The following is a 54,608-nucleotide window of genomic DNA, read 5'->3' as shown; positions in this document are numbered from 1 at the left end:
GGCCGGGACGCTCCAGGTGTCCGTCGTGTTGATCAGCCCGGCCAGCGACGGGAGGGCGGTCAGTGCGCGTCGGACCGCTTCCCGGTCGTCGGTGTCGACGTCCACCACGTCCAGCGCCTCGGGCGGCAGGGCGGCCAGCTCGTGCCGGTACACCGAGCGGTCACCGGTGAGCAGGCAGAGCCGGTGGCCGGTTTCCGCGGCGGCCTCGGCCATCCTGCCGAGCCCGAAGGACAGGGACTCCAGGGCGGCGATCGTCATGGCTGCATCTCCACAGTCGGTACGGGGGCGGGGGCGCCGCCCTGTTCGGGCAGGCGGGCGGCCTCGGGAGCGGCGCGCCGGCCCCACTCCATCACCGACCACGGCGGCCGCAGGGCCTCCAGCGACGTGATCGTGCAGGGCCGCAGGCCTGCCGGGTCCAGCGCCTCGGTGTGGCGGGTGAACACCCGCTCGGCGTAACGGTGTCCGGTGTCCGCGCCCAGTACCAGATGCATACGGCCCGGGTCGCGCGCCGCCTCCCAGGAGGCCGCCAGGTGGGCCGCTCCGGTGGAGAGACCGGCGAACACCGCGTGCCGGCGCAGCAGTCCGACCGCTCCGGCCATCGCATGGCGGAAGTCCAGCCAGTGCACGGTGTCGTACAGCTCGTGGTGGACGTTCCCGAACGGGATGGAGCTGCCGATGCCCGCGATGATCGCCTCCGGGTCGCTGAACTGCTCGCTGGCGAAGGTGACGCTGCCGAACGGCTGGATCCCCACCAGCCGCACCGCCCGCCCCGACTCCCGTAGCGCACGGGCCAGTCCACCGGTCGAGGCGCCCGTGCCGACCGCGCCCACCACGGTCAGCGGGCCCTCGGGCAGGGAGGCGTCGAGGAGTTCGGCGAACTCCCGGTACCCCTCGTGGTGCACGGCGTCGTGGTACTGCCGCATCCAGTGGAAGTCCGGCCGCTCGGCGAGGAGTTGCCGCACATGGCGGACGCGCAGCTCCTGGTCCAGCCGCAGGCTCTGCGACGGCGGCATCTTGTCCACGGTCGCGCCGAGGATCTCCAGCTGGGCGAGCATCGTGGCGTCGACGGTGGTCGAGGCCACGATGTGGCAGCGCAGACCGTAACGGTGACAGGCCATGGCGAGCGCCACCGCGTAGATCCCGCTGGAGCTGTCGACCAGGGTCTGCCCGGGGACCACCCGGCCCCGGCGCAGCAGCGAACGGACCGCGCCGAGCGCCGCGTACACCTTCATCGTCTCGAACCGGGCGAGCACCACATCGCCGTCCAGCCGGATCAGATCCGGGGTCTTCACGGCGTCGGTGATGTGCTCGTGCACGGTCGCGGTGGCGGCGGACTGCCGCTCCCCGGCCCTCACTTGCGCCGCCCGCGGACGATGAGCCGGTCCGAATGCTGGTCGTACGCCGAACTGTCGAAGCCGCCGAAGCATTCCACGTCGGCGAAGCCCGCCTCCTCGAAGAGGGCGTGCAGTTCGGCGGCGGAGTAGAGCCAGGAGTGGATGGAGGCGGTACGGGCGGAACTCCCCCGCACCAGCGTCCAGTCGGTGCGCAGCCGCCGCCAGCTGTCGAGGACGGTGTCGCGCTGGACGACGTACGCACCGTCCGGCAGGTCCACCGCCTTGGGCCGCCCGATCCAGCCCGCCAGCACCTCCTTGCCCATCACGTCGACCAGCAGCTGCCCACCCGGCGCGAGGCTCTCGTACGCGTTGCGGAGCACCTGGAGGTTGTCCTCGGCGTCCTCGAAGTAGCCGAACGAGGTGAAGACGTTCAGCACGACGTCGAAGGCGCCGGGCTCCGCGTACGTGAGCATGTCGGCCCGTTCCAGGCGGACATCGGCCCCCGCCGCGTCGCAGACGTTCCGGGCCCGCTCCAGCATCGAGGGCGAGAGGTCGACGCCCGTCACCGCGTACCCGCGCGCCGCCAGCGGCACCACGAAGAGACCCGGCCCGCAGCACAGGTCCAGCACCCGTGAACCCGGTGGGAAGTCCAGGAGGGGCGAGGAGGCGACGAGGGCGGCGGCGGACTCGGCCCGGGCGGGCGGGAACATCGTCGAGGCGAAATCGGACCAGAGCGCGTCGTCCTCGTACCACTGCATGCCTCTCGGCCTCCTCCCGGCCCTCGTGGGGCCGTCGTGCTGCCGCACCTGTTCGGCTGACCTGTCCTCCAGTAGTCGGCGGCCCGGCCCGGTAAGTTCCCGCCGCCCTCCGGCCGTGAGGGGTGCCCTACGATCACCGGCGGGGGCGGGCCGGACCGCCCGGGAGCGGAGCGGGGACGCGATGACCTGGACCGAAGTACCGGTGGACACCGAACCGGCGGCGGGGGCCGTCCTGCTGAGCGGTATCCCGGGCAGCGGCAAATCCACGGTGGCGGCCGCGCTCGCCGACCGGTTCGCCGCCTCGGCCCATATCGAGGTGGACGCCCTCCAGGGGCTCATCGTCACAGGCGGGCGGTGGCCCTCACCGGAGCGGGACGAGGAGGCGGACCGGCAGATCTTCCTGCGGGCCCGCAACGCCTGCCTGCTGGCGGACAGTTTTGTCAGCGCCGGGTTCCTGCCGGTCATCGACGACGTGGTCGTCCGCCGGGCCCACCTCGGCTTCTACCGGCGGCAGATCGCCGTCGGACCGCTGCACTTCGTCGTCCTCGCCCCGGGCGCGGCGAAGGCGGGGGAGCGCAACCTCGCCCGGGACAAGAAGCTCACCACGGACTGGTCGTTCCTGGACGCGGCGATGCGTGACGAACTGGCCGGTGAGGGCGTCTGGATCGACAGCGCGGAGCTGACGGTCGAGGAGACGGTGGACGCGGTCCTCGCGGCGACGGGGCTCACGGGCCGCTGAACCGGCGTTGTCAGACCCCCGCCCTACGGTGGTGACATCTATCCGCGCTGCTGGCTGCTGCGCTGCTGGATCGGCCCCGCCCGGCTGCTCCCGGGCGGGGCACCTGTCCGTGTGTCAGCCGGCCGACTCACCCGCGTGCGGGCTCAGCACACCGGCCGAGACGAGGACGAAGATCAGGACGCCGAGGGCCACCCGGTAGATGACGAACGGCATGAAGCTCTTGGTCGTGATGAACTTCATGAACCATGCGATGACGGCGTATCCGACGAAGAACGCCACCAGGGTCGCGAAGATCGTCGGCCCCCAGGAGACATGGCCCTCGCCCACGTCCTTGAGCTCGTAGACGCCCGAGGCCAGCACGGCGGGGATCGCCAGCAGGAACGAGTAACGTGCCGCCGACTCGCGGGTGTAGCCCATCAGCAGACCACCGCTGATGGTCGCGCCCGAGCGCGAGACGCCGGGGATCAGCGCCATCGCCTGGCAGAAGCCGTAGATCAGACCGTCCCGGATGCCCAGGTCCTTGAGCGTCTTGCGCTCCCTGACCGCGCGGTGCTTGCCGCCCACCTCGTCGCGCGCGGCCAGCCGGTCGGCGATGCCGAGGACGATGCCCATGACGATGAGCGTGGTCGCGATCAGCCGCAGGTCGCGGAACGGGCCCTCGATCTGGTCCTTGAGCGTGATGCCCAGCACCCCGATGGGGATCGATCCCACGATGACCAGCCACCCCATCTGGGCGTCGTGGTCGCCGCGCATCTCCTTGTCCGTCAGCGAGCGGAACCAGGCCGACACGATCCGGGCGATGTCCTTGCGGAAGTAGATCAGCACGGCGGCCTCCGTGCCGATCTGGGTGATCGCGGTGAAGGCGGCCCCCGGGTCGTGCCAGCCGGCGAACGCGGCGGTCAGCCGCAGATGGGCGCTGGAGGAGATCGGCAGGAACTCGGTCAGTCCCTGAACGAGTCCCAGGACGAATGATTCGAACCAGCTCATGGGGCTTTGGCCATCCCGGAAATGATCGTGCATCGGCCAGGGACGACGGGGCCCATCGGCAGAGTGCGGCGTGCGGAGTACGGAGTGCGGTCGGGGACATCAGGAAGATCGAGGTCGCGCGCAGCGTATCGCCTGAAGGTGAACGCCAGGATGACCGCATCGGTCATCCGCGTGCTGACGCCCGCTCAGCCCTCCGGCGTGTCCCGGCCGAGCCGGTGGCGTTTGCGCCAGGCCACCAGCGCCCCGCCGAGACCGGAGACCACGATGAACCCCATCGCCGCCAGGAAGAGGGGCGAGGTCGGCGAGGCGGCCTCGCTGCCCGCTATGACGTACGCCGCCGTGTTCGGGATGGAGCCCAGCCCGGTGGCCAGGAGGAAGGGCGGGTAGCCCATGCGGGAGGTGGCCGCGCAGTAGTTGGCGGCGGCGAACGGGATCCCGGGGAAGAGGCGGAGCGCCAGCACCGAGCGGAAGCCGTGCCGGCTCAGCACCCCGTCGGCGGCGGTGAGCACCTTCCCGCGCAGCAGGGTGCGCAGCGCGTCCTGACCGAGGACCCGGCCCAGCATGAACGAGACGCCCGCACCGAGCACCGTGCCCGCCAGGGCCGCCGCCAGCCCCGTCTGCGTACCGAAGAGGGCCCCCGCCGCGAGGTTGAGGAGCGGGCGCGGCACGAACGCCACGGTCAGCGCCCCGTACGCGAGTCCGAACAGCATCGCCGCACCGCCGCCGGTCAGCTGCTCCGGCCAGCCCGACGCCAGCAGTCGCTGTGGTTCGAACAGCAGCATCGTGGAGGCGGCGCCCAGCAGCACCGCCACGAGCAGCGAGAACCGGGACCAGGGGGAGAGCAGCGCCCTCGGACGACGAAGGGCCGTGGCGCCGGCGGGCCGGGCGGTGGGGACGGGGTCGAACATTCGGGGAGACTAACCGAAAGCGGTATGTGATCGCCGTAATGTGCGTCGCGTGGACCCAGCCGCAGCCCCCGCCCCCGCCGTACCGGCGAGCCCGCTCGCCGACACCGTCCTCGCCCGGCTGACCGAGCTGTACGCCCCGGCCGCCGACCCCGTACGGGCCGAGGGCGCCGCCGCGTACATGAAGCACATCGCCCCGTTCCTCGGAATCCCCACCCCGCAGCGCCGGGCCCTGTCCAAGGCCGTACTGGCGGGCACCGGCCGGCCGGCCGAGCGGGACTGCACGGCCGTCGCGCTGCGCTGCTGGCGGCTGCCCGAGCGCGAGTACCACTACTTCGCCGTCGACTACCTCCGCCGTCACGTCTCCTCCTGCTCCTCCGGATTCCTGCCCGTCCTGCACCACCTCGTCACCACCACGCCCTGGTGGGACACGGTCGACGCCCTCGCAGCCCATGTCGCGGGCCCCCTGGTCACCGCAGACCCCGCGCTCGCCCGCGCGATGGACCGGTGGATCGACGACGAGAACCTGTGGGTCGCGCGGACCGCCCTGCTGCACCAGCTCCGCTGCAAGGAAGCCACCGACGCAGACCGCCTCTTCGGCTACTGCCTGCGCCGCGCGGACCACCCGGACTTCTTCATCCGCAAGGCGATCGGCTGGGCGCTGCGGGAGTACGCCAAGACCGACCCCACCGCCGTACGCGACTTCGTCGAGGGCGCCCGGGACCGGCTGTCACCGCTGTCGGTGCGCGAGGCGCTCAAGAACCTCTGAGAGCCGTACGGAAAACCATTCGACGCGGCCGCCGCGCCCGGCGATGATCAGGGGCATGTTCCGGTACGCCTTCCTCGCAGCACGGCCCGCAGTCGCGGCCGCGCCGAAGGCTGCCGTGGACGCCGCGGTCGCCGAGGCAGTCGCCCCGGCCGCAGCAGCGGTCTTCGCAGCAGCGCCCATCGGCGGCGCCCGAAGCTGACCCTCCCCCGACAGTCCGGCGGACCCCGCAAGGGGAGGGTCGGCCGGGCCCTGGGGTCTTCTCCTTCTCAGCTTCGAGTTCTCAAAGGAACGAGCCATGTCCAAGACGGCTTACGTGCGCACCAAGCCGCACCTCAACATCGGCACCATGGGCCACGTCGACCACGGCAAGACCACCCTCACCGCCGCCATCACCAAGGTCCTCAGCGAGCGGGGCTCCGGCTCCACCTCCTACGTGTCGTTCGACCGGATCGACCGGGCCCCCGAGGAGGCCCAGCGCGGCATCACCATCAACATCGCGCACGTCGAGTACGAGACCGACACCCGGCACTACGCGCACGTCGACATGCCCGGCCACGCCGACTACATCAAGAACATGGTGACGGGAGCGGCGCAGCTGGACGGGGCGATCCTCGTCGTCTCCGCCCTCGACGGGATCATGCCGCAGACCGCCGAGCACGTCCTGCTGGCCCGTCAGGTGGGCGTCGACCACATCGTCGTCGCCCTCAACAAGGCCGACGCGGGCGACCCCGAGCTGACCGACCTGGTGGAGCTGGAGGTCCGCGAGCTGCTCTCCGCGCACGGGTACGGCGGTGACACCGTCCCCGTGGTCCGGGTCTCCGGGCTCAAGGCGCTGGAGGGCGACCCGCGGTGGACGGCGGCGATCGAAGGGCTGCTGGACGCCGTCGACACGTACGTACCGATGCCGGTGCGCTACACCGACGCGCCGTTCCTGCTCTCCGTGGAGAACGTCCTGACCATCACCGGCCGGGGCACGGTCGTCACCGGTGCGGTGGAGCGCGGCACCGTCCGCGTCGGGGACAAGGTCCAGGTGCTGGGCGCGGAGATCGAGACGGTCGTCACCGGCCTGGAGACCTTCGGCAAGCCGATGGAGTCCGCCGAGGCCGGGGACAACGTGGCGCTGCTGCTGCGCGGGGTGGAGCGCGACCGGGTGCGACGCGGCCATGTCGTGGCCGCGCCCGGCAGCGTGGTGCCCAGCCGCCGGTTCAGCGCGCAGGTGTACGTCCTGTCGACGAAGGAGGGCGGCCGGTCGACCCCGGTCACCACCGGTTACCGGCCGCAGTTCTACATCCGTACGGCGGACGTCGTCGGTGACATCGACCTCGGCGAGGTAGCCGTCGCGCGCCCCGGCGACACGGTCACCATGACCGTGGAGCTGGGCCGTGACGTCCCGCTGGAGTCCGGCCTCGGCTTCGCGATCCGCGAGGGCGGCCGCACGGTCGGCGCGGGCACGGTCACCGGCCTGCTCTGACGGCTGCCGCTGCCCGTCACCCCTGGACCCAGGGGTGACGGGCAGCGGTGTGCGGGGGCGACAATGGAGGGGTGAACGAGCCGATACCCGTCATCCGCGAGGTGGACTGCGGCACCGCCCGGCTGCTGCCCGACGTGGACCGCGACCGGGCCTGGCTGCTCACGGTCGACGACGCGCCCCAGTCCTACGTGGACCTCGACGACCCGGCGTACCTGGAGTTCGAGTACGTACGGCGCCTCGCGCACGTCCTGGACTGCGCCGCCCCCGAGGGCGCCCCGCTGGACGTCCTCCACCTCGGCGGCGGGGCGCTCACCCTGCCCCGGTATGTCGCCGCGACCCGTCCCGGTTCGCGGCAGGACGTCGTCGAGGCGGACCGGGAGCTGCTGCGGATGGTGCGGGAACACCTGCCGCTGCCCGACGGCAGCGGCATCTCCGTGCACGCCGCCGACGCCCGGGCCCGGCTGGAGGCGGCACCGGCCGCGTCCGCCGATGTGGTCGTCGCGGACGTCTTCGGCGGCTCGCGGGTCCCGGCGCACCTCACGTCGGTGGAGTACGCGCGGGCCGCCGGGCGGGTGCTGCGGCCGGACGGGGTCTACGCCGCCAACCTGGCGGACAGCGCGCCGTTCGCGTTCCTCCGGTCCCAACTGGCCAACTTCGCGGCGGTCTTCGCGGAGCTGGCGCTGATCGGTGAGCCGGCGGTGCTGCGCGGGCGGCGGTTCGGCAACGTCGTGCTGCTCGCCTCGCACGCCCCGATCGACACGGCGCCGCTCACCCGCCGTTGCGCCGCCGACGCCTTTCCGGCCCGGGTCACCGAGGGGCAGGCGCTGGTCCGGCTCACCGGCGCGGCCCGCCCGGTGGCGGACGCGGACGCCGTCGCCTCGCCCGAGCCGCCGGACGGCGCCTTCAGCATCGGCTGAGCGGTGACGGGACGTCTTGAACAGCGGCTGAGCAGCACGGCGCCCGCCCTCCGGCCCGGGGGACAGCGTTCCCGGACCGGAGAGCGGGCGTCAGCGGCGTGAGTGGCGTCAGCCGGTCGGCTTGTCGGCGGTGAGGCGGACCGTGCTCAGGATCTGCTGGATGGTGGTGTCCGGCAGCTCACCCTCGACGCCCTTGGGGCCGTAGAGGATCCAGGTCGAGAACTCGTCGTTGCCGTTCTTGAACGAGAAGGCGATCGACTTGCCGTCGGTGTCGCACTTCTCCTTCTTGGTCAGACCGGTCGCGGTGGCGGTCACCACGCTGCCGGAGAGACCCGACTTGGTGGTGAACGGCTTGGCCGGGTCGATCTTGACCTTGTCCTTGGAGTCGGACTGGGCGTAGGCCGCCCACACCCAGGTGCCCGCCTCGGCCCGCGCGGCCTCGTCGGCGTTCTTCGCCCCGCGCGCGCCCTTGGTGCCGACGCCCGCCAGCTCGGTCTCCTCCTCGCGGCCGTCCTTGTCGGAGTCGTCGACGCACCACTTGCTCTTGTAGTAGGCGGGCGCGGAGAAACCGGCGACGGGCTTGCCCGTGGGATTCTTGGCGTCCTCGAACCCGGCGAACACACCCGAGCTGGAGACCTCCCAGTCACCGGGCACGTCGAACTGCGTGCCCCACTTCGGGTTGGTGACGACCTTCCACCCCGGGATGAGGGGCTTGGGGTCGTCCTCGGAGCCGCGCGGGTTCTCCACCGGAGCGGAGCTCGCCTCCTCCGACACGCTCGGCTTCGCGCTGGGGGAGGCGGACTTCTTGTCGTCGGCGACGGTCGATCCGCCGTCGTCGTCCTTGTTGTTCATCACGATGACGCCGGTGACGACGGCGGCCACGACGACGGCGGTCGCCGCGACGATGGCGATGACGGTCGTCTTCTTCCTGCCGTCGTCCGGCTTGGGCCCGCCGGGCGGACCCGGCACCGCGTACTGCGGGACGGTCGGCTGCTGGTACGGATTGGGCTGCCCGTAGCCGGGCTGTCCGTACCCGGGCTGCTGTCCGTAGCCCGGCTGTCCGTAGCCGGGCTGACCTGGCTGCCCCTGCTGTCCGGGCTGGCCCGGCGGGTATCCGGGCGCGCCGGACTGCCCCGGCTGCTGCCCCTGCTGCGGATATCCCGGTTGCTGATAGGGATTCGGCTGCTGGTACCCCGGCTGCTGGTACGGGTTCTGGTTCGGGTCCTGCGGGTTCTGCTCGCCCCCGGGCGGCTGCTGTCCTGGCCACATGGCCAGTAACCATAGATGGGTGTCGTGTGCACTGCTACGCCCGCCCCTGTCCCAGTGCTGTCCCGGTGCCGTAACAGGGGGATGCCCGAACCGGGCGCAGGGGATGGCCAAATCTGGCTACTCATGAGTAACCTTCGGTCCATGAGCGCTGAACAGATGTCCGTCGGCGAGATGCTCGTCGCGACGGTCCCGATGGCCCGGACCCTCAACCTCGAATTCCTGGAGACCACCCCGGAGCGGGCCGTCGTCCGGCTGCCCGACCAGGCGGACTACCACAACCACGTCGGCGGACCGCACGCCGGAGCCATGTTCACGCTCGCCGAGTCCGCCAGCGGCGCCATCGTCATCGCCGCGTTCGGCGACCAGATGTCCCGGGCGGTGCCGCTCGCAGTGAAGGCCGAGATCGGCTACAAGAAGCTCGCCATGGGCGAGGTCACCGCGACCGCCACCCTCGGCCGCCCGATCGCCGACGTGGTAGCCGAGCTGGACGCCGGGCAGCGGCCGGAATTCCCCGTCGCCATCGAGATCGCCCGCGCCGACGGCGCGGTCACCGGCGAGATGACCGTCGTGTGGACCCTGCGCCCCAACAGCTGACGCCCGCGGGCGCATGGTCCCGGGGCCGCCGCCCCCTCCGGTCGGGGAGAGGAGCGGCGGCTTCCGGCTGTGCGGGGTGCGTCCGTGCCCGGCCGGGGCTCAGCCCTCGTGCGCCGCGCGGTGGGCCTTGGCCAGCTCCACGTAACCGGCCGCGTTGAACCGGATGCCCTCCTGCTCCTCCTCCGTCAGCGGCCGCTTCACCTTGGCGGGCACGCCCGCGACCAGCGACCCCGGCGGCACCTGCATCCCCTGCGGTACGAGCGCCTGCGCCGCGACCAGGGACCCGGCGCCGATGTGCGCGCCGTTGAGCACCGTGGCGCCCATCCCCACCAGCACGTCGTCCTCGATCACACAGCCGTGCAGCACCGCGTTGTGGCCGACCGAGACGCGCGCGCCCACCGTGAGCGGGAAGCCCGGGTCGGTGTGGACGCTGCAATTGTCCTGGATGTTGCTGTCCGGACCGAGCGTGATCGGCCCGCAGTCGGCGCGCAGTACCGCCTGGTACCAGACGCTGGAACCGGCGGCCAGCGTCACCTCCCCGATCACCACGGAGGTCGGGGCCACGAACGCGTCCGCGTCGATGTCCGGCTCCTTGCCGCCCATGCCCGTGATCAACGCCTGTTCCGCCATGGCCTGCTCCTCGGTGGTCCGGTGTGCTGCTCCTGGGGGCCTGCGATCGGGATCGGGCCGCCTCACACGGTAGGCGACGGCTCCCCGCGTACGCCGGGGGGTAGGGCGAACATCACAGGTCACCGCACGGATCGCCGCCACCCGCGCCGACTACCGTGAGCCCGTGCCGAAGAACCGAAACACGTTCTCCTTCCTCGCCCGCCCCCGCCGCCGCGTCGCCTCCTGGGTGGTCCACCGCGTCTGGGAGTGGGCGCAGGACGCGGGCGCCGTCACCGCCGGGCACCCCGGCCGGCTGCGGTTCGGCGGGATCGGGGAGGGGACCCGGCTCGCCTTCCCGCAGGGCACCGTCTTCGGCGAGCCGTGGATCCGGCTCGGCGGCCACTGCATCATCGGCGAGCAGGTGACCCTCACGGCCGGGATGATGCCGGACCTGGACCTGGGGCCCGAGCCGATCCTCACGCTGGGCGACGGGGTGGTGCTGGGGCGCGGCAGCCACGTCATCGCCGACACGACGGTGACCATCGGCTCGGACACGTACTGCGGTCCGTACGTCTACATCACCTCGACGAACCACAGCTACGACGACCCGGACGAGCCCGTGGGCAAGCAGTGGCCCCGGATGGAGCCGGTGGAGATCGGCCCCGGCTGCTGGATCGGCACCGGCGCGGTGATCCTGCCCGGCGCCCGGCTCGGCCGCAATGTGGTGGTCGCGGCGGGCGCGGTCGTACGGGGCGAGGTCCCCGACCACGCGGTGGTCGCGGGGGCCCCGGCCCGGGTCGTACGGGGCTGGGACCCGGAGAAGGGGTGGCAGCCGCCCCTGCGCACGCCGGCCCCCGTACCCATCCCGGAGGGCGTCACATCCGAGCAGCTGCTCGCGCTGGCCGACCTGGACCAGGCGCCGGACGCTCCGTGAGGCACGCCGCCTGGCGTGAGACGGCCAACCGGCCGCCCTCCGTACGCTGTTAGCGTGACCGCATGCGCGCACCCATCGGCACCTTCGAGGATGCCTCTCCCGCCTCGGAACGACTCGACCTGCTCCCCGCCCCCGTCGCAGCGGCCCTCGCCGCCGGGTGGGGCGACATCACCGCCGACCGGATCGTCCACGTCGATACGGACCCGGCCGTCGCCGACACGGCGGTCTTCGTCCAGCACCACGGGGCCGACCTGCTGGACACCTCGGCCAACTGCGTCGTCGTGGCGGGCAAACGCGGCGGAGAGACCACCCTCGCCGCCTGTGTGGTGCTCTCCCGCACCCGGGTCGACGTCAACGGCGCGGTACGCAAGCACCTCGGCGCCCGTAAGGCGTCCTTCGCGGCGATGGACACGGCGGTCGGCGAGAGCGGCATGGAGTACGGCGGCATCACCCCGATCGGCCTGCCCGCTGCGTGGCCCCTGCTGCTGGACCCCGCCGTCGTGGACGAGGAGTGGGTCCTGATCGGCAGCGGCAGCCGCCGGGGCAAGCTCATCGTGCCGGGCAAGGCGCTCGCCGCCCTCCCGGGCGCGGTGGTCGTGGAGGGGCTGGGGGTCTGACGCCGCCTACCGGTGGTCCGTGAGCCACCCGGTGGCGAAGTCGACGGCCGCCCGCAGCCGGAGGAGCCTGCACGGCGCGGACCCGAGCAGAGCCGTCCGTACGTCACCGGGGCCGGCGGCCTCCTCGAAGGCGGCGCCGAGGGACCCGAAGTCGCCGTCGTCCAGGGCGACATCCTCGTACGCCCACCACTGCCGCACACCCCGCAGGGTCACCACACAGCGGTAGGTGCGCAGGGGCGGACCGGGTCTGCGGTACTCGCCCAGGTGGAAGGCGGTGCAGGTGTCGTAGCCGGTGCCGAGCAGGAGGATCCGGGCGTCGGCCTCGTACAGCCGGGCGAGCGGGGAGTCCTCGCCGAGGTGGCAGTCCGGCCGGTGCCCGGCGAGCAGCTTCCCGGCCCCGGGGCCGATCGCGGCGAAGGAGGTCTGCGGGTGGCCGCTGCGCCCGGCCCCCGCGGCCGTCCGTACGGTCTCGGCGAGGGCGCCGACCGAGGGGGCGGGGGTGGTCGCCGGGTCGAAGGGCGGCATCGACGCGCGGACGGCTTCCCGCGCCTCGGCGTCCAGGCCTCCCACCCGGGCGAGGTAGTGCGGCGAGGTGTCCGAGTTCTCCGGGGTGAAGGTGGGGACCACCACGGTCCCTTCCCGCCCCACCGCTTGCCGCAGGGCCGCCAGCACGGCGGTGGGCCCGCCGACGACGGGCCCCACCGCCCGCAGGGAGGCATGCACCAGCAGCACGTCGCCGGGGCGCACGCCCAGCGCGGACAGTGCGGCGGACAGCCGGTCGCCGTCGAGAGGGTCGCTCACGGCGGGGATGCATGCCCACCCCGAGCGCCCCCGACACCCCTACCCCAGCTGCGGGATCTCGATGGCCGGGCACCGGTCCATCACCATCTCCAGCCCCGCCGCGCGCGTCCGCTCGTACGCCTCCGTGTCCACCACGCCGAGCTGGAACCAGACCGCCTTCGCCCCCACCGACACCGCCTCGTCCGCGACCCCGCCCGCCAGCTCGCTGTTGACGAACACGTCCACCACATCCACCGGGAACGGGATCTCCGCCAGCGAGGCGTACCCCTGCTCCCCGTGCACCGTCTCGGCCTTCGGGTGCACCGGCACCACGCGCTTGCCGAAGCGCTGGAGGACCTGCGCGACCCCGTAGGCGGCACGGGAGCGGTTGTCGGAGAGGCCCACCACCGCCCACGTGTCGCCCGAGTCCTGAAGAATCCGCCGGATCGTCTCTGCCTCTGTGCTCATGCCCGGACAACGGACGGCCACCGCCCGCCATTCCCGCCGGAACCCGCAGGCGCGGCGGCGCATAGGGTGGACGGATGCAGGAGCAGTACCGGACCGTCGCCCGCGCGGGTGTGCACGAGAGCGAGATCAACCGATCGCGCTTCCTCTGCTCCCTCGCCCCCGCCGCCACCGAACAGGAGGCGCAGGACTTCGTCGCACGCGTCCGCAAGGAGCACCCCACCGCCACCCACAACTGCTTCGCGTACGTGATCGGCGCCGACGCCTCCGTACAGAAGGCCAGCGACGACGGCGAACCCGGCGGCACCGCGGGCGTCCCGATGCTCCAGATGCTGATGCGCCGCGAGGTGCGGTACGCCGCGGCGGTCGTCACCCGCTACTACGGCGGGGTCAAGCTCGGGGCGGGCGGACTGATCCGTGCGTACGGGGGAGTGGTCGGCGAGGCCCTCGACGCACTCGGCACGATCACCCGGCAGCGCTTCCGGCTGGCCACGATCCGCGTCGACCACCAGCGGGCGGGCAAGCTGGAGAACGATCTGCGGGCCACCGGGCGGGATGTGCGCGAGGTGCGGTACGCGGAGGGCGTGACCATCGAGATCGGGCTGCCCGACGCCGATGTCCCCGCCTTCACCGGCTGGCTGGCCGACGCGACCGCCGGTTCGGCCACGCTGGAGTTGGGCGGCGAGGCGTACGGGGACGTGTGAACCTCCTCGATCGCCTGACCGCCGTCCCGCTCCGGGCAAATCCTTGATCGATGCGGGATCGGGGGCCCGGCGGCGTTAGCGTGGTCCGTGCCGGTGGCGGATCACGGGGCGCTCCGGCGGTGGCCCAGGGGTGGAGGACGACGTACATGCAGCGCACAACCGGTGGGGCGATCGCGTGAGGATGCTGCACACCTCGGACTGGCACCTGGGCCGGTCCTTCCACCGCGTCCCCCTCATCGACGCCCAGGCCGCCTTCCTGGACCACCTGGTGGCCACCGCCGAGGCCCGGGACGTGGATGTGGTCCTGGTCTCCGGCGACGTCTACGACCGGGCCGTTCCACCGCTCACCGCCGTCGACCTCTTCGACCGCGCGCTGCACCGGCTCGCCGCCCTCGGCGTCCCCACCGTCATGATCTCCGGGAACCACGACTCGGCCCGCCGCCTCGGCGTCGGCGCCGGGCTCTTCGACCGGGCCGGGATCCATCTGCGTACGGACCCCGAGAGCTGCGCCACCCCCGTCGTCCTCACCGACGCCCACGGCGATGTCGCCCTCTACGGCCTCCCCTACCTGGAACCCGCCCTCGTCAAGGACACCCTCCGCGCCGCCAAGGCCGGACACGAGGCGGTCCTGACCGCCGCCATGGACCGGGTCCGCGCCGACCTCGCCACCCGCCCCGCGGGAACCCGCTCCGTCGTCCTCGCGCACGCCTTCGTGGCGGGCGGCGAACCCAGCGACAGCGAACGCGACATCACCGTCGGCGGGGTCGCCGCCGTCCCGGCCGGGGTCTTCGACGGCGTCGACTACGTGGCCCTCGGCCATCTCCACGGCTCCCAGCGCGTCACGGGCCGCGTCCGCTACTCCGGCTCCCCGCTCGCCTACTCCTTCTCCGAGGCCGACCACCGCAAGACCATGTGGCTGATCGACCTGGACGGCAGCGGCAACATCGCCGCCGAGGAACGGATCGACTGCCCCGCCGAGCGCCCCCTCGCCCGGCTCCGCGGCCGCCTGGACACCCTGCTGGAGGACCCGGCCCTCGACCGCCACGAGCACGCCTGGGTCGAAGCCACCCTCACCGACCCCGTCCGCCCCGCCGAACCCATGGCCCGCCTCAGCGCCCGCTTCCCGCACACCCTCAGCCTCGTCTTCGACCCCGAGAGGCCCCCCGAGGACCCGCTCGCCTCCTACGCCCAGCGCCTCAAGGGCCGCGACGACCACCAGATCGCCGAGGACTTCGTGGCCCATGTGCGCGGCGGCAGCGGCCCCAGCGACCCCGAACGCACCGTGCTGCGCGCCGCGTTCGACGACGTACGGGTGGACGAGACCGTGCGCGAGGTGTCCCGTTGAGACTGCACCGCCTCACCCTCACCGCCTTCGGCCCGTTCGGCGCCACCCAGGAAGTCGACTTCGACGCCCTCTCCTCGGCCGGCCTCTTCCTGCTCCACGGGCCGACGGGCGCCGGGAAGACCTCCGTCCTGGACGCCGTCTGCTACGCCCTGTACGGGGCGGTCCCCGGCGCCCGGCAGAGCCCCGGCGCCACCCTCCGCAGCGACCACGCCCCCGCCGACCTGCCCACCGAGGTCCAGCTGGAGCTGACCGTCGGCGGCCGCCGCCTCGAAGTCACCCGCAGCCCCGCCCAGCCGCGCCCCAAGAAGCGCGGTGGCGGGTTCACCCAGGAGAAGGCCCAGAGCCGACTGCGCGAACGCGACCCCAAGGGAGACTGGCAGGGACTCAGCAAGTCGCACCAGGAGATCGGCGAGGAGCTGGCCCAGCTGATCGGCATGAGCCGGGACCAGTTCTGCCAGGTCGTGCTGTTGCCCCAGGGCGACTTCGCCCGCTTCCTGCGCTCCGACGCCGAGGCGCGCGGCAAACTCCTCGGCAAGCTCTTCGACACCCGCCGCTTCGCCGCCGTCGAGGAGCGCCTCGCCGAACTGCGCCGGGGCGCCGAGGCCCGGGTGAAATCCGGCGACGAGCAGATCCTCGCCCTGGCCCAGCGCATCGCCCAGGCAGGCGGCCCGGCGGCGGCCGAGGCCGCACCCCCCGCCGACCGGCCGGGTGAACCGGGCCTCGCCGAAGCCGTCCTGGAGTGGGCCGCGATCGCCCGCAGCGCCGCCCGGGAACACCTCGGCATCGCACACGCGGTGGTGGCGGAGGCCGAGAACCGCCAACTGGCCGCCCGCCGTGCCCTGGACGCCGAACGCGAACTGGCCCGCCTCCAGGAGCGGTACGCGGAGACCCTGCGGCGCGCCGAGGTGCTGGAGCAGCGGCGCCCCGAACACGACCGCTGCCAGGAGCAGTTGGAGCGCGCCCGCAAGGCGGTCCGGGTCGCCCCGGCGCTGGAGCTGCGCGAGGAGGCCGAGCGGGCGTACCGGGCGGCGAGCGGCGGTCTCGACCGGGCCCGGGCGCTGCTGCCCCCGGATCTCTCCGACGCGGGCGCCGACCAACTCGCCCAGCTGGAACGGCGGTTCCGGCAGGAGCTGGGCACGCTCGAAGCCGCCCGCAAGGCCGAGGTGCGCAGCGCGCGGATCGACGAGGAGCGCATCCGGCTGAACCGGGATGCCCGCGCCGACGACGAGATCGTCCGGGAGGCGGATGCCTGGCTGGCCGGCTGGGACGCCACCCGCGCGGAACTCGCCCAGCGCATCGAGGCGGCGCAGGAGGCCGCCACCCGCGCCGAACAGCTCGCCGGACAACTGGCCCCGGCCCGCCGCCGACTGGAGGCGGCAAGCCGACGCGATGCGCTCGCCGACGACGTACAGGACGCCCGGGAGGAACTCGCCGCCGCACGTGAACAGGCCCTGGCCGCCCACGAGTCCTGGCTCGGCCTGCGCGAACGCCGACTGCGTGACATCGCGGCGGAGCTGGCCGCCGGTCTGGTCGCGGGCGAGCCCTGCACGGTCTGCGGCTCGGCGGAACACCCGGCCCCCGCGAGCCCCGGCGACGGCCATGTGGACCGGGCCACGGAGGAGAAGGCCCTCGCCGTCCACCGGTCCGCCGAGGAGGCCCGCACCGGCGCCGAGCACGCACTCGCGCTCGTACGCGAACGGCAGGAGGCAGCGCAGAGGGAGGCTCAGGGGGACGACTCCGCAGCCCCCACCGTGGCCGAACTCCGCTCCCTCGTCCACCGGTTGAGCGACGAACACGCCGAGGCCCACCGCCTCGCCGCCGGGACGCACGCCGCGCGGGAAGCCCTCGCCGCCGCCGAGCGCGAGCATGCCAAAAGGGTGGAGCAGCGGCAGGAGGCCCGGAACAGGGCCGCCGCCCGTACCTCCGAGCGCGAGGCACTCGACCGCGAACAGGCCGGTCTGGAGGAGCAACTCGCGGCAGCCCGGGGCGAGTCGGCGTCCGTCGCCGCGCACGCGGACCGGCTCACCCGCCGCGTCGCGCTCCTCGCCGACGCCGCCGAGGCCGTACGCACCGAACAGGATGCGGCCCAGCGCCGGAAGGAGGCCGACGACCGGCTCTCCGACGCGGCGTTCAGGGCCGGGTTCGACACCCCGCAGGCCGCCGCCGCCACACTTCTCGACGCCGCCGCGCAGCGCGACCTCCAGCACCGCATCGACGCCTGGCAGGCCGAGGCGGCAGCCGTCGCCGACCGCCGTACCGAACAGGACGCGCGCGAAGCCGCCACCCGCCCGCCGGCGGACCTCGCGGCTGCCGAGAGCGCCCACGTGACGGCGGAGTGGCTGCTGCGCGAGGCGACTTCGGCACGTGCGGCCGCCCGCGACCGGTGCGCCGAACTCGACCGGCTCTCGGCGACGGCGGCCGAAGAGGTGCGGCGGCTGGGGCCGGTGCGCCAGGAGTACGAGCGGGTCGCCCGGCTCGCGGGTCTCACGGCCGGGACCTCCGCCGACAACGAGCGCAAGATGCGGCTGGAGGCGTACGTCCTCGCCGCCCGCCTCGAACAGGTGGCGGCCGCCGCCACCGCCCGGTTGCGGCGGATGTCCTCCGGCCGCTACACCCTCGTCCACTCCGACGCCCGCAGCGGCGGCCGCCGGGCCGGGCTCGGCCTTCATGTCGTGGACGCCTGGACCGGCAGCGAACGGGACACCGCCACGCTCTCCGGCGGGGAGACCTTCTTCGCCTCCCTGGCCCTGGCGCTCGGCCTCGCCGATGTCGTCACCGAGGAGGCCGGGGGCGTACGCCTGGACACCCTCTTCATCGACGAGGGGTTCGGCAGCCTGGACGACCAGACCCTGGACGAGGTACTCGACGTGCTGGACTCGCTGCGGGAGCGGGACCGCAGCGTCGGGATCGTCAGCCATGTGGCCGATCTCCGCCGCCGTATCCCCGCCCGGCTCGAAGTGGTCAAGGACCGGCACGGATCGACGGTGCACCACCGGCTGTAGGGCCCGTACGCCCGTTCAGCGGCCGATCGCGCGGCGGGGGAGCGGCGAGGAGTAGACGACGCTGGTGGTGACCGAACCGAGTGCGCCGATCCGGCCGGTCACCTCCTCCAGGTGGCGCATGGAGCGGGCCGTCACCTTGAGCACGAAGCAGTCGTCGCCGGTGACGTGGTGGGCCTCCACGACCTCCGGGGCCGTCTCCAGGAGGTCGTGGAACGGCTTGTAGTTGCCGTGCGGATAGCGCAGCCGTACGAACGCGAGGATCGGCAGCCCCAGCCGCTCGGCGTCGACCACCGCGGCGTAACCGCTGATCACGCCGGTCTCCTCCAGACGCCGCACCCTCTCCGTCACGGCGCTCGGGGACATGGCGACGGCGCGGGCCAGCTCGGCGAAGGTGGCGCGGCCGTCGCGCTGGAGGACGTCGAGAATGCGCCAGTCGGTGGCGTCGGGGGAATAGTCGGTCACATCGCCGAGACAACACGGAAATCCCCGGCCGATCAAGGGAAGCGCCGGGGAATTCCTCTTCCTGGTCCCCGTCGACGGTCATAGGTTCATGGTCGTGACCTCCCCGACCACGGCTTCCGCCGCCCCTGCCGTCCCCGCCCCCAGCTCCGTGCTGCGCGTCCCGCCCGCCTCCCCGGCCGTGGCGGCCGCCTACTTCGGTGCCTCGCTCGCCTTCCACGCCGATGTCTCCGACGTCGCCTCCGCGCTCGCCGCCGACGGCGACCCCGGGTTCGTCCTCGTGGACTCCCGCTCCACCGCCTCCTGGGACCAGGGGCACATCCCCGGCGCGGTGCACCTGCCCACCGGCCTCATTCCCGAGCAGGCCGCCCGGCTGCTGGACCCGGCCGTCCCGGTCGTCACGTACTGCTGGGGGCCGGGCTGCAACGGCGCCACCCGCGCGGCCCTGGCGCTCGCCCAACTCGGCTACCAGGTCAAGGAGATGCTCGGCGGCTTCGAATACTGGGCGCGCGAGGGGTTCGCCTTCGAGACCTGGGAGGGCGGAGAGCGGCGCGCCGCCGACCCGCTCACCGCGCCGGTCGACGACGCCGACTGCGGCTGCTGAGCGGCGGACCGGCCCCGGCCCTGCCCATCGGGCGGGGGCCGGTCCGAGGCGGGACGGGTCAGAGCCGGGACAGCTCGTCCACCAGGTCGTCCAGGCCGAGCGACCCCTGGGAGAGCGCCGCCATGTGCCAGGCCTTCAGGTCGAACGCGTCACCGTGGGCGGCCCGGGCGTTCTCCCGGCCGAGCAGCCAGGCCCGCTCGCCCAGCTTGTAGCCGATGGCCTGGCCCGGCATCGAGAGGTAGCGGGTCAGCTCGCTCTCCACGAAGTCGGCCGGCCGCCCGCTGTGGCTGCCGAAGAACTCCTGCGCCAGCTCGGGCGTCCAGCGCTCACCGGGGTGGAACGGCGAGTCCGCCGGAATCTCCAGCTCCAGGTGCATGCCGATGTCCACGATGACCCGGCAGGCCCGCATCATCTGCGCATCCAGATAGCCCAGCCGCCGCTCCGCGTCGGGCAGGTAGCCCAGCTCGTCCATCAGCCGCTCCGCGTACAGCGCCCACCCCTCGGCGTTCGCGCTGACCATGCCGACCGACGCCTGGTAGCGGGAGAGGCTGTCGGCGACATGCGCCCACTGGGCGAGCTGAAGGTGGTGGCCGGGAACGCCCTCGTGGTACCAGGTCGAGACCAGGTCGTACACCGGGAAGCGGGTCTCGCCCATGGTGGGCAGCCAGGTGCGCCCGGGGCGGGAGAAGTCCTCGGAGGGGCCCGTGTAGTACGGGGCGGCCGCACCGCCGGGCGGGGCGATGCGGGACTCCACCCTCCGTACCCGCTCGGCCAGTTCGAAGTGTGTGCCGTCCAGCGCCTCGATGGCCTCGTCCATCAGGCCCTGGAGCCACTCGCGGACCTCTTCGACCCCTTCGATGTGCGTGCCGTGCACATCGAGGTGGGCTAGCGCCTCCCAGGGGCCGGCGCCCGGAAGGATCTTCGCGGCCTCGCTCTTCATCTCGGCCAGCAGACGGTGGTACTCGGACCAGCCGTACGCGTACGCCTCGTCGAGATCCAGGTCCGTACCGTTGTAGTGGCGCGACCAGCGGGCGTAGCGCTCCCTGCCCACCGTGTCGGGCGCGCCCTCGATCGCCGGGGCGTAGACGTCACGCATCCAGTCCCGCAGGGCGGCGACGGAGTCGGTCGCGAGGCGGGCGGCCTCGTCCAGCTCCTCGCGCAGCGCCTCCGGTGCCGGGGCGACGAACTCCGTGAAGAACGCCGTGCTCTCGCCGTCGCCGCTCCACTCCGTGAGCTGCCCGATGAAGGTGGCGGTCGCCCGGGGCCCGGCGTACAGCTTGCGTTCGAGGCCGAGCGCGAGCGAGGCGCGGTACCCCTCGTACGCGGCCGGCACGGCACGCAGCCGCTCCACGATCGCCGCCCAGTCGTCCGTCGTCTCGGTGGGCGTGACCGTGAAGGCCGAGATGAGGCTGTGGGCGGGGGAGTGCAGGTTGGAGACGGTCCGGAGTCCTTCCTCCGCCTCGTGCACGGCGAGTTCCGCCGTCAGCCGCTCCCGCAGGAGCCGTCCGCAGCGGCGTTCCTCATCGCTTTCGGCGCCCGGCTGGCGCTCCGCGTCGTCCAGCTTCAGCAGCGTGGCGCGGAGGAGGTCGGCGACCGCTTCCTGACCGGCCGGTGAGAAGTCGGGCAGGCGGCGCGAGCTTTCGCGGTCCCCCAGATAGGTGCCCGTGATGGGGTCGAGTTCGATGATTGCGTCGACGTAGGTGTCGGCGACCTGACGGGGCAGCGCACTGCTCGAGGTGTCTGACATGCCGCCATCCTCCAACGGCGGGCCCTTTTCCGTCACCACCGTTGATGGGCGTGCGTCCGAAAGACGATCACGGCCGACGATCAGGCCCGACGATCGGAGCGGACCGGTGCACCGGCGTTCACGGGCGGTCCGGCTCGCCGGGCGGCAGCAGCGGTCCGCACTCCCACTGCTGGAAGATCAGCCGGGTGTCCACCCGGGCCACCTCCCGGCGCGAGGTGAACTCGTCCAGGACCAGCCGCTGGAGATCCGCCGCATCGGCCACCGCCACCTGCACGAGATAGTCGTCGGGGCCGGTGAGATGGAAGAGCGCACGGGACTCCGGCAGGGCCCGGATCCGGTCGACGAACGGGCCGATGAGCTCGCGGCGGTGCGGCCGGACCTGCACCAGGAGCAGCGCCTGGAGACCCCGGCCGAGTTTCGCCGGATCCAGCCGGAGCTGATCGCCGAGGATGACCCCGGAGCGGCGCAGCCGGGTCACCCGGTCCAGGCAGGTCGAGGGCGCCACTCCGACCTCGGCCGCCAGCTCCCGGTAGGTGCTCCGTGCGTCGTTCTGCAACAGCCGCAGAATGTGCAGATCCACCGGGTCCAGAGCGACAGAATCAGCCATGCGCCGAACATAACACGGTCTTTTGCCCCTACGAGCCGGTAACTGTTCAGAGTGTTGTCATGGACAACGAAGTCTCGATGACGCCCCCTGCCCCCACCCCGTCCAGGGCGCTGGCCACCGAAGCCGTGCACGCCGGACGCGACGACCTCGCCTCTCTCGGCCTGCACGCCCCTCCGCTGGACCTGTCCACCACCTACCCGTCCTACGACTCGCGCGGCGAGGCCGAGCGGATCGACGCCTTCGCCACCACGGGCGCCCGGCCGGACGGCCCGCCCGTCTACGCGCGCCTCGACAACCCGACGACCGCCCGTTTCGAGACGGCGCTCGCCCGGCTGGAAGGGACCGAAAGCGCCGTCGCGTTCGCCAGCGGCATGGCGGCCCTCACGGCGGTGCTGCTGGCCCGCGCGAGCATGGGGCTGCGGCATGTCGTCGCCGTCCGGCCCCTCTACGGGTGCAGCGACCACTTGCTGGGCGCCGGGCTGCTGGGCACCGAGGTGACCTGGACCGACCCGGCGGGCATCGCCGACGCGATCCGCCCCGACACCGGCCTGGTCATGGTCGAGACCCCGGCCAACCCCACCCTCGCCGAGATCGACATCCGGGCCGTCGCCCACTCCTGCGGCTCCGTTCCGCTGCTCGTCGACAACACCTTCGCCACCCCCGTGCTCCAGCGCCCCGTCGAACACGGTGCCCGGATCGTCCTGCACAGCGCCACCAAGTACCTCGGCGGCCACGGCGATGTGATGGGCGGGGTCGTCGCCTGCGACGAGGAGTTCGCGGCCACGCTGCGCCAGGTGCGGTTCGCCACCGGCGGGGTGCTCCACCCGCTGGCCGGCTACCTGCTGCTGCGGGGCCTGTCCACCCTTCCGGTCCGGGTACGGGCCGCGTCGACGAGCGCCGCCGAACTCGTCCGCAGGCTCACCGCCGACCCGCGGATCGCCCGGGTGCACTACCCGGAGATCGGCGGGGCGATGGTCTCCTTCGAGGTGTACGGGGACCCGCACGCCGTGATCGCCGGCGTACGGCTCATCACCCCCGCCGTCAGCCTGGGCAGCGTGGACTCCCTGATCCAGCACCCGGCCTCCATCAGCCACCGCATCGTGGACGAGGGAGACCGGCAGGCGTCCGGCGTCGGGGACCGGCTGCTGCGTATGTCGGTCGGGCTGGAGGACGTCGAGGACCTCTGGGCCGACCTGTGTCAGGCGCTCAGCGACGGGACCGTTCCGCAGGCTCGGGTGCGGAAGGCTGAGCGGTCCGCCCGTCCGGCGCACGCGTCGGCTCCGGAGCACTCGTCAGCCGCGCGGTGATGACCAGGGTGCCCTCCTCGATCTGGTAGTCGAGGGGCAGTTCCAGGGCGCGCATCGCGGCGACCATGCCGGTGTTACGGGACTGGGTGACGGCGTACACGCTCTCGCAGCCCGCCTCCTCGGCGAGCTGCACCAGCCGGCCGAGCAGCTCCGAGCCGATGCCCCGGCGCTGCCAGTCGTCCTCGACGAGGAGGGCCACCTCGGTCTCGTCGCCGTCCCACAGGAGGTGGCCGAGCGCCACCAGCTTGCCGGAGGCGGTCTGGACGGCCAGGGTGCGGCCGAACCGGGGGCTCAGCAGGTGGTCCAGGTAGCGGTCGGCGTCGCCCACCGGGCCGTGGTAGCGCAGGCCCAGGGTGCCGGGGGAGCACCGGTCGTGCATGGCGCGGGCGGCGGCGAGATCGCTGCGGTCGGCGCGGCGCACGGTGATCTCGTTGCCCTCGGGCAGCGTGAGGATGTCCTCGCTACGGGGCACCCGCGGGCCGAGCCGGGCGTCCAGCTCCACCAGGGCGCGGGCCCGGGCGAACTCGGTCGGGGTGAACGGCAGATACGGCCGCTCCACGGAGATGACCCCGCCGGACGGGTCGCGCAGCCGCATCACCGTCTCCTCCAGCACGCCCTCGACCGGGGCGCTCTCCCCGGTCGGGCGGCCGGTGATGGAGACGGCGGGCAGCGAGTGGATCGTGCACCGGCCGAGCAACTGGCGCAGCGCGAGCGGCAGTTCCGCCGCGTCGAGGGCCGTGCGGGTGGCCAGCGAGAGCACCCGGGTCGGGGTGTCGACCAGATCGTGGGTGTCGGCCCTCTCGATCCAGGTGGCGGTGCCGCCCGCGGCCGAGATCTGCCGGGTCAGCTCCGGCGCCGGGAGCGAGGCGGGCGCCCGCAGCAGGAACTCGTCGACCGTGCCGTCCGCGAGCGGGTGGGTCTGGAGCGTCAGGATGTCGATACGGAACCGGGCGAGCACCAGGCACAGCGCGGCCAGACTGCCCGGGGCGTCGCGCACGGTCGTCCGCATCCGCCACAGCACCGTCTCCTCCGCCCCGGCCCCGTCGATCGGGTCGGTGGCCCCGGCGGGTGCCGGATCGGACGTGCCGGGATCCTTCGGCGGGGGAGCGTTGCTGTGGCGCCGCGCCCACCAGGTGTGGAACGTCGCCGTGGCCACCAGGGCCACGGCCGACGCCATGAGCAGGTAGGGCCCTTCGGGCTGGTGCCCGATCAGGTTGGCGATGGCGTCGGCCACGGCGACCGCGGTGAAGAGCGCGGCCAACTCGATCAGGTCCCGCCGCCAGTGGTGCGGGCGGCGGGCGGTCTTCGAAGATGTCACATCAGTCATATCCTTACTGTGAACGTATGGTGTTGCCTGATCACGAACACCTTGTGACTGATGGGTTAAGTATGGATCTGATCACCTATCGTCGGTTTTCAGCCGTATTCTTCACCCCTTGAAGGTCTTCAACAGGCGGGCGGCCTGCCGGACGGTCTGCGAGGACCCCTTGCGCCCGGCCGTCCCGGCCAGCCCGGCGATCGGCTCGATCCCTTCCGTACCGCAGTGCTCGGCGCACTCCGCTGCCACCGCCAGCAGATCCCCGATCCCTCGGGGAGCCTTCTCGTACGCCAGCAGGGTGGGCAGCGCGGCGGCCAGCACCCCCAGCACGGTCCGGTACGCACCGGTCGCTGCCGCCGTCCGGGCGGAGTCGGCCAGCCGGTTGACCTTGACCAGGTCGTGGTCGACGAGGACCCCCAGCTCACGCCCGAGCAGCGCGGTGTCCAGCCGCCCCCGCGCGGCCACCACGAGGAGCGCGTCCACGGCGGATATCCGGTCCTCGGGGTGCCGGGAGCCCAGCCCGTAGGCCAGGGCGAGGTGCACCGCGACACCGGCCTCGCCCCCCGTCTCGATGAGCGGCGGCAGGAACCAGGCCCCGCCCCTGGGCCCCTCGTCGGCGGTGCGCAGCAGATCCGGCATCAGCCAGGCCGCCAGGGTCTCCCCGTCCTCCGGCAGCGTGGCGATCCAGTGCGCGCACTGCTCGGCACCCCAGTGGTAGCACTCCCGCGTACTGGGCACATGGGCACGGCCCAGCCAGTGGAAGGAGCGCGGGAACTCCTGCTGGATCAGCAGCCGTTCCTTGGTGGCGAGCAGCACGTGCCGCACCCCGGAGGCCGACCGCTGCCACCAGTTGCCCGCCGAGGGCCGGTCGTCGGCCAGCCCGTGGCGCAGGACCGGGACCACCGGCTCGTCGGCCCGTATCCACGCGGCCAGCCGGTCCCCCTCCGGTGTGCCGAGCGCCGCCGCGGCCTCGGCGGCCACCGACGCGCCGCTCCGGCGCACGCGCAGCAGCGCCTGGGAGAAGTCGGCGGGCCCCGGGGCGACCCCGAGGCGCTGATACGTCCGCAGCTTCTCGACCAGCTCCGCCGCGTCCAGCGAGCCGGTGTGCCAGGTCGGCGTGGCGAGCAGGAAGGGCACCCGGCCGGAGCGCACCGCACCGGCCGCCTCCCACGCACGGGCGAGGAGCACCCCGTTCAGTGCGGCATGGGCGCAGGTCCCCGTCCCCGTCCAGCGCCCCTTCCCCTCGGTGATGTCCTTGTCGGAGACCCCGCCGAGGAGCGAGCCCACCACCAGGGCCAGCGCGTCGCTCGGCGTCATGTAGGCCGGCTCGGGCCGCCGGTCAATGCCGTGTTCGATGAGCCACACCCCGGCCAGGGCCTCTCGGAGCGCCTCCGCCAGCCCGGCCCGCTCGGTGCGGGCCACGCGGACCAGCCCGTCCAGCGTGCGCTCGAAGGCGGAGATCCCGGACGCCGCGGCCAGGGCCCCGGGAGTGGAGCCCTGCCAGGAAGAACGGGACTTCACCTGGGCCGCCACCTCCTCGACGAGCTCCGCCACGGTCTGCGGCGCCGGGGCGAGGAGGGACAGGGCCGGCACGGGTGGCAGCAGCTCCTCGTACGGGCCGTCCGCCGGTGCCTCCTCGCCCGCCGTCCCGAACAGCGCGGTGACCGCCTCCCGGTGCAGCGGCCCCAACTGGGCGGCCGCGAAGGACAGCTCCTCCCGCAACGGCGCGTCGTCGGCCGGAAGGTGGCGCGCGATCAGCTTGAGCGCCCGCTCCTGGAGCGCGATGTCCTCGTTCCCGAAGGCCTCGGCGACCACCGGAAGCAGCTCACCCGCCGTCGAGGGGTCCCGGCTCAGCACCTTCCCCAGCAGGATCAACTGGCCGCGCACCAGCTTCTTCTCCCGGCGGAAGAGCACCGAGCCCGACACCTCCGCGAGATCCCGGGTGGAAAGCTCACCCCGGGCGTCGAGACGCGCGAGCACGTCCTGGGCATGGGAGGCCACCACCGAGACGGCGTCGGCCGCCATCCCCATCCAGTCGCGGAGGTGGTTCCTCTCCTCGTCCTCCGTGGGGCTCAGCTGCTGGAGCACCGCGAGGAAGAACCGCTGGTCACCCGTCTTGCCGCCGCGCACCAGGCGGGTGACGCACCGTTCAACCAGCTGCGACCGGTCCAGCACCCCTTCCTCGGCGAGTGCGCAGAGTGCGGCCGGCCAGTGGTCCGGCGAATCCGGTGTGTCGTACCAGCCGACCTGGGGCGGAAGCTCCGGCAGCTCGAAGAGCCGGGGTGCCAGCACGGCGACGTGCGGGTCGGAGCGCAGGAGGCCGACGAGCGGCACCCGGCTGCTGGTCCTGCCGTTCCACCGCGCCGAACTGATGCGCTCCGACCAGCCCTCCACGACACTGTCCGTCGCCGGGATCGGGCACCCGGCCATCCGCGCCAGCTCACTGATGAACGTGTACTCCGCCTCCGAGTCCATCGCGCGGCCCGCCAGCCGCCCGGCGAGGTCGCCGAGCCAAGCCGGTTCGCGGTCCCCCAGCGCGACGAGGATCAGCGGATACGGGGACCGCGACCAGCTGCGCAGGTCACGGCCGCCGATCCAGGTGGCGCAGCCCGCCGCGCCTGTGTGGCAGCCGGCCCCGGCCACCAGGAGCGCCTTGCGGATCTTGTCCTGGCGCTGCCACTCCCAGCCCCGGGCCTCCTTGCGCAGCTCCTTCAGCTCGGCCAGCGCCGCCCTGCGCCCGGCCCGGTCCAGCTTGAGCACCAGCGGCGGGACGGCGTGGTGGTGTCCGTTGCGGACAGCGGTGATCAGGTCGTCGCTCATCGCACGCCTCCGGCGACCGTCGCGCCGCGCCGGGCCATCGTCACGGCAAGGGCGTGCTTGCACGGGCCCCGCTTCCCCCGGTAGTCCGCCCACCACTGGCAGGTGCAGGTGAGCCTCCCGTCGCTCTCGCGCACCTGGTAGCGCCGGTCGCCGGAGGCCACGGAGGCCAGCGCGCCGTCCAGCGACACCGCCCCCGCACCGGCCAGCTCGCGGGCGGCGACCAGACGCGGGTTGTGACGCTCCGCCCGGTCCGCGTCGTAGGGCAGCTCGCGGTGGAAGTAGGCCGCGTCCGCCAGGTCGTAGCCGACCCGGCCCGCCGTGCCGAGCCGGGTGAGCGCGGCCCGTACCCTCTCGACACTCAGCCCCGACTGCTCGGCCAGGGAGGCCGGTTCGATCGTGGGCTCCCAGGCGAGGAGGACCGAGACCAGCTCGGCGTCGGCCGCCGCCTCATCGGTGGCCAGCGCCTCCAGGACGCCGCCCTCGCCCGAGAACCCCCGCGAGGAGTCCGGGGACAGCGTCAGCGTGAGCCGCATGCCCGGCAGGACCACCTCCCACGCGCTCGCCACCGGCGCACCGTCCACCACCGGAGGCCCGTACACCCGCAGCGCCGTCGCATGGCGCAGCACCCGCTGGAGAGCCACCAGCCGCTCGGGCCCCGGCAGGCACACCGCGCCCGGCACCGGCCGGGTCGTCGGCCGCAGCCCGGACCCGGAGGCGACCACCCACTGAGCGCCCCGCCCCGCGTTCCCCGAACCCCGGGGCAGCGAGCGCAGGAACGCCACCGCCCGGGCCGCCGGCAGCTCGGCCCGCAGATCGAACCCCGCCGAGGCCACCTGCGCCTCGGCGAACCCCCGCAGCCACCGGTCCGGCAGCGGCACCTTCTTCTCCACCACCGGCCCGTCCAGCGTGGTGACCGCCAACTCCTCGGGGCCCACCCGCAGATGCAGCGGGTCGTCCGCCGTTATCCGGGAAAGGGCCTCCCGCAGCGGATTGTTCACGTCCACATTGGTCGTACCGTGGCCCGTCCGCTCCCCGTCCAACCCCTCCTGGAGCACATCGAGGCGTGCGTACACCCCGCAGCAGCCGGAGAACGACTCGAAGCGCAACCGGTCCCCGTTCCCCGTCACCACCGGGTCGAGGGAGGCGGGCAGGGTGCGCTGGTAGTAGCGGGCGGCGGCCACGTCGGCCACCGCCAGCAGCCCCCGGGCGGCGATGCGCGGAGCGGAGAGGAATCCGGCGAAGAAGCGCGGATGCGCCTCCGCCCCGCGCGGGGTGAGACCGCCCGCGGTCTCCAGCCCGAGGGCGGCTCCCGCCTGCGAGGACTCCAGGGCGGACGGGCGTGCGTAGGCCAAGGCCTGAACGGATCGGGTCATGGAGAAAACGGTAGGACCCACCACTGACAACGGGCCCTGGCACAGGCGTCCGTGCAGGTCAGAGGCGGTCCCCGGGCTCTCCGCCGGTCCGGGGCGCAGGCGCTCCCGGCGCCCTCACTGACCGACGCGCCCCGGCCGCAGCACCTTCGTGAACAGCACCGCGCCGCCCTCCGCCCGCAGACGCACCGTCAGATCCGCGCTGTGGCCGTCGATCTCGACCTCTCCGAAGAACTGCGGAGACTCCATCGGCGACACATTGGCCCGGTCCGGCGCCCGCACGAAGACCCGGTCCGGCCCGAACGTGCCGTCCAGCGCGTTGGCCGGAAATCCCCCTGCCGCCAACGGGCCCGAGACGAACTCCCAGAACGGCGCGAAGTCCTTGAACGCCGCCCGCTCGGGGGCGTAGTGCTGGGCCGAGGTGTAGTGCACATCGGCCGTCAGCCACAACGTGCCGGTGACCTTGCGGTGCTTGATGAACCGCAGCAACTCCGCGATCTGGAGCTCCCGTCCGAGCGGAGCACCCGGATCGCCCTGCGCCACCGCCTCGAAGTCCGTCGCCCCGTCCGGGACCACCAGGCCCAGCGGCATGTCGGCCGCGATCACCTTCCACACCGCACGGGACTCGGCGAGGGCGCGTTTGAGCCAGCGCAGCTGCTCGGCGCCGAGGATGCCGGTCGTGTCGTCGGCCTGCCGGTTGGGGGAGTTGCGGTTGCGGTGCGAGCGCATGTCGAGGACGAAGACGTCCAGCAGCGGCCCGTGGTGGACGGTCCGGTACATGCGGGACCGCCGGGAGGAGCCGTGCGGCGCCGACACGGGGAAGTATTCGCCGAAGGCACGTGCGGAACGGGCCGCGAGGATGTCGACGTTCTTCTCGGTGTAGCGCTCGTCGTCGAGGATCTGGCCGGGGTACCAGTTGTTGCGCACCTCGTGGTCGTCCCACTGCACGACGGAGGGGACCTGCGCGTTGAAGCGCCGGAAGTTGCTGTCGAGGAGGTTGTAGCGGAAGTTCCCCCGGTACTCGTCCAGCGTCTCGGCGACCTTGGCCTTCTCCTCGGTCATGACGTTGCGCCACACCCTGCCGTCGGGCAGCGTGACGCTCGGCTGGAGCGGCCCGTCCGCGTAGACGGTGTCGCCGCTGCACAGGAAGAAGTCCGGGTCGAGGCGGCGCATCTCCTCGTACACCCGGTAGCCGCCGATGTCCGGGTTGATGCCCCACCCCTGCCCCGCGATGTCCCCGGACCACAGGAAGCGGACCCCGTCCCGGCGCCGGGACGGAGCGGTACGGAAGGTTCCGTACACCGGCTTTCCCGTACGGCGGGGGTCGTGCGGGTCGGCCAGCGTGACGCGGTAGTGCACCTGCTCGCCCGCCGGAAGCCCGTACAGCGGAACCGTCCCGGTGAAGTCGCTTCCCGGGCCGATCAGCGGCCCGTACCAGCTCCGGGCGCGGCGGAAGGACTCGGTGGCCGAGGTCTCCACCACCATCCGGGCGGGCCGGTCCGACCGCACCCAGACCAGCGCCGACGAGGCGGTGACGCTCCCCACCTGCACGCCCCAGGCCGCCTCCGGCCGCCCCGCCAGGGCCAGGGCGGGAGCCGCGCCGACGGCTGCGGGCAGAGCGGCCGCCGCCGGGACGAGCAGAGAGCCCCGCAGAACGGTACGGCGGCCGGGCGAGGGGATACGCGGGCGGTGCGGCATCGGAGCGCCTCCAGGGCGGTGGGCGGAACGGGCGGGCGGAGGCCGCAGCGCTCCGTCTCGCCGGAGCCGGTCTCCGCCCCCATGCCTAGTGGGCCGCGGAAGCCGCTGCCCCAACGCCGGGTGAACAAGGCCGGTCCAAGGCGCCCTCAGGGACAGCCACTTGCGCCCGGTGCCCGCTCGGCCGCGAGCAGTTCGACGCCCCGGGAGACCTCACACCCCCACACGCGCGTAGCCGAGCACGAGCGCCACCGAGCCGTCCTCGGGTCCCGCGTCCCCGCAGCCGCTCAACGGCCGCAGCGCGATGCCCGCCCCGGCCGCACGGCTCAGGAGCGCCCCCTCGGGACCGCGCGATCGCCGCCGTACAGTCCGCGCTGTCCGGCCGAACACGTCACCCTCTTCTCCGGCCTCGTCCCGGTCTCCGCCGCGCTGACCGCACCGCTCGTCGGGGCGGGGACGTACGGGATGGCGCAGGGCGCGGGGAGCCTTCTGGCCGGCGTCGGGGTGGCGCTCGGCTCAGGAGTGCTGGGAGGCCCGCGCCCCGCCCCTCAGCGGCTGGTGTCGAGGATGACCCGGGCCACCAGCGCCGGGTCGTCGTTCATCGGGACGTGCCCGCAGCCGGGCAGCCGTACGAGCCGGGCCTCCGGGATCACGTGCTTGGCGCGGATCCCCTGCTTCCGGAGGAGGATGCGGTCGCGGGTGCCCCAGGCGACGGTGACGGGGATGCCCTTCACATCCTCGGTGAAGGAGATGCTCCCGCCTGCGGCCAGCGTCTGGTGGAAGCCGGTCGCTCCTCGCAGGGCCAGGGTCTCGGCGACGACGGCCTCGGGGGAGCGCCTGCCGGGCCGGGCGTAGATGGTACTGGTCAGCGCCGTACGGCCGGCCGCGCTGCGGGAGAGCCGTTCGATCGCCGGCACCGGGAGGGCCAGTGCGGCGCGGCGCATCGCCCGCAGGGTGGTGAAGGCGTAGCGGCGCTCGGGCTCGTTCCAGAAGCCCGCGGGGGAGAGGGCGGTCACCGAGCGGACCAGCTCCCTGCGCCCCAGCTCCAGGGCGAACAGGCCCCCGAGGGAGTTGCCGGCGACGTGCGGGCGGTCCAGGCCCAGCGCCGAGAAGAGGGCTCCGAGGACCGAGGGGACCGCCTCCAGGGTGTACGGGACTCCGTCCGGCAGAGCGGGAGAGGCGCCGAAGCCGGGCAGGTCGACGGCTATCACCTCGCGCTCGGCGGCCAGGATGCGCGTCACCGGGTCCCAGGCCTGGTGGTGGTGGCCGATGCCGTGGAGCAGGACCAACGGTTCACCCGCACCGGTCCGTTCGTACTCCACCGAGACCGGACGGGGGCCGTGCGCGGAATCGACGGTGAAGGAGACCGTGGTGGTCATGGAGCTGCTCCCTGGAGTGGGTAGACATCGCGTCAACAACAATTACCGTCCGGTAGCTTGGAGTTCAAGGGCTCCGGCGATTCCCGCTGGACACCACCTGGCGGGTCGGCTGGGATGGACCGGTGACAGCCGACCCCGCCACCGAAGTCTTCGAAGAGCACCGGCCCGTCCTCACCGGCGTCGCCTACCGCATGCTCGGCCGTGTCGCCGACGCCGAGGACGTGGTGCAGGAGGCGTGGCTGCGCTGGTCGTCCGCCGCTCAGGAGGGCATCCGCGAGTCGAGAGCCTTTCTGGTACGGATCACCACCCGGCTGGCCATCGACCGGCTGCGCCACCTCAAGTCCCGCCGGGAGGCGTACGTCGGCCCCTGGCTGCCCGAAGCGGTCGTCACCGACTTCGGGCCGACCGCTCCCGACGCGGCGGAGCGGGCCGTCCTCGCCGACTCCGTCTCCCTCGCCGTACTCGTCGTCCTCGAATCGCTCTCCCCGCTGGAGCGCGCGGTCTTCGTGCTCCGGGAGGCCTTCGGCTTTCCGTACGCCGAGATCGCCGCCGCCCTCGACCGCACCGAGCCGGCCGTCCGCCAGCTCGCCGGGCGCGCCAGACGCCACGTGGACGAGCGCAAACCGCGCTACGACGTCGATCCGGCGGAGCGCCGCGACCTCACCGAGCGGTTCCTGGCCGCCGCGTCCGGCGGCTCCATCGAACAGCTGATGGCCCTCCTGGCACCGGACGTCCGGCTCGTCAGCGACGCCGGGGGCAAGGCGAAGGCGGCGCTGCGGGTCATCGAGTCCGCCGACAAGGTCGGCCGGTTCCTCGCCGCGGTCGGCCAGGAGGCCGGACCGGAGTGGGAGATGCGGATCGCGGAGTTCAACGGCGGACCCGGTGTGGCGTGCTTTGTCGGAGGAAAGCCGGACACTTTCTTCCAGATCGAGATCCGCGACGGGATCATTCAATGCATCTATATCGTTCGCAATCCGGACAAGCTCGCCGGTCTCTCCGCCGTGTGACCGCGCGCGCTTTCCGGCCAGGAGGAATCCGGACCGGCCCGCTCCGCGGCTGACCGGCCGAAGCCCCGCCACCGGCCCGGTGGTGGGGCTTCATGCTGCGCGCGGCTCACGGCACCACGAACGTCTTGTGAACGCTCTGCGCCAAAGTCCCGTTTCGTTCCGTTACGGAATAAGGATTGGTCTTGACCAAGGGGGTGCGCCATCCTAAGGTCACCTTAAGACAGGAACCTTTAATAAATAGCGTCGCGGAAAAGTCGCTGGGCGATTGCGGAGGACTTGGTGGGGACCACGCAGCTGGAATCGGTGCAGGAGCCGAAGTACTGGCACCTCAAGACCGTGCTCAGTGAGGCACTCGACTCGGACTTTGCGGTGGGTGAGATCCTGCCCAACGAGCGGGACCTCGCGGCACGGTTCGGAGTCGCGCGTGCCACGCTCCGGCAGGCTCTGGAGCAGCTCGAACTTGAAGGCAGGCTACAGCGCCGCCGAGGCGTCGGCACGACCGTCGCCCCGCCGCGCGTGGGCGTCGCCGTCTCCACCGCCCAGCACGAGTGGACGGGCGGTGTGGCGGGCGAGGCCTGGCAGCCGGTCGACTGTGGCAGTGAGGCCGCCCCCGGCGCCGTGGCCGCGATGCTCGGCACCGGCACCGAGCCCGTCCACGTGGTGCGCCGCATCCGCGACACCCACGGCCAGGCGGTGGCGGCCGAGCTTCTCTACGTACCCGCCTCCTCGGTCCCCGACCTCTCCGCGATCGACGCACCGTCCGGCACCGTGCGCGCCCGAGCCGTGCTGCGCGAGCTGCACCGCCTGGGCCTGGAGGGCCAGGACCGCTCCGTGGAGCTGGGGTCGGCCCGCGCGGACGACGCCAAGGAACTCGACCGGCTCCCCGGCGCCCCCGTCCTCGTCGTCACCACCCGGTACTTCGCGGCGGGCGGCACGGCCGCCGTCTCCATCGCCACCTACCGGGCGGACACCTGCCGCCTCACCTTCGGGGACTCCGGCGCGCTGGAGATCAGCCACGACGAGCAGCAGGAGCGCCAGGCGTCCTGAGGCCTTCCTTCCGGGAGCGCGGGCTCCCTTCGCGAACAGTGCCACCTGATGGCGGTCCGCCGGGAAACCGGCCGGCCGCCATCAGCGCGTCACCGGCCCGTCTTCGGGACACCGCGCCCCGGCCGCCCGCCCTCAGCGGCGGGCCGTCACCGCACCCTCGACGGCGAACAGCTGCTCCTCGACATGGTCCAGCGCCAGCCGCAGCGCCCCCGTCGCGACCGCGGCCTCACCCAGCAACGACAACGTCACCCGCGGCGGGCGCAGACAGTAGCGGGCCAGCTCCTCGCGGAGCGGCTCCAGCACCCCGTCCAGGCCGGCCGCCCAGCCACCGACCACCACCAGCTCCGGGTCGAGGGCCAGCGCCAGAGCGGCCACATCGTGCACCAGCCGCTGGAGGAACCGCTCCACGGCCGCCTGGGCCTCCGTGTCACCCTGCCGGGCCTTGGCGAACACCACGGCCACCGCCTGCTCGTCCAGCGGTTCCAGCGGGGTGCCCGTGGTCGACAGCAGATGCTCCGGAGTCACATCCCGGCCCAGCAGATGCAGAGCGCCGATCTCCCCGGCCGCCCCGCCGAACCCCCGGTGCAGCCGCCCGCCGATCAGCGAACCGGCCCCCGGGCTCAGCCCCGCCAGGACGAAGACGATGTCGTCGGACTCGGTGGCCGCACCCTTCCAGTGCTCGGCGACCGCAGCGGCGTTGGCGTCGTTCTCCACGAGGACCGGGCAGCGGAACGACCGCCGCAGCCGCTCCCCGAGCGCGAGCCCCGTCCACCCCGGCAGCGCCGTGCCCAGCCGTACGGTCCCGTCGGCCTCCACGATGCCGGGGCTGCCGACGCCGACGGCGCGCAGACTGCTCCGGGCCACCCCGGTGCGGCGCAGCAGATCCGCGATCACGGCCCGCACCTGGTCGAGTCGCTCGTCCGCACAGGCCGTCTCCGACACCGTGCGCGAACCCGCCCCGGTCACCCGGCCGTCAAGTCCCGACAGCAGCGCCGAAACCCGGTGCGGGCCGATCTCGACGCCCAGCAGATGTCCGGCCTCGGCACGGAAGCGGAACCGGCGGGCGGGCCGTCCCTGACGCCGCGCCTCGCTCTCGTCGGGCAGCGCCTCGACCACCAGACCGGCCTCGAACAGCCCCTCGACGACGCCCTCGACCGTCGGCCGGGAGAGACCCGTGATCCGGGTCAGGTCCGTCAGTGTCGGCGAGCCGGCCCCTCGCAGGGCGTGCAGTACCACCGCTGAATTGATCCGCCGCAGCAGCGACGGATCTCCCCCGGTCAGCCGGCTCACGGTGTGTCCTCCCAGCTCGTGCGCATGTCTGCCGGATCGTACTCGCTGCTCGCAGGCCCTGCGAGCAGCACCGCAAGCCGGTATCGAGACGCAACCTGCGTCGGCCACGAGCCACCGGACCGCACGCGCCGCCCGACCCCGGGGGCAGGGCAACGGCTGTCGGTGGCGGACGGTTTACTGACGGTATGACGACCGCACACCATCTCCGCCTCATCGACGGGATGCGCACCCGGGAATTCCCCCAGGAGCGCGTGCCGTCGGTCTCGGGAGTCAGCGGACCCGGCTACCACACGGCATTCCTGCGCACCGACCACGAACCCTGGGGCGACGACGAGCCGGTCGGCCCCGAGCACCGGGCGCAGTGCCTCGCCGAGCACGACGCGCTGCTCACGCTCCTCTCCGCCCGCTGGGGCGAACCACAGCTGATGAGCCTGTGGAGCGCGCAGGAGCGGATGATGGCGGGCGAGGTGATACCGGACCCGTGGGCGGACCCGGTGGCCGGCTGCGAGTTCGTCAGACTGTGGCAGGTCGAGGAGCGTTGGATCGCGATAGGGCTGATCCTGGAGGAAGAGGGGCCGGGCTGTGAGCTGACGGTGCTGGTGACGACCGTGGACCCGCCCTGACCCGGACGCCGGGAACCCGAAGGAAGGTCAGGGCGTCAGCCGGGAAGGCCCGGCGTCGTCGCGCGTACGGCCTCACGCAGGCGGCCGTACTCCTCGGCCATCGTGTCCACCGTCCAATGGGCGTTGAGACCGCTGGGGTTGGGCAGGGCCCAGACGTGGGCACCGCCGATCGTGCGCTCCTGACGCCCTATCCGTGCCCGGGGCTCACCGAAGGCCGTGCGGTACGCGGTGATGCCGACGACCGCGAGCCACGCTGGAGCGAGCCGTTCCACCCGCTCGGTGAGGGCCGCCCCGCCCTCCCGGTACTCCTCCGCGCTCAGTTCGTCCGCCCGTGCCGTCGCCCGCGCCACCACATTGGTGATGCCGAGGCCGAGGGTCAGCAGCTCGGACTGTTCCGAGGGCAGCAGCCGCCGGGGGGTGAAGCCGGAGCGGTGCAGGACCGGCCAGAAACGGTTGCCGGGGTGGGCGAAGTGGTGGCCCGTCGCCGCGGTCATCAGGCTCGGGTTGATCCCGCAGAACAGCACGCGCAGACCGCCCGCGGCCACATCGGGGACGATGCGGTCACGGGCGGCGTTCAGCTCCTCGGGCGTCATACGGTGCGGCCGGTGCGGGTCAGAGGATCGAACCGGGGGCGTAGGCCGCGGCCTGCGGGTGCTGCTTGGTGATCTCCTCGATCCGGGAGACCAGCACCGCCACCTGGTCGCCCGCCGCGCCCGTGAACGAGAGCTTGTCCGCCATCAGCGCGTCCAGCTCCGCACGGTCCAGCGGGATGCGCTCGTCGGCGGCCAGCTTGTCCAGCAGCTCGTTGCGCTCGGCGCCCTGCTCCCGCATCGCCAGGGCGGAGGCGACCGCGTGCTCCTTGATCGCCTCGTGGGCCACCTCGCGGCCCACCCCGGCCCGGACGGCACCCATGAGGACCTTGGTGGTCGCCAGGAAGGGGAGGTAGCGGTCCAGCTCGCGCGCCACGACCGCGGGGAACGCGCCGAACTCGTCCAGCACCGTCAGGAAGGTCTCCAGCAGACCGTCGAACGCGAAGAACGCGTCCGGCAGCGCCACCCGGCGGACCACGGAACAGGACACATCGCCCTCGTTCCACTGGTCACCCGCCAGCTCGCCCGTCATCGAGGCGTAGCCCCGCAGGATCACCATCAGGCCGTTGACCCGCTCGCAGGAGCGCGTGTTCATCTTGTGCGGCATCGCGGACGAGCCGACCTGGCCCGGCTTGAAGCCCTCGGTCACCAGCTCGTGCCCGGCCATCAGCCGGATCGTCTTCGCCACCGACGAGGGAGCCGCGGCGAGCTGCACCAAGGCGGTCACCACGTCGTAGTCGAGGGAGCGGGGGTAGACCTGGCCGACCGAGGTGAACGCCTGGGCGAAACCGAGGTGTCCGGCGATGCGCTGTTCCAGGTCGGCGAGCTTGTCCGCGTCACCGCCCAGCAGGTCCAGCATGTCCTGCGCGGTGCCGACCGGGCCCTTGATCCCGCGCAGCGGGTAGCGGGAGAGGAGGTCCTCCAGCCGGCCGTAGGCCACCAGCAGCTCGTCGGCCGCGGTGGCGAAGCGCTTGCCGAGCGTCGTCGCCTGCGCGGCGACATTGTGCGAGCGGCCGGCGATCACGAGCTCGCGGTACTCCGCCGCCAGCTTGCCGAGCCGGGCCAGCACGGCCACGGTGCGGTCGCGCATCAGCTCCAGCGAGAGGCGGATCTGTAGCTGTTCGACGTTCTCCGTCAGATCCCGGGAGGTCATGCCCTTGTGGACCTGCTCATGGCCGGCGAGGGCGTTGAACTCCTCGATCCGGGCCTTCACGTCATGCCGGGTGACCTTCTCGCGCTCGGCGATCGACGCCAGGTCGACCTGGTCGAGTACGCGCTCGTAGTCGGCCAGCGCGGCCTCCGGCACCTCGATCCCGAGGTCCTTCTGAGCGCGCAGCACCGCCAGCCACAGCTGACGCTCCAGCTTCACCTTCTGCTCGGGGGACCAGAGGACGGCCAGCTCCGTGGAGGCGTAGCGGCCGGCCAGGACATTGGGGATGCGAGGCTTCGCAGACACAGCAGTCACGTAAAGGGATTCTACTGTCGGTTTATGCAGGCCAGCGCCGCGGGCCTCTTTGTGGCTTGCTACGAAGACCGGCTGCGATGACCGGCTACGAAGGCCGCCCACGAAGACCGGCTGCGAGGACCGCCTACGAAGACCGGTCACGCAGTCGCGTCAGGACGCGCCTTCCTCGGGCGAGGCCCGGCGCCACCCCGTCACCGGCCCGGGAGCTTCGGCGTCCGCAGGCGTGATCCAGAAGCCAGAAGCGGTCGCGACGTCGAACTGGGCGCCCCACCGGCCGTCGCCGGAGGAGCGGCCGGTGAGCCGTCGGCCGATCCAGGGCCCCAGGTGGCGGCGGGCGAAGCGGATGTCGTCGGCGCGCCGGTTGGCCCAGCGCGGCGGCAGGGAGGCGGGGACCGGCGCCTGCCAGTCGAGTTCGGGCGGGAGGCCCAGCGTCTGCCAGACCGCCTCCGCCACCCGCCGGTGCCCCTCGGCGGCGAGGTGCAGCCGGTCGGCGTCCCACATGCGCGGGTCGCTGAGCGAGGGCGCGGAGTAGAGGTCGACCACCGCGGCCCCGTGCCGGCCGGCCAGGTCGTCGATCAGGGCGAACAGCGCCTCCATCCGGGGACGGAACCGGTCGAACACCGGGCCGTTGCGCCCGGGGCTGCGCATCAGCACCAGCTGCTTGCAGGACGGGGCCAGCCGCTCCACGGCCTCCTCCAGCCGCCCCCTGACCATGCCCATGTCGCACTTCGGGCGCAGCGTGTCGTTCAGCCCTCCGACGAGGGTCACCACATCGGCCTGCATCGCGGCCGCCGCGCCCACCTGCTCGTCCACGATCTGGCCGATGAGCTTCCCGCGTACGGCGAGGTTCGCGTACCGGAAGCCTGGGGACCGGGACGCGAGGCGGGAGGCCAGGACATCGGCCCAGCCCCGGTAGGTGCCGTCGGGGAGCAGATCCGACATGCCCTCGGTGAAGGAGTCGCCGACCGCGACGAGACTGGTGTAGGAGGCATTCAATTCCATGGCCCGCCGATTCTATCGCGGACGGCTCCCGTACCGTCCGGCCGGTACGGAGGCCATCGTGCAGCCGGTACGGAAGCCGTCACACAGCCGCCACGGAGCCATCGCACACCCGGTACGGGAGTCGTCACACAGCCGCCACGGGAGCCGTCACGCGGTCGTTCAGCGGGACTGCGCCCGGCCGACCAGCTCGCGCAGGACGTCCTCCATCGTGACCATGCCGACCAGCCGGTCCCCCTCGTCCAGGACCGCCGCGAGATGGGTCCGGCTACGCCGCAGCGCGGTCAGCACGTCGTCCAGCGGGGTCGCCGCCCGGACCCGGGCGATCGGCCGCAGGGCGGCGACCGGGAAGGGCGCGTCCCGGGGCGTGGCGTCCAGCGCGTCCTTCACATGGAGGTAGCCCAGGATGCGGCCCTCGCTGTCCATCACCGGGAAACGGGAGAACCCGGACACGTGCGAGAGCCGCTCCAGCTCCTCGGGCGTGGTGCCGACCCGGGTGTACAGCACCCGGTCCACCGGCATGACCACATCCCGTACCGGACGCCGCCCCAGCTCCAGGGCGTGCCGCAGCCGCTCCGCCGAGCGGTCGTCGACCAGCCCCGCGTCGCCTGCGTCCTTCACCAGCCGGGCCAGTTCGTCGTCCGAGAACGTCGCGGAGACCTCGTCCTTCGTCTCCACCCGCAGGAGCTTGAGCAGGGCGTTGGCGAAGGCGTTGATCGCGAAGATCACCGGACGCAGCGCCCGGGCCACCGCGACCAGCGGCGGACCCAGGAGCAGCGCGCTGCGCGCCGGTTCGGCCAACGCGATGTTCTTCGGCACCATCTCGCCCAGCAGCATGTGCAGATACGTCGCCACGCTCAGCGCGATCGCGAAGGAGAGCGGGTGCACCAGCCCGTGCGGCATGCCCACCGCGTCGAAGACCGGCTCCAGCAGATGGGCGATGGCGGGCTCGGCCACGATGCCCAGCACCAGGGTGCAGAGCGTGATGCCGAGCTGGGCGGCGGCCAGCAGCGCCGAGACGTGCTCCAGCCCCCAGATGACACTGCGGGCCCGCCGGTCACCGGCCTCGGCCCGCGGTTCGATCTGGCTGCGGCGTACGGAGATCAGGGCGAACTCGGCGCCCACGAAGAAGGCGTTGACCACCAGGGTCAGCAGACCGATGAAGAGCTGAAGGACGATCACCGGCCCTCCTCCGCCCGCTGCTCCTCGGCACCGGGCGGCGGCGCGTGCAGCAGCGCCCGCGCGGCCCGGCGGCCCGTGGCGTCCACCACGTCGATCCGCCACCCCGCCAGCTCCACCGTGTCGCCCACCGTCGGGATCCGCCCGAGCTCGGCGGCGATCAGCCCGGCCAGCGTCTCGTAGGGCCCGTCGGGCACCCGCAGCCCGATCCGGCTCAGCTGGTCGGTGCGGGCCGCGCCGTCGGCCGACCACAGGGTGCGGCCGTCGGCGTCCTCACCGGCGGCCGCCAGGTCGGGCGTCTCGTGCGGGTCGTGCTCGTCGCGGGCCTCGCCGACGACCTCCTCCACGATGTCCTCCAACGTCACGACCCCCGCCGTACCGCCGTACTCGTCGATCACCACCGCCATGGCGAGCTTCCCCGACAGCTGGTCCAGCAGCCGGTCCACGGTGAGCGTCTCCGGTACGAGCAGGGGTTCACGCAGCATCTCCGAGACCCGCTTGCGGGGCCGCTCGTCGGCCGGGACCGCCAGCACGTCCTTGATGTGGGCCACGCCGACCACGGTGTCCAGGCTGCCCCGGTAGACGGGGAAGCGCGAGAGCCCGGTGGCGCGGGTCGCGTTGGCCACGTCCTCGGCCGTCGCCCGTACCTCCAGCGCGGTCACCTGGACCCGAGGGGTCATCACGTTCTCCGCGGTCAGCTCCGCCAGATTCAGGGTCCGTACGAAGAGTTCGGCGGTGTCGGCCTCCAGCGCCCCCTCCTTCGCGGAGTGCCGCGCCAGCGCGACCAGCTCCTGCGGGCTGCGGGCGGAGGCCAGCTCCTCGGTCGGCTCCAGGCCGAAGCGGCGCACGATCCGGTTCGCCGTGTTGTTGAGGTGGCTGATGAAGGGCCGGAACACGGCGGTGAACACCCGCTGCGGGGTGGCGACCGCCTTGGCCACCGACAGCGGCGAGGAGATCGCCCAGTTCTTCGGGACCAGCTCGCCGACCACCATCAGGACCACCGTGGACAGCGCCGTACCGATGACGAGGGCCAGCGTCGACGCCGCGGCAGGCGGCAGGCCCGCGGCCTCCACCGGGCTGCGGATGAGCTTGGCGATCGACGGCTCGGAGAGCATGCCGATCACCAGATTGGTGACGGTGATCCCGAGCTGCGCGCCCGAGAGCTGGAAGGTCAGGCTCCGTACGGCCTTCAGGGCGCTCGCCGCACCCCGGTCACCCCGCTCGACGGCCCGTTCCAGCTCCCCGCGCTCCACCGTGGTCAGCGAGAACTCCGCCGCGACGAAGGCACCGCACGCGACACAGAGCAGCAGGGCCACGAACAGCAGAAGCACTTCGATCATCGGTTCACCTCCGTCCCATGATCGGGCAGGGTCGGGAGGATCGCGCGATGTCGGCTACTGGGAGGCTCGCCCATGGGCGGACGCTCACACCTTTCGGCAGATACAGGTGGGACGGAAAGGCACTCATCGTAGAGCGTCTGCCCAACCATCCCATCCGTACCGCATCACACGGCGAGGTGCTTCACCCAGCGGCTCCACTGCGGCTCGGGCTCGTACCCCGCCGCCCGCCAGGCGTGGTGCGCCAGGTCGTTGCGGTCCAGCACCATGGCGTCGGAGCGCCGCCCGCCGAGGGCCGCGAACCGTTCCTCCGCCGCCGCGAGCAGCGCACCGCCCACACCCCTGCGGCGCTGCTCCGGATGGACCGCGAGCCGGTAGAGATGGCAGCGCCAGCCGTCGAAGCCCGCGATCACCGTGCCCACCAGCGTCCCGTCCCGCTCCGCGAGGATCAGGGCGTCCGGGTCCCGTTCCACCAGGCGTGCGACCCCGTCGCCGTCGTCGCTGATGCTGGTGCCCTCCGCCGACGCCTTCCAGAACGCGAGCACCCGGTCCAGATCGGCCGCGGTCGCGGACCGTATCGAAAGATCGTCCATGGCGGCCATCCCACCACCTGCCGGCCTCGGAAGTCGATCGCTTTCCCCGGCCTCCCCTTGCCGGTGCTAGCGCGCCCGCGCTAGCTTGGAAGGGTGCCCAAGACTCAGCTGAACGTTCGAGTGGACGAGGCCACCGCCGAGGCCGCGCGGCAGCGCGCGCTCCAGAGGGGGATGAGCGTGAACCGCTACATAGAGGAGCTCGTCAAACAGGACGCCGGCGAGGTGGGCCACACCTTCGTCGAGGCCGCCGCCGACTTCATGAAGCAGTACGAGTCGGTCTTCGCCGAGGAGTTCGGCCCGGAGCGCGAAGGCACCCGTTGAACCTGCGGATCGACCTCTCCTGGCTGCTCATGGTCGCCGAGCACAAGACCCCCGGCGACCCCCAGGTCGTCGACTGGGGCGCACTCGTCGCCGCGGTCGCCCGCCACGAGGCGGAGATCTTCGGCAGCGCCGTCTACAGCGACCCGCACACCCGGGCGGCCGCCCTGTTGCAGCTGCTGCTCCATGTGCCCGCCCTGGAACGCTCGAACGCGATGTTCGCCTCGGCCGTCGCGTACGGCTATCTGGTCGCCTCCGGGCTGAAGGTCATCACCTCGCCCGAGCAGGTGCGCGATCTGGCCCTCCTGGTCAAGCAGGGCAAGGCGGACGTACGCGCCATCGCCGACGAGCTGCGCCAGTGGAGCGTGTGAGGCGCGAGGCTCTCAGTCCGGGGTGAACGGCTTGCGGGCCACGCCCAGGACGCACGGTGACGTGGGAAACGGCACGCCCTTCTCCGGGATCCGCAGCCTGCGGTACGTCCCCATCTCGAAGCCCGCCGCCTCGATCGCGGCCAGCGGGTCCCGGGCCGTGTGACAGCCGCCGAAGAGAAGCGGCCACACCGTCCGGTCCGCCGTGCGCTGGGCGGCCGCCAGGGCTCTGCCCGGCGCCAGTCCGTGTTCGAAGAACCGCAGTTCACCGCCCGGGCGCAGCACCCGCCGGATCTCGGCGAGCGCCTTCGGCAGATCCCGTACGGTGCACAGGACCAGGGAGGCCACCGCCGCGTCGAAGGCCTCGCTCTTGACCGGCAACGCCTCCGCCGCCCCCGGCACCACATCCACCGGCACCTCGGCGCGCAGCCCGGCGCGGACGGCGAGCTGCCGCAGCGAGCGCTCCGGCTCCAGCGCCACGACCTCCGAGACGGCCCCCGGATAGTGGGCGAAGTTCAGCCCGTTGCCCGCGCCGATCTCGATGACCCGCCCGGAGAGCCCCGCCAGCAGCTCCTCGCGGTACGCGGCGACGCCGCCCTTGAGGTCGGCCGTCACACTCAGCCGGGCGTAGAAGCGGGCGAAGACCGGGTGGTGCACGGCGTCCCGTGGGAGCTTCCTGCTGCGCAGCTGCATGACGGACCTCCGGGAGGGAGAGGACGTACGGCTCCTCAACGATTCTCCCCCGTACGGACCCGGTACAGGCATGTCCGTACGGGGGAGGGGCGGGCCCTACGCGACCCGTGCCGCCCGTACGTCACACGCCGGCCCCCACGTCACAGCGACGGTACGGTCCACGTCCCCCCGAGCTCCGGCGCCAGCCAACCGGCCGCCCCCGCCGCGAAGTCGGCGCCCGACAAGGCCCCCGCCCCGGCCGGTACGGCCCCCAGCAGCGGGGCGCCCGCCGCCACCGGCAGGTCCTCGATGTTGCACCGGGAGGCCAGGTCCGGGCGGTCCGGCATGCTGCCCACCACCACGCCCAGGCACTCCAGCCCACGGGCCCGCAGCGCCTCGGCGGTCAAGGCGGTGGAGTTGAGCGTGCCCAGGCCCGCGGGCGCCACCACCAGCACCGGGGCGGACAGCAGCCGCGCCGCGTCCGCGAGGGTGGCGCCCTCGTCGTCGAACCGGACGAGCAGCCCGCCCGCCCCCTCGACCAGAACCAGATCGTGGTCGGTGGCCAGCTTCTCGGCGGCCTCGGCCACCTCGTGCGGCCGCACCGGGGCGAGCCCCGCCCGCCGGGCCGCCGTGGCCGGGGCCAACGGCTCGGGGAACCGGGCCAGTTCGACCGAGGTCACATGGTCGCCCGCCAGCCGGGCCACCTCGGCCGCGTCGCCCGGCTCCCCGGGCGCGAGCCCGGTCTGCGCGGGCTTGAGCACCGCGACCCGGCGCCCCCGCGCAGCGGCCGCCACGGCGGCGGTCACCACCGTCTTGCCGATCTCCGTGCCCGTACCGGTCACCACGAGAATCGTCATGTCAGCCCTCCCGAGCCGCGGCACACACGGCCCGGCAGATCCGTTGTACGTCGTCGTCCCCGGTGACGTACGGCGGCATCGTGTACACCAGATCGCGGAACGGCCGCAGCCACACGCCCTCGCGCACGGCCGCCCGGGTCGCCGCCGCCATGTCCACCTCGTGGTCGAGTTGGACGACGCCGATCGCCCCCAGGACGCGTACGTCCACGACTCCGGGCAGATCCGACGCGGACGCCAGACCGGAGCGCAGTCCCGCGCCGATCCGCGCCACCTCGCCCTCCCAGTCCTGCCCGAGAAGCAGGTCCACCGAGGCCGAGGCGATCGAGGCGGCCAGCGGGTTGCCCATGAACGTCGGGCCGTGCGCCAGCACCGGCACCTCGCCGCGCGAGATCCCCTCTGCCACCCGCGAGGTGCACAGCGTCGCCGCCATCGTGAGATAACCGCCGGTCAGCGCCTTGCCGACACACATCACGTCCGGCGAGAGGCCGGCGTGCCCGGCGGCGAAAAGCTTCCCCGTCCGCCCGAAACCGGTCGCGATCTCGTCGAACACCAGCAGGACGTCCGACGCGTCGCACGCCTCGCGCAGCACCCGCAGATAGGCGGGGGAGTGGAACCGCATCCCACCCGCTCCCTGCACCACGGGCTCCACGATCACGGCCGCCACCTCGTCGGCATGACGGGCGATCAGCTCCCGCAGACGGCGTACGTAGTCCGGGTCGGGCTGCGCGTCGAAACCGTCCGGCGGGGCGTCGGCGAAGACCTGCCGGGGCAGCGCCCCCGACCACAGCTCGTGCATCCCGCCCTCCGGGTCGCACACCGACATCGGCTGCCAGGTGTCGCCGTGGTAGCCGCCGCGCCAGGTCAGCAGCCTGCGCTTCTCCGGGCGCCCGGCCGAACGCCAGAACTGCAGGCACATCTTGACCGCGACCTCGACCGACACGGACCCCGAGTCGGCCAGGAAGACGTGCTGGAGCGGCTCGGGGGTGATCTCCACCAGCCGGGTGGCCAGCCGGACGGCGGGCTCATGGGTGAGCCCGCCGAACATCACATGGCTCATCCGGTCCAGCTGGCCGCGCGCGGCCTCGTTGAGGACCGGGTGGTTGTAGCCGTGCACCGCCGACCACCAGGACGACATGCCGTCCACCAACTCCCGCTGCCCCTCGACGGGTTCGGCGAGCCGGAGCCGTACACCGGAGGCCGACTCCACGATCAGCGGCTCCTGCCGGCCGGGCATCGGACCGTAGGGGTGCCAGACGTGCGCGCGGTCCAGCGCCCGCAGTTCGTCGGGGGAGTACGGCTTCGGCTCGGCAGGCCCGCCGGGTTCGGGGTCGTACGGCTCAGGCATTGGGCGCGAGATCCGTCCCCGCACCGCGTCGCCGGACCGCCACCAGATCCGTACGCGCCGCACCGGCCGGGACGCTCTCCCCGGCGCCCGCGACGGTCTCCGGCTCGCCATGGCCACCGCACGGCCCGCAGCCGCCGCCGGATGCCTCGTGCGAACCACAGCCGCCACCGCCGCCGTGCGAACCGCAGCCCGCCGCCTCCGGCGTGGCCTGCGAACCGCAACCGCCCCCGGCGAGCGCGTCGGCCCGGTGGCGCGGCAGCGTGGTCGTGCCCTGGCCCTCCACCTCGAAGCCGGCGTCCGCGATCATGTCCAGGTCGGCCTGGCCCGCCTGGCCCTCGCTGGTCAGGTAGTCACCGAGGAAGATCGAGTTCACCAGGTGCAGCGCCATCGGCTGCATCGACCGCAGATGCACCTCGCGGCCGCCCGCGAGCCGGACCTCGACGTCCGGGCAGACGAAGCGGACCATGGCGAGGATGCGCAGGCAGCGCTGCGGGGTGAGGTTCCACTCCTTGGCCAGCGGCGTGCCCTCGAACGGGATGAGGAAGTTCACCGGCACCGAGTCCGGGTCCAGGTCCCGCAGCGCGAAGACGACGTCGACCAGGTCCTTGTCGCTCTCGCCCATCCCGGCGATCAGCCCGGAACACGCCGAAAGGCCCGCGGCCTGGGCCTGCTGCACGGTCTCCACCCGGTCCGCGTACGTGTGGGTGGTGGTGATCGCCCCGTACGTCTCCTCGGACGTGTTGAGGTTGTGGTTGTACGCGTCGGCGCCCGCCGAACGCAGCCGGTCGGCCTGTCCGTCGGAGAGCAGACCGAGGCAGGCGCAGACCTCGACGCCCTCGTTCTGCTCCTTGATCGCCTCGATGGTCTTGGTGACCCGGTCCACGTCCCGGTCCGTCGGCCCGCGCCCGCTCGCCACCAGACAGACCCGCTTGGCCCCGCCCGCGACCCCGGCGGCCGCCGCCTTGGACGCCTCGTCCGGCTTCAGCCAGGTGTACTTGAGGATCCCGGCCTTGGAACCCAGCCGCTGCGAGCAGTACGAGCAGTCCTCGGGGCAGAGCCCCGACTTCAGGTTGACCAGGTAGTTGAGTTTGACGCGCCGCCCGAACCACTGGCGGCGTACCTTGCCCGCGGCGGCCACCACGTCCAGCAGGTCGTCGTCGGAGGTCGCCAGCACGGCGAGCGCTTCTTCGCGGGTCGGCAGTTCGCGCCGCAGCCCCTTGTCCACCAGCGTGTTCAGCAGGTCCATGAAAGATGATCCTGGCTTACGGCACCGTCTCCAGCCAAGGAGGAACCGGACAGGAGACGTGGGCGAGGGTGTGTGTATTGCCACACCCTGACCTGCTGCGCACCCCGCTAGGGTCTGTGAGCTGCCTACAAAAGGGACCGCCCTATGTCCTTCGCCCCGCCCTTCGCCCCGTTCGACTGGATCGACGACGAGGCCCGCCGCCGGGCCGAGGCCGGGCTCGTCCGGGCCCTGCGCCCGAGGAGCGCGGAAGCCGGGCTCCTGGACCTCGCGAGCAACGACTACCTGGGCCTCACCCGGCACCCGAAGGTCACCGACGCCGCCGCTGCCGCCGCCCACCGCTGGGGTGCGGGCGCGACGGGGTCCCGGCTGGTCACCGGCACCACCGAGCTGCACGCCGAACTCGAACGGGAACTCGCCGACTTCTGCGGCTTCGAGGCGGCGCTCGTCCTCTCCTCCGGCTACGCGGCCAACCTGGCGGCCCTCACGGCACTGTCCGGGCGCGGTTCGCTCATCGTCTCTGACGCCGGGAACCACGCCTCCATCGTGGACGGCTGCCGGCTATCCCGCGCGGAGACCGCCGTCGTCCCGCACGCCGATCCGGACGCCGTGGCCAAGGCGTTCCAGGGACACGACGGGCGGGCGCTCGCCGTCACCGACTCGGTCTTCTCCGTCGACGGGGACGCGGCCCCGCTCGCCGCGCTGGCCGAGGTGTGCCGCACCGCGAACACCGCCCTGGTAGTGGACGACGCGCACGGCCTCGGCGTCCTCGGCGACGGCGGACGCGGCGCCCTCGCCGCCGCCGGACTTGCGGGCGGTGCGGGGACCGTCGCCACGCTCACGCTCTCCAAGTCGCTGGGCAGCCAGGGCGGTGCGGTCCTCGGACCGGCCCGGGTCATCGACCACCTGGTCAACACCGCCCGTACGTTCATCTTCGACACCGGCCTCGCCCCGGCGGCGGCGGGCGGCGCGCTGGGCGCCCTCCGGCTGCTGCGCCGGGAGCCGGAACGGGCGGCCAGGGCCCGGGAGGTCGCCACCACGCTGTACGGGCGGCTCACCGCCGCCGGGCTGACGGCGGTCCGGCCCGACGCGGCGGTCGTCTCCGTCCGGGCACCCTCCGCCGACGCGGCGGTGACGTGGGCGGCCGACTGCCGGTCGGCCGGAGTGGCGGTCGGGTGCTTCCGGCCGCCGTCGGTGCCGGACGGCATCTCCCGGCTGCGGCTGACCGCACGGGCGGACCTCACCGAGGAGCAGATCACCGGCGCGGTGGCCACGATCGTCGCGACCGCTCCCCGGGAGGCCCTGGCTCCGCTCAGCTGATGTGCTGCCGGTCCAGCCCGGCCACGAAGGTGGTCCAGGCCGTCGCGGAGAACCGGAGCGGCGGCCGGTCCACGTCCTTGGAGTCGCGTACGGCGAGGAGCGCGCCGCCGGGCCCGGGGCCGTACAGCCGTGCGGTCTCCACGCAGTTGTTCATTCCGGTGGAGCGGCTGCTGCGGCGCCACAGCAGTGGTTCGGGGGTGGGTGACGACGGGTGCGGTGCGAGACGGTCGGACATGGTGCCCCCCTCGGGCAGAGTCGGACGTCCTGTCGGGTTGCCGGTCTAGCGGAGGCCGCGGCGGATCGCGGCGACGAGTTCCAGCGATCGATCCGGGGTCAGTGCGTGTGTCTGCAAGGTGCGGAAGGCCGAGCTGTACGCGTCGAGGTCTTCTTTCCGCTCCAGATAGAGGCTACTCGTCAAGTGGTCAAGAACGACCACATCCAGATCAGAAATGTTCGGAAAGGAGAAGATAACGAAAGGCGAGGTGAGTCCGACATACCCGCCGACGGAGAACGGCAGCAACTGAAGCTCCACGTGCGGGAGTTGAGCCACCTGGGTCAGATGGTGCAGCTGATCCCGCATCACCTCGGGGCCGCCCACCTCCCGGTGCAGCACCGCCTCGTCCAGGACGGCGGTGAACCGCAGCGGCGGCTTCGCGCGCAGCACCCTCTGACGGGTCAGCCGCACCTCGACCAGGGAGTCGAGGTCGTCCGGCGGCAAGCCGTCCAGCGAGGCCCGGGTCACCGCCCGCGCGTAACCGGCGGTCTGGAGCAGCCCCGGCACCACCGAGGTCTCCAGGGTCCGCACCGTACTCGCCTGCGACTCCAGGCTGATGAAGTCGCGGTACTGGGGCGGGATCAGGCCCCGGTAGGCGTGCCACCACCCCGAGCCGCCGCCGCCCGCCGACCCGGCGAGCACTTCGAGCAGGGCGCGCAGCTGGGTGTCGCGCACCGCGTAGACGTCGAGGAGGCGCGTCACGTCCTGGGGGCTGACCCCGCTGGCGCCGGTCTCGATACGGCTCACCTTCGACTGGTGCCAGCCGAGCAGCCGCGCCGTGTCCCGGCTGGTCAGTCCGGAGGCGTGCCGCAGACTCCGTAACTCCTCGCCGAGCTTCCGCCGTCGGACGACGGGGCCGTGCAGCATCCAGGTCTCCTCGCGCTGTGCGGAACGGAACGGGACGGGTCCGACACGCACCGCAAGGTTCGGGCCCGCAAGGGGGTCAGTGTGCCCTCCGCCCCGGTTGTGCGGGCCCGAATTCACCGCTTCGAGCGACAGATATATGCATATCTTGGTCGAACATCGTTACAGCGAGCTTCAACAGTGGCAGTCTGGCGCGAAGCACAATCCTGGCCGACTGCCGGTCGGCCGGGGCGCGAAAGGGACGGCGTCGCCATGGCAGACCATCAGGAAGCAACCGTCACCCTGCCGAGCGATCCGGCCTCGGTTTCCTCGGCCCGCAGATATGTGGCCAGGACGTTGGCCGAATGGGGCCTCTCCGAGGACACGGATCTCGCCGACACCATCCGGTTGATCATCTCCGAACTCACCACCAACGCCGTCCAGCACACCTTCGGCCAGTCGCCCACCTTCACCGTGGATCTGCGCCTGGAACGCGACGAGGAACTGCGTCTGGGCGTGACGGACAGTCACCCCCGGTGGCCTCAGCGGCTGCCCGCCGCCGTACGGCAGGACAACGGGCGCGGCATGGTGATCATCCGGGCGCTGGCCAAGGAGTACGGCGGGCGGCTCACGGTCGTCCCGACGGCCGAGGGCGGCAAGACGGTCTGGATCGCGCTGCCCTGGGCGGTGGCGGTCCAGGGCTGACGACAGGGTTCGCGAAGGCCGCCACCGTTCAAGGGGCTGACACGGTGCAGAGGGCTGCCGTGGTGCAGGGGGCCGCCACGGTTCAGCGGGCCGCCGCCCGGCCGTACCCGCTCCGCAGCAGTGCGAGGAGCGTCGCCGCCGCGGCGGTCGCCCGGTCGCCGCGGTGCACCACGGAGATCGTCCGGCGGAAGTCCGCGGGCTCAAGCCGCCGGACGGCCAGCGGCGTGGGCGACAGCGACGCGACCATCTCCGGCACCACGGCCACGCCGAGCCCGGCGCTGACCAGCGCGCACACCAGTGCGTAGCCCGGCGACTCGCAGACCACCGCCGGTGCGGCGCCCGCCGCCGCCAGCGCGCTCTCCACCCCGCGCCGGGGCGGATGCGCCGGCGCGGAGCTGATCAGCGGCCGGCCCGCCAGCTCCGCGACCGGCAGCCGTCCGGTGCCTTCGGAGAGCCGGTGCCCGACGGCGGTCGCCAGCAACAGCTCCTCGACCAGCAGGGGCTCCACGGTGACGCCCGGGGGCGGCGGGTCCGCCACCGCCGGTTCGTAGGTGTGGGTCAGCGCCAGGTCCACCTCGCCCTCGGTCACCGCCGCGATCCCGCCCGGCGGCTCGTACTCGGTGACGGCCAGATCGACCTCCGGGTGGGCCCGCCGGAACGCGCTCAGGACCGGCGGCAGCAGATGGACCCCGGCCGTCGTGAACGTCCCCACCCGCAGCCTGCCGCCCGACAGCCCGGCCAGCTGCGCCAGCTCGTGCCGCGCCTGGTCCAGCTCGTCCAGGACCCGCCTCGCCCGGCCCGCCAGCAGCTCACCGGCGGCCGTCAGCCGCGCCCCGCGATGGTGGCGCACCAGCAGCGTCGCCCCGGCCTCGCGCTCCAGCTTGGCCAGCTGCTGGGAGAGCGCGGGCGCGGTGTAGCCCAGGTGGGCGGCGGCCCGTGTGATCGATCCGGTCTCGGCGACCGCCACCAGTGCGGCGAGCCGCGTCGGGTCGTACATGAAGCGTTCCTTTAGCCGGCCCCAGAAGATTGCTAGTACACGCTAAAGGCTCCGCAGGTCCAGGCTGGACCCCATGGACGCACAACTGATCGCCTTCACCGGGGTCGCCGCCGGAATGGTGGCGCTGCCCGGCGCCGACTTCACCGTCGTCGTACGCAACGCCCTCGCCTCCCGCACCGCGGGCCTGGCCAGCGCGCTCGGCGTCGCCGGGGGGCTGCTCGTGCACACCGCGCTCGCCGTGGCGGGGCTCGCCGCTGTGCTGGTGACGATGCCCGTCCTCTTCCGCACGGTCCAGCTGCTCGGCGGCGCGTACGTGCTGTACCTCGGGATCAGCGGGCTGTACGCGCTCCGGCGCCGGGCCTCCGAGAAGGGCCGTACGCCGGACCGGGTACCGCCGGAGGGGCCCGAGGGGTTCGGGCGCGCGCTGCGTCAGGGGTTCCTGACCAACGCGCTCAACCCGAAGGCGCCGGTCCTCTTCCTCAGCCTGCTGCCGCAGTTCGTCCCCGACGGGCAGCCGCCGCTGCCCAGGACGCTCCTGCTGGCCGCCCTCGTGGTGGCTCTGGCCCTCGTCTGGTTCCCGGCCGTGGCCCTGCTCGTGGACCGGCTGGGCCGGTGGCTGCGCCGGCCGCGTACCGCCCGGGCGATCGAGGGCGGCAGCGGTGTGGCGCTCACCGGTCTGGGCCTGGCGCTGGTGACCGGGCCCCTTCTGCGCTGAGGGGCGCCGGGGCCCTCGCGGGCGGCGCCGGCAGATGTGCCCGTACCGCCCGCAAGGGAAGAGCGTCCGGTCGGTGGGTCAGCGGACCCGTCCGTACCAGACGCTCTTGGACCAGATTTTCGCCTTGCGGACCACGTCCCCGGATTTGGGGGAGTGCCAGATCTTGCCTCCCCCGGCGTAGATGCCCACGTGGTAGACGCTGCGCCCGGAATGGAAGAAGACCAGGTCGCCGGGTTTCCGCTTCGATGCGGCGATACGGCTGGTCTTGTTGTACTGCTGCTGTGCCGTGCGGGGGAGTTTCTTCCCGGCCTTCTTGAACGAGTAGAGAGTCAGCCCCGAGCAGTCGAACCGGCTGGGACCCGTGGCCCCGTACTTGTAAGGAGCGCCCTTCTTCGACGCGGCGATCTTGAGCGCCTTCGTCGAATGGGTGGCGGCCTCGGCATCGTTGACCAGACCTGGTGCGAGCATCGAGGACGTCACGGCCAGGGTGAGTACGGAAGCCGTACCGACCCGGGCGAACAGAGACGGGACATGAACCTGCGCAGACATGCGCAACCCTTCGTCAGCCGCCTGTGAAGGATGACCTGTCGGGTTCGGGCTGGCGAAGTTGCCCGGCCGCTTCACGCGGCTTCACCCCGAGGGCTTCCCGGTCTCCCGGTCGGCCCGTTGTGCTTGGGTCCTCCACTCCTGCCGATCCACTCCTGTCGACCAGTCATCCGGGAAGCGGCAGGACTCGGCGTCCACCCGGACCGCCCCGCCGCGGCGGCGGGGGCTTGTCGTCCCAGGGATCTTGACTCACGAAGTGCCGGATTTCCGAGTCGAAACAGTGATTTGTGAGTCTCCTCACCACTGAACCGTTCGGGTGGACGGGGCGGATTCGCGCCCGCCGACGAGCCCGGCGCACACCCTCGTACCAGCGACGAAAGGGGGCATTTCGAGTACAGCCCGCGCGTCGGACGCAAGTTGGGCCGTCGCTCGCGCGGGTGATCCCCTACGCCGAACGAGCGAGGGAAATTGATCGCTGGACCGGGCGTGTCGCACGGCGGGGCGACCGCCCCGCTCCCGTAATGCGCTCCCGGCGCGCGGCGCGGCTCAGTTCGGGGTCGGCGGCACGGCGACCCTGCCCGCCCGCCGCTCGCCGTCCAGCACCCGCAGGGCCCGTACGAGCGTCGCCGCGTGGATCTGCCGCTCGCCGCGCTCATGCATCAGGGCCAGCGCGTCGCGCAGGGCCGCCGCCCCGGAGGCCAGGGCCTGCGCCGCCCGCAGCGCGCTGTAGGTGTCGCCGCCGTGTGCCGGGTTGATCCGGCCCACCTGGTCCAGGACCGCCAGATAGCGGTCGATGAACTCGCCCTCGGCGCGGGTCAGTGCGGGCAGGGGCGGGAACTCCGGTGGCTCCATGGGCGGTTCACCTCGCGTCGTGCGGCGGCTGGGGGAGCGTGCGGTTCTCCACGACGTGGTCCACCAGCCCGTAGGCGAGGGCGGCCTGCGCGTCGAGGATGGTGGAGCGTTCGATGTCGGCGGTGACCCGCTCGGCGGTCCGGCCCGTGTGGCGGACCAGCATCGCCGTGAACAGCTCGCGGGTGCGCACCAGTTCGCGCGCGTGGATCTCCAGGTCGGACGGCCGGCCCCGCACCGGCTCCGCCAGTGCGGGTTGCCGAATGACTACCCGCGCGCCGGGCAGGACATGTCGCCGTCCCGGCGTTCCGGCCGCCAGGAGGGCGGCCGCGTAGGAGCCGGCCTGCCCCAGACAGAAGGTCTCCACGTCGCACGTCAGGAACCGCATCGTGTCGTGGACCGCCGCCATGGCCCCGAACGAGCCGCCGGGGCAGTTGATGTAGAGCGAGAGCGGCCGGCCCGGATCGGCGTGCTCCAAGTGCATGAACTGCGCGATCAGATCGCTCGCCGCGGTGTCGTCGACCGGAGTCCCGAGGAAGACGATCCGCTCGGACAGGAGCTTGGAGTACGGGTCCTGGGTCCGGGTCCCGGACGGGGTGCGTTCGGTGAACTCGGGCAGGACGTGGCGGGCGGCGGGTCGGATCATGGCGGAGCCCCTCTCCTGGGTGCGCGACGGAACGCGGGGGCGGCGCAGGCCGGTCCGCGCTCACGCCCCGTCAAAAATGTACAGGACGTACAGAAGAGGGGCGTGGCTTTCGCGTTCGCGGCATCCAGGAGGGGCGGTGGGCGTCTATTCGCAGCCGACTCCGTCACCGTCGCGGTCGAGGTGGGAGGCGTACCCGGGCTCGCCCCTCCTGATGGGGGCGGCGCCCGCGGCGCGGACGGCGGTGCAGTTCCTGTAGTACGTGTACGCCCCGCCCGCGTCGTCGTCATCGTCCTGGACCGGGGCGGGCGCCTCGGCGGCAGGCTCCGGCGGCGGGGCGGTGACGGTCACCCGCACCTTCTTGATCTTCGTGACCGTCGGGGCGGGCTCCGGGTCGGCCGTCACCGTGACCTTCGCGGTCTCCGTCACGGTGACGGTCACCGTCGGCCCCGGCTCCGCCTTCTTCACCGCGGCCGTCCGCACGGTCTCCGGCTGCTCACCGGTGGCACCGATCCCGATGCCGAGCAGGAACAGCACACCGGCGGCCGGGAGTACGACGCGCTTACGGGCCCAACGCGGCCCGGTGGAAGGGCTCTGCGGCGGCACGGTGACACCAGGCCCCCAGTCCGCTTGGCGTGACGGGTGCTGCGGGTCGTTCCAATTCATCGGTCCCCCAAGGAAGTTCGTGGAGGAGCGACGCTAGTGAGCCGGGTGCACCCGCAGGAGCCAGATGTTCCGTTGGTGACGGAGTTGTGACCGAAGGGCGGGGGAGTGGTGGTCACCGCCCGATCCGAAGGGCTCCCGGCAGCCGGCTGCGCGGATGCCGCAAGGCTCCGCAACGGTCGCGTGCGCGCCTTAAGCTTGGGGCCATGGCTTACGAGATTCCGGTGACGCAAGCACGGGCGGAGCTCGCCGACCTGATCAACCGCGTCGTCTACGGCGGTGAGCGGGTCGTCGTGACGCGGCACGGCAAGCCGCTCACCGCGCTGGTCTCCGCCGCCGACCTGGAACGGCTCGAAAGGCTTGACGAGGAGGAGGCGGTGGCCGAGAGGCAGGTGATCAGCTCGGTCTCCTCGATCGGCTCCGCCGCCTCGGCCCCCGGCGAACGGCAGCGGTTCGGGATCGCCGCCCACCACCCCGGTCAGGCCGAATCGGGCGCCTGACCGCCGACGGGTGCGGCGGTCGTACGCCGCCGCCCCGCGACGAGCACCGCCGCCAGGCCGAGCGCCGACCAGAGCACGAGCGTGAGGGCGGGGCCGCCCGCCGCGCCGCCGTCGA

The 54,608-nt window shown here is 72.8% G+C and carries 58 protein-coding genes and 1 riboswitch (2 of these 59 running past the window's edge); of the genes, 22 read left to right on the top strand and 36 right to left on the bottom strand.

The window, feature by feature from the left end:
- The 3 genes in view from GTY67_RS03025 to GTY67_RS03015 are tightly spaced (each overlapping or abutting the next) and all read right to left on the bottom strand, a layout consistent with a single transcriptional unit that may run on beyond the window.
- A protein-coding gene (locus GTY67_RS03025) for an ATP-grasp domain-containing protein (RefSeq protein ID WP_161277687.1) crosses the window boundary here: on the bottom strand, positions 1-258 show its 5' end (the start). 966 nt of this gene lie to the left of the window's left edge; only the first 258 of its 1,224 coding nucleotides appear in the window; it begins with the start codon at positions 256-258; its stop codon lies off the left edge, out of view.
- A complete protein-coding gene (locus GTY67_RS03020) occupies positions 255-1,355 on the bottom strand; it encodes a pyridoxal-phosphate dependent enzyme (protein WP_161277686.1) in 1,101 nt (366 codons plus the stop codon). Before GTY67_RS03020 ends, GTY67_RS03025 begins: the two co-directional genes overlap by 4 nt.
- Positions 1,352-2,092, bottom strand: coding sequence for a class I SAM-dependent methyltransferase (locus tag GTY67_RS03015; protein WP_161277685.1), 741 nt, complete (start codon positions 2,090-2,092; stop codon positions 1,352-1,354). Before GTY67_RS03015 ends, GTY67_RS03020 begins: the two co-directional genes overlap by 4 nt.
- Before the next feature lie 181 nt (positions 2,093-2,273).
- On the opposite strand from GTY67_RS03015, the gene GTY67_RS03010 reads away from it, so the two are divergent.
- Positions 2,274-2,831, top strand: coding sequence for an AAA family ATPase (locus GTY67_RS03010; RefSeq protein ID WP_161277684.1), 558 nt, complete (start codon positions 2,274-2,276; stop codon positions 2,829-2,831).
- A gap of 114 nt (positions 2,832-2,945) precedes the next feature.
- Here GTY67_RS03010 and GTY67_RS03005 read toward each other — a convergent pair whose 3' ends face one another.
- Positions 2,946-3,818, bottom strand: a complete 873-nt coding sequence (locus GTY67_RS03005; protein WP_161277683.1) for an undecaprenyl-diphosphate phosphatase — start codon at positions 3,816-3,818, stop codon at positions 2,946-2,948.
- A 185-nt stretch (positions 3,819-4,003) separates the two neighbouring features.
- Complete coding sequence (locus GTY67_RS03000) at positions 4,004-4,726, bottom strand: TVP38/TMEM64 family protein (protein WP_161277682.1); 723 nt, start codon at positions 4,724-4,726, stop codon at positions 4,004-4,006.
- Between the two features lie 49 nt (positions 4,727-4,775).
- Between GTY67_RS03000 and GTY67_RS02995 the strand changes: the two genes are divergently transcribed.
- The 4 genes from GTY67_RS02995 (at position 4,776) to GTY67_RS02985 (ending at position 7,880) form a co-directional block, all read left to right on the top strand.
- Entirely contained in the window at positions 4,776-5,492 is a 717-nt protein-coding gene (locus tag GTY67_RS02995) for a DNA alkylation repair protein (protein ID WP_161277681.1), read from the top strand.
- A gap of 55 nt (positions 5,493-5,547) precedes the next feature.
- The gene (locus GTY67_RS34430) at positions 5,548-5,691 is read left to right on the top strand and encodes a hypothetical protein (protein ID WP_202461299.1); all 144 of its coding nucleotides are present in this window, start codon (positions 5,548-5,550) and stop codon (positions 5,689-5,691) included.
- 96 nt (positions 5,692-5,787) lie between these two features.
- On the top strand, positions 5,788-6,963 hold the full coding sequence (tuf, locus tag GTY67_RS02990) for an elongation factor Tu (RefSeq protein WP_093694713.1): 1,176 nt from the start codon (positions 5,788-5,790) through the stop codon (positions 6,961-6,963).
- A 71-nt stretch (positions 6,964-7,034) separates the two neighbouring features.
- Positions 7,035-7,880 carry a fused MFS/spermidine synthase gene (locus GTY67_RS02985; protein ID WP_161277680.1) on the top strand — a complete coding sequence of 282 codons (846 nt, stop codon included), beginning with the start codon at positions 7,035-7,037 and terminating at the stop codon, positions 7,878-7,880.
- A gap of 108 nt (positions 7,881-7,988) precedes the next feature.
- Here the strand turns inward: GTY67_RS02985 and GTY67_RS02980 are convergent, their stop codons facing one another.
- On the bottom strand, positions 7,989-9,149 hold the full coding sequence (locus GTY67_RS02980) for a hypothetical protein (RefSeq protein WP_161277679.1): 1,161 nt from the start codon (positions 9,147-9,149) through the stop codon (positions 7,989-7,991).
- Positions 9,150-9,305: 156 nt separating this feature from the next.
- Between GTY67_RS02980 and GTY67_RS02975 the strand changes: the two genes are divergently transcribed.
- A complete protein-coding gene (locus GTY67_RS02975) occupies positions 9,306-9,743 on the top strand; it encodes a DUF4442 domain-containing protein (RefSeq protein WP_093694707.1) in 438 nt (145 codons plus the stop codon).
- 99 nt (positions 9,744-9,842) lie between these two features.
- On the opposite strand, the gene GTY67_RS02970 is transcribed toward GTY67_RS02975, so the two are convergent.
- Entirely contained in the window at positions 9,843-10,373 is a 531-nt protein-coding gene (locus GTY67_RS02970; RefSeq protein WP_161277678.1) for a gamma carbonic anhydrase family protein, read from the bottom strand.
- Between the two features lie 163 nt (positions 10,374-10,536).
- Here GTY67_RS02970 and GTY67_RS02965 point away from each other — a divergent pair, with 163 nt between their 5' ends.
- Together GTY67_RS02965 and GTY67_RS02960 are read left to right on the top strand one after the other, a co-directional pair.
- Entirely contained in the window at positions 10,537-11,286 is a 750-nt protein-coding gene (locus GTY67_RS02965; RefSeq protein WP_161277677.1) for an acyltransferase, read from the top strand.
- 62 nt (positions 11,287-11,348) lie between these two features.
- Positions 11,349-11,903 carry a YbaK/EbsC family protein gene (locus GTY67_RS02960; protein ID WP_161277676.1) on the top strand — a complete coding sequence of 185 codons (555 nt, stop codon included), beginning with the start codon at positions 11,349-11,351 and terminating at the stop codon, positions 11,901-11,903.
- Positions 11,904-11,909: 6 nt separating this feature from the next.
- On the opposite strand, the gene GTY67_RS02955 is transcribed toward GTY67_RS02960, so the two are convergent.
- A complete protein-coding gene (locus GTY67_RS02955; protein ID WP_161277675.1) occupies positions 11,910-12,704 on the bottom strand; it encodes an AAC(3) family N-acetyltransferase in 795 nt (264 codons plus the stop codon).
- 39 nt (positions 12,705-12,743) lie between these two features.
- The gene (locus GTY67_RS02950) at positions 12,744-13,151 is read right to left on the bottom strand and encodes a CoA-binding protein (RefSeq protein WP_093694697.1); all 408 of its coding nucleotides are present in this window, start codon (positions 13,149-13,151) and stop codon (positions 12,744-12,746) included.
- 74 nt (positions 13,152-13,225) lie between these two features.
- Between GTY67_RS02950 and GTY67_RS02945 the strand changes: the two genes are divergently transcribed.
- The 3 genes from GTY67_RS02945 (at position 13,226) to GTY67_RS02935 (ending at position 18,199) form a co-directional block, all read left to right on the top strand.
- Complete coding sequence (locus GTY67_RS02945; protein ID WP_093694695.1) at positions 13,226-13,852, top strand: YigZ family protein; 627 nt, start codon at positions 13,226-13,228, stop codon at positions 13,850-13,852.
- A gap of 175 nt (positions 13,853-14,027) precedes the next feature.
- Positions 14,028-15,197: an exonuclease SbcCD subunit D gene (locus tag GTY67_RS02940; RefSeq protein ID WP_161277674.1), complete on the top strand. Its 1,170-nt coding sequence runs from the start codon at positions 14,028-14,030 to the stop codon at positions 15,195-15,197.
- Complete coding sequence (locus GTY67_RS02935) at positions 15,194-18,199, top strand: SMC family ATPase (protein WP_161277673.1); 3,006 nt, start codon at positions 15,194-15,196, stop codon at positions 18,197-18,199. The genes GTY67_RS02940 and GTY67_RS02935 overlap by 4 nt, the downstream gene beginning before the upstream one ends.
- A 15-nt stretch (positions 18,200-18,214) precedes the next feature.
- On the opposite strand, the gene GTY67_RS02930 is transcribed toward GTY67_RS02935, so the two are convergent.
- A complete protein-coding gene (locus GTY67_RS02930) occupies positions 18,215-18,661 on the bottom strand; it encodes an Lrp/AsnC family transcriptional regulator (protein WP_161277672.1) in 447 nt (148 codons plus the stop codon).
- An 88-nt stretch (positions 18,662-18,749) separates the two neighbouring features.
- Here GTY67_RS02930 and GTY67_RS02925 point away from each other — a divergent pair, with 88 nt between their 5' ends.
- Positions 18,750-19,262, top strand: a complete 513-nt coding sequence (locus tag GTY67_RS02925; protein WP_161277671.1) for a rhodanese-like domain-containing protein — start codon at positions 18,750-18,752, stop codon at positions 19,260-19,262.
- A 58-nt stretch (positions 19,263-19,320) separates the two neighbouring features.
- On the opposite strand, the gene GTY67_RS02920 is transcribed toward GTY67_RS02925, so the two are convergent.
- Together GTY67_RS02920 and GTY67_RS02915 are read right to left on the bottom strand one after the other, a co-directional pair.
- Complete coding sequence (locus GTY67_RS02920) at positions 19,321-21,009, bottom strand: DUF885 domain-containing protein (protein WP_161277670.1); 1,689 nt, start codon at positions 21,007-21,009, stop codon at positions 19,321-19,323.
- A 118-nt stretch (positions 21,010-21,127) separates the two neighbouring features.
- Positions 21,128-21,616: an Lrp/AsnC family transcriptional regulator gene (locus GTY67_RS02915; protein WP_093694683.1), complete on the bottom strand. Its 489-nt coding sequence runs from the start codon at positions 21,614-21,616 to the stop codon at positions 21,128-21,130.
- A gap of 59 nt (positions 21,617-21,675) precedes the next feature.
- Between GTY67_RS02915 and GTY67_RS02910 the strand changes: the two genes are divergently transcribed.
- On the top strand, positions 21,676-22,923 hold the full coding sequence (locus GTY67_RS02910; RefSeq protein WP_161277669.1) for a PLP-dependent transferase: 1,248 nt from the start codon (positions 21,676-21,678) through the stop codon (positions 22,921-22,923).
- Here GTY67_RS02910 and GTY67_RS02905 read toward each other — a convergent pair.
- From GTY67_RS02905 to GTY67_RS02880, 5 genes are all read right to left on the bottom strand, one after another.
- On the bottom strand, positions 22,823-24,241 hold the full coding sequence (locus tag GTY67_RS02905; RefSeq protein WP_161279943.1) for a GNAT family N-acetyltransferase: 1,419 nt from the start codon (positions 24,239-24,241) through the stop codon (positions 22,823-22,825). The two genes, GTY67_RS02910 and GTY67_RS02905, sit on opposite strands and share 101 nt — an antisense overlap.
- A gap of 111 nt (positions 24,242-24,352) precedes the next feature.
- Entirely contained in the window at positions 24,353-27,061 is a 2,709-nt protein-coding gene (locus GTY67_RS02900) for a DUF6493 family protein (RefSeq protein WP_161277668.1), read from the bottom strand.
- Positions 27,058-28,434 (bottom strand): SWIM zinc finger family protein, encoded by a 1,377-nt coding sequence (locus tag GTY67_RS02895; RefSeq protein WP_161277667.1) that lies wholly within the window; start codon positions 28,432-28,434, stop codon positions 27,058-27,060. Before GTY67_RS02895 ends, GTY67_RS02900 begins: the two co-directional genes overlap by 4 nt.
- Before the next feature lie 114 nt (positions 28,435-28,548).
- Positions 28,549-30,129, bottom strand: coding sequence for an alkaline phosphatase D family protein (locus GTY67_RS02890; protein WP_161277666.1), 1,581 nt, complete (start codon positions 30,127-30,129; stop codon positions 28,549-28,551).
- Between the two features lie 545 nt (positions 30,130-30,674).
- Complete coding sequence (locus GTY67_RS02880) at positions 30,675-31,505, bottom strand: alpha/beta fold hydrolase (RefSeq protein WP_161277665.1); 831 nt, start codon at positions 31,503-31,505, stop codon at positions 30,675-30,677.
- A 122-nt stretch (positions 31,506-31,627) separates the two neighbouring features.
- On the opposite strand from GTY67_RS02880, the gene GTY67_RS02875 reads away from it, so the two are divergent.
- Together GTY67_RS02875 and GTY67_RS02870 are read left to right on the top strand one after the other, a co-directional pair.
- Complete coding sequence (locus GTY67_RS02875; protein WP_161277664.1) at positions 31,628-32,512, top strand: RNA polymerase sigma-70 factor; 885 nt, start codon at positions 31,628-31,630, stop codon at positions 32,510-32,512.
- Between the two features lie 279 nt (positions 32,513-32,791).
- Positions 32,792-33,559 (top strand): GntR family transcriptional regulator, encoded by a 768-nt coding sequence (locus tag GTY67_RS02870; protein ID WP_093694667.1) that lies wholly within the window; start codon positions 32,792-32,794, stop codon positions 33,557-33,559.
- Between the two features lie 132 nt (positions 33,560-33,691).
- Here GTY67_RS02870 and GTY67_RS02865 read toward each other — a convergent pair whose 3' ends face one another.
- Positions 33,692-34,849, bottom strand: a complete 1,158-nt coding sequence (locus GTY67_RS02865; RefSeq protein WP_093694665.1) for an ROK family protein — start codon at positions 34,847-34,849, stop codon at positions 33,692-33,694.
- Positions 34,850-35,034: 185 nt separating this feature from the next.
- Here GTY67_RS02865 and GTY67_RS02860 point away from each other — a divergent pair, with 185 nt between their 5' ends.
- Positions 35,035-35,472: a hypothetical protein gene (locus GTY67_RS02860; RefSeq protein ID WP_161277663.1), complete on the top strand. Its 438-nt coding sequence runs from the start codon at positions 35,035-35,037 to the stop codon at positions 35,470-35,472.
- Between the two features lie 35 nt (positions 35,473-35,507).
- Here the strand turns inward: GTY67_RS02860 and mug are convergent, their stop codons facing one another.
- From mug to GTY67_RS02830, 6 genes are all read right to left on the bottom strand, one after another.
- Positions 35,508-36,065 carry a G/U mismatch-specific DNA glycosylase gene (mug, locus tag GTY67_RS02855; RefSeq protein ID WP_093694661.1) on the bottom strand — a complete coding sequence of 186 codons (558 nt, stop codon included), beginning with the start codon at positions 36,063-36,065 and terminating at the stop codon, positions 35,508-35,510.
- A 19-nt stretch (positions 36,066-36,084) separates the two neighbouring features.
- Positions 36,085-37,527, bottom strand: a complete 1,443-nt coding sequence (gene purB / locus GTY67_RS02850; RefSeq protein ID WP_176727631.1) for an adenylosuccinate lyase — start codon at positions 37,525-37,527, stop codon at positions 36,085-36,087.
- 150 nt (positions 37,528-37,677) lie between these two features.
- Positions 37,678-38,529 carry an SGNH/GDSL hydrolase family protein gene (locus GTY67_RS02845; protein ID WP_161277662.1) on the bottom strand — a complete coding sequence of 284 codons (852 nt, stop codon included), beginning with the start codon at positions 38,527-38,529 and terminating at the stop codon, positions 37,678-37,680.
- A gap of 159 nt (positions 38,530-38,688) precedes the next feature.
- A complete protein-coding gene (locus tag GTY67_RS02840) occupies positions 38,689-39,708 on the bottom strand; it encodes a hemolysin family protein (protein WP_093694655.1) in 1,020 nt (339 codons plus the stop codon).
- Positions 39,705-41,045, bottom strand: a complete 1,341-nt coding sequence (locus GTY67_RS02835; protein ID WP_161277661.1) for a hemolysin family protein — start codon at positions 41,043-41,045, stop codon at positions 39,705-39,707. Before GTY67_RS02835 ends, GTY67_RS02840 begins: the two co-directional genes overlap by 4 nt.
- A 164-nt stretch (positions 41,046-41,209) precedes the next feature.
- Positions 41,210-41,644, bottom strand: a complete 435-nt coding sequence (locus GTY67_RS02830; RefSeq protein ID WP_093694651.1) for a GNAT family N-acetyltransferase — start codon at positions 41,642-41,644, stop codon at positions 41,210-41,212.
- Between the two features lie 84 nt (positions 41,645-41,728).
- Here GTY67_RS02830 and GTY67_RS02825 point away from each other — a divergent pair, with 84 nt between their 5' ends.
- Positions 41,729-41,956 carry a hypothetical protein gene (locus tag GTY67_RS02825; protein ID WP_014157595.1) on the top strand — a complete coding sequence of 76 codons (228 nt, stop codon included), beginning with the start codon at positions 41,729-41,731 and terminating at the stop codon, positions 41,954-41,956.
- Positions 41,953-42,324: a hypothetical protein gene (locus GTY67_RS02820; RefSeq protein ID WP_018516085.1), complete on the top strand. Its 372-nt coding sequence runs from the start codon at positions 41,953-41,955 to the stop codon at positions 42,322-42,324. The genes GTY67_RS02825 and GTY67_RS02820 overlap by 4 nt, the downstream gene beginning before the upstream one ends.
- A 12-nt stretch (positions 42,325-42,336) precedes the next feature.
- Here the strand turns inward: GTY67_RS02820 and GTY67_RS02815 are convergent, their stop codons facing one another.
- The 4 genes from GTY67_RS02815 to bioB all read right to left on the bottom strand — a co-directional run bounded on the left by GTY67_RS02815 (position 42,337) and on the right by bioB (position 46,441).
- Positions 42,337-43,014 carry a class I SAM-dependent methyltransferase gene (locus GTY67_RS02815; RefSeq protein ID WP_161277660.1) on the bottom strand — a complete coding sequence of 226 codons (678 nt, stop codon included), beginning with the start codon at positions 43,012-43,014 and terminating at the stop codon, positions 42,337-42,339.
- 140 nt (positions 43,015-43,154) lie between these two features.
- Positions 43,155-43,850 carry a dethiobiotin synthase gene (gene bioD / locus GTY67_RS02810; RefSeq protein ID WP_161277659.1) on the bottom strand — a complete coding sequence of 232 codons (696 nt, stop codon included), beginning with the start codon at positions 43,848-43,850 and terminating at the stop codon, positions 43,155-43,157.
- 1 nt (position 43,851) lies between these two features.
- The gene (locus tag GTY67_RS02805) at positions 43,852-45,195 is read right to left on the bottom strand and encodes an adenosylmethionine--8-amino-7-oxononanoate transaminase (RefSeq protein WP_161277658.1); all 1,344 of its coding nucleotides are present in this window, start codon (positions 45,193-45,195) and stop codon (positions 43,852-43,854) included.
- Positions 45,188-46,441 (bottom strand): biotin synthase BioB, encoded by a 1,254-nt coding sequence (gene bioB, locus GTY67_RS02800; RefSeq protein ID WP_161277657.1) that lies wholly within the window; start codon positions 46,439-46,441, stop codon positions 45,188-45,190. Before bioB ends, GTY67_RS02805 begins: the two co-directional genes overlap by 8 nt.
- A 144-nt stretch (positions 46,442-46,585) precedes the next feature.
- Here bioB and GTY67_RS02795 point away from each other — a divergent pair, with 144 nt between their 5' ends.
- Positions 46,586-47,758: an 8-amino-7-oxononanoate synthase gene (locus GTY67_RS02795; RefSeq protein ID WP_161277656.1), complete on the top strand. Its 1,173-nt coding sequence runs from the start codon at positions 46,586-46,588 to the stop codon at positions 47,756-47,758.
- On the opposite strand, the gene GTY67_RS02790 is transcribed toward GTY67_RS02795, so the two are convergent.
- On the bottom strand, positions 47,751-47,993 hold the full coding sequence (locus GTY67_RS02790) for a DUF397 domain-containing protein (protein WP_161277655.1): 243 nt from the start codon (positions 47,991-47,993) through the stop codon (positions 47,751-47,753). The two genes, GTY67_RS02795 and GTY67_RS02790, sit on opposite strands and share 8 nt — an antisense overlap.
- Positions 47,994-48,038: 45 nt before the next feature.
- On the bottom strand, positions 48,039-48,899 hold the full coding sequence (locus GTY67_RS02785; RefSeq protein WP_161277654.1) for a helix-turn-helix transcriptional regulator: 861 nt from the start codon (positions 48,897-48,899) through the stop codon (positions 48,039-48,041).
- A 249-nt stretch (positions 48,900-49,148) separates the two neighbouring features.
- Here GTY67_RS02785 and GTY67_RS02780 point away from each other — a divergent pair, with 249 nt between their 5' ends.
- Positions 49,149-49,580, top strand: coding sequence for an ATP-binding protein (locus GTY67_RS02780; RefSeq protein ID WP_093694635.1), 432 nt, complete (start codon positions 49,149-49,151; stop codon positions 49,578-49,580).
- Positions 49,581-49,662: 82 nt separating this feature from the next.
- Here the strand turns inward: GTY67_RS02780 and GTY67_RS02775 are convergent, their stop codons facing one another.
- Entirely contained in the window at positions 49,663-50,577 is a 915-nt protein-coding gene (locus GTY67_RS02775; RefSeq protein ID WP_161277653.1) for a LysR family transcriptional regulator, read from the bottom strand.
- A gap of 73 nt (positions 50,578-50,650) precedes the next feature.
- Here GTY67_RS02775 and GTY67_RS02770 point away from each other — a divergent pair, with 73 nt between their 5' ends.
- Positions 50,651-51,292 carry a LysE family translocator gene (locus tag GTY67_RS02770; RefSeq protein WP_093694631.1) on the top strand — a complete coding sequence of 214 codons (642 nt, stop codon included), beginning with the start codon at positions 50,651-50,653 and terminating at the stop codon, positions 51,290-51,292.
- 78 nt (positions 51,293-51,370) lie between these two features.
- On the opposite strand, the gene GTY67_RS02765 is transcribed toward GTY67_RS02770, so the two are convergent.
- From GTY67_RS02765 to GTY67_RS02750, 4 genes are all read right to left on the bottom strand, one after another.
- Positions 51,371-51,841, bottom strand: coding sequence for a C40 family peptidase (locus GTY67_RS02765; RefSeq protein WP_161277652.1), 471 nt, complete (start codon positions 51,839-51,841; stop codon positions 51,371-51,373).
- A gap of 3 nt (positions 51,842-51,844) precedes the next feature.
- Positions 51,845-52,031: riboswitch (cyclic di-AMP (ydaO/yuaA leader) on the bottom strand.
- 353 nt (positions 52,032-52,384) lie between these two features.
- Positions 52,385-52,690, bottom strand: coding sequence for a hypothetical protein (locus GTY67_RS02760; protein WP_161277651.1), 306 nt, complete (start codon positions 52,688-52,690; stop codon positions 52,385-52,387).
- A 7-nt stretch (positions 52,691-52,697) separates the two neighbouring features.
- Entirely contained in the window at positions 52,698-53,333 is a 636-nt protein-coding gene (locus tag GTY67_RS02755; protein WP_161277650.1) for an ATP-dependent Clp protease proteolytic subunit, read from the bottom strand.
- Positions 53,334-53,477: 144 nt separating this feature from the next.
- A complete protein-coding gene (locus GTY67_RS02750; protein WP_161277649.1) occupies positions 53,478-53,996 on the bottom strand; it encodes an excalibur calcium-binding domain-containing protein in 519 nt (172 codons plus the stop codon).
- 203 nt (positions 53,997-54,199) lie between these two features.
- On the opposite strand from GTY67_RS02750, the gene GTY67_RS02745 reads away from it, so the two are divergent.
- Positions 54,200-54,493, top strand: coding sequence for a type II toxin-antitoxin system Phd/YefM family antitoxin (locus GTY67_RS02745; RefSeq protein ID WP_161277648.1), 294 nt, complete (start codon positions 54,200-54,202; stop codon positions 54,491-54,493).
- Here the strand turns inward: GTY67_RS02745 and GTY67_RS02740 are convergent.
- Positions 54,472-54,608: the 3' end of an ABC transporter permease gene (locus GTY67_RS02740; RefSeq protein ID WP_161277647.1), read on the bottom strand. Its footprint extends 841 nt past the window's final position; 137 of the gene's 978 nt are visible here — the last part of the coding sequence; its start codon lies off the right edge, out of view; the stop codon is at positions 54,472-54,474. The genes GTY67_RS02745 and GTY67_RS02740 overlap by 22 nt on opposite strands.

It is taken from the genome of Streptomyces sp. SID8374 (assembly GCF_009865135.1).
GTDB lineage: Bacteria > Actinomycetota > Actinomycetes > Streptomycetales > Streptomycetaceae > Streptomyces.
Note: the sequence above shows the minus strand (reverse complement) of the source record. Positions and strands in the feature narration are given on the sequence as shown.

Coding starts and splice junctions, on each gene's coding strand:
- GTY67_RS02920 (WP_161277670.1), bottom strand. CDS start 21,009: ATGTCAGACACCTCGAGCAGTGCGCTGCCCCGTCAGGTCGCCGACACC.
- GTY67_RS02830 (WP_093694651.1), bottom strand. CDS start 41,644: ATGGCCGCCATGGACGATCTTTCGATACGGTCCGCGACCGCGGCCGAT.
- bioB (WP_161277657.1), bottom strand. CDS start 46,441: ATGGACCTGCTGAACACGCTGGTGGACAAGGGGCTGCGGCGCGAACTG.
- GTY67_RS02880 (WP_161277665.1), bottom strand. CDS start 31,505: ATGACCACCACGGTCTCCTTCACCGTCGATTCCGCGCACGGCCCCCGT.
- GTY67_RS03005 (WP_161277683.1), bottom strand. CDS start 3,818: ATGAGCTGGTTCGAATCATTCGTCCTGGGACTCGTTCAGGGACTGACC.
- GTY67_RS03015 (WP_161277685.1), bottom strand. CDS start 2,092: ATGCAGTGGTACGAGGACGACGCGCTCTGGTCCGATTTCGCCTCGACG.
- bioD (WP_161277659.1), bottom strand. CDS start 43,850: ATGACGATTCTCGTGGTGACCGGTACGGGCACGGAGATCGGCAAGACG.
- GTY67_RS02980 (WP_161277679.1), bottom strand. CDS start 9,149: ATGTGGCCAGGACAGCAGCCGCCCGGGGGCGAGCAGAACCCGCAGGAC.
- GTY67_RS02805 (WP_161277658.1), bottom strand. CDS start 45,195: ATGCCTGAGCCGTACGACCCCGAACCCGGCGGGCCTGCCGAGCCGAAG.
- GTY67_RS02925 (WP_161277671.1), top strand. CDS start 18,750: ATGGTCGTGACCTCCCCGACCACGGCTTCCGCCGCCCCTGCCGTCCCC.
- GTY67_RS02970 (WP_161277678.1), bottom strand. CDS start 10,373: ATGGCGGAACAGGCGTTGATCACGGGCATGGGCGGCAAGGAGCCGGAC.
- GTY67_RS02910 (WP_161277669.1), top strand. CDS start 21,676: ATGGACAACGAAGTCTCGATGACGCCCCCTGCCCCCACCCCGTCCAGG.
- GTY67_RS02845 (WP_161277662.1), bottom strand. CDS start 38,529: ATGGAATTGAATGCCTCCTACACCAGTCTCGTCGCGGTCGGCGACTCC.
- GTY67_RS02835 (WP_161277661.1), bottom strand. CDS start 41,045: ATGATCGAAGTGCTTCTGCTGTTCGTGGCCCTGCTGCTCTGTGTCGCG.
- GTY67_RS02900 (WP_161277668.1), bottom strand. CDS start 27,061: ATGAGCGACGACCTGATCACCGCTGTCCGCAACGGACACCACCACGCC.
- GTY67_RS02975 (WP_093694707.1), top strand. CDS start 9,306: ATGTCCGTCGGCGAGATGCTCGTCGCGACGGTCCCGATGGCCCGGACC.
- GTY67_RS02795 (WP_161277656.1), top strand. CDS start 46,586: ATGTCCTTCGCCCCGCCCTTCGCCCCGTTCGACTGGATCGACGACGAG.
- GTY67_RS02895 (WP_161277667.1), bottom strand. CDS start 28,434: ATGACCCGATCCGTTCAGGCCTTGGCCTACGCACGCCCGTCCGCCCTG.
- GTY67_RS02760 (WP_161277651.1), bottom strand. CDS start 52,690: ATGGAGCCACCGGAGTTCCCGCCCCTGCCCGCACTGACCCGCGCCGAG.
- GTY67_RS03000 (WP_161277682.1), bottom strand. CDS start 4,726: ATGTTCGACCCCGTCCCCACCGCCCGGCCCGCCGGCGCCACGGCCCTT.
- GTY67_RS02745 (WP_161277648.1), top strand. CDS start 54,200: ATGGCTTACGAGATTCCGGTGACGCAAGCACGGGCGGAGCTCGCCGAC.
- GTY67_RS02950 (WP_093694697.1), bottom strand. CDS start 13,151: ATGAGCACAGAGGCAGAGACGATCCGGCGGATTCTTCAGGACTCGGGC.
- GTY67_RS02750 (WP_161277649.1), bottom strand. CDS start 53,996: ATGAATTGGAACGACCCGCAGCACCCGTCACGCCAAGCGGACTGGGGG.
- mug (WP_093694661.1), bottom strand. CDS start 36,065: ATGACGCCCGAGGAGCTGAACGCCGCCCGTGACCGCATCGTCCCCGAT.
- GTY67_RS34430 (WP_202461299.1), top strand. CDS start 5,548: ATGTTCCGGTACGCCTTCCTCGCAGCACGGCCCGCAGTCGCGGCCGCG.
- GTY67_RS02915 (WP_093694683.1), bottom strand. CDS start 21,616: ATGGCTGATTCTGTCGCTCTGGACCCGGTGGATCTGCACATTCTGCGG.
- GTY67_RS02890 (WP_161277666.1), bottom strand. CDS start 30,129: ATGCCGCACCGCCCGCGTATCCCCTCGCCCGGCCGCCGTACCGTTCTG.
- GTY67_RS02780 (WP_093694635.1), top strand. CDS start 49,149: ATGGCAGACCATCAGGAAGCAACCGTCACCCTGCCGAGCGATCCGGCC.
- GTY67_RS03010 (WP_161277684.1), top strand. CDS start 2,274: ATGACCTGGACCGAAGTACCGGTGGACACCGAACCGGCGGCGGGGGCC.
- GTY67_RS02790 (WP_161277655.1), bottom strand. CDS start 47,993: ATGTCCGACCGTCTCGCACCGCACCCGTCGTCACCCACCCCCGAACCA.
- GTY67_RS02815 (WP_161277660.1), bottom strand. CDS start 43,014: ATGCAGCTGCGCAGCAGGAAGCTCCCACGGGACGCCGTGCACCACCCG.
- GTY67_RS02770 (WP_093694631.1), top strand. CDS start 50,651: ATGGACGCACAACTGATCGCCTTCACCGGGGTCGCCGCCGGAATGGTG.
- GTY67_RS02945 (WP_093694695.1), top strand. CDS start 13,226: ATGCAGGAGCAGTACCGGACCGTCGCCCGCGCGGGTGTGCACGAGAGC.
- GTY67_RS02785 (WP_161277654.1), bottom strand. CDS start 48,899: ATGCTGCACGGCCCCGTCGTCCGACGGCGGAAGCTCGGCGAGGAGTTA.
- GTY67_RS02860 (WP_161277663.1), top strand. CDS start 35,035: ATGACGACCGCACACCATCTCCGCCTCATCGACGGGATGCGCACCCGG.
- tuf (WP_093694713.1), top strand. CDS start 5,788: ATGTCCAAGACGGCTTACGTGCGCACCAAGCCGCACCTCAACATCGGC.
- GTY67_RS02765 (WP_161277652.1), bottom strand. CDS start 51,841: ATGTCTGCGCAGGTTCATGTCCCGTCTCTGTTCGCCCGGGTCGGTACG.
- GTY67_RS02775 (WP_161277653.1), bottom strand. CDS start 50,577: ATGTACGACCCGACGCGGCTCGCCGCACTGGTGGCGGTCGCCGAGACC.
- GTY67_RS02960 (WP_161277676.1), top strand. CDS start 11,349: ATGCGCGCACCCATCGGCACCTTCGAGGATGCCTCTCCCGCCTCGGAA.
- GTY67_RS02755 (WP_161277650.1), bottom strand. CDS start 53,333: ATGATCCGACCCGCCGCCCGCCACGTCCTGCCCGAGTTCACCGAACGC.